We start from the raw sequence: 56283 nt of genomic DNA on the forward strand, positions 1-56283 counted from the left end.
ACAACACCCACAGCTCATCCGGGACCAGCCGCTCAACCAAGTCCTTCATGCACGGTCCAACGAACGATCACGCCATAAGAAACGACGTCTTAGCCGATCCGATCCCCTGACCGTGGGAGAAGAATCGATCCCTCCGGGGCGAAGGATCGATCCACCAGAGCGCAGGCGGCTTCGCCCCGGAGCCACCAGCACTGTCACGAAAGCCCTCAACCTTTAGGCGCGACGGGACACGGACCCAGGAGTTGTCCGGCCGATCATGTGACTACTCCGTGCCCGGGTCGTTGATGTGGACATGGGGCGGAGCGATCTGAGTGATGCCGAGTGGGAACGGCTGCGGCCGTTCCTGCCGGTCAGCAACTCTGCCCAACCCCGACCCCACCCCACTGCGCTACGAGCCCGTCACCCTGCCCTGACCGCAGGTGGGCACCCCTTCCCCGGCCGGCCCACGGCGCCTGCGGTCATTCCACAGACCTGATCGGTCGGAGGTGTCGTCGGGGTCACCAGGACACCGACCGGACCACACACGTCCAGCCATCGGCCGGACAACGCCGTCCGGGCCCAGCAGAGATCCAGAACCTCTAATTACGAGCCCCTGGGACTGCGGAGTACCAAAAGAGGTGGCGGCGGAGAAAAGTGCGCCGGGACCGTGGGCGCGGTGATGCTGTTCAACCCCGTCCCGGGCCAGGGCTGCGACCACAAAGGTCCCTTGGCACCGCGCGGTGACAGGGGCGGCCCTGTCTGCTTCTACACGAGGCAGCGGGCGATCAGCCCGGCGTCCGCCATCTCCGGGGCAGGCGGCCGGCTGTCTGTGCCATCCCGTCCGGCCCAGATTTCTTGACGACCGGTGGGCCGCTCTAGGCTGCGACAGTCGTTGGCCACCGAGGCCGGCGCGGCAAGGAAAGGCAAACGATGCCGCAAGCGGGACACGCGACCGGCCCGGCGGGCACTCCGGGGCGGCAGACGCTCAGTGCGGCACAAGAAGCGGCCCGAATGGACGCGGTGCGCCGCTATGACATCCTCGACACCCCGCCGGACGGTGCGTTCGACCGCGTCGCGGCGATGGCGGCCCGGCTGTTCAAGGTGCCGGTGGCCAGCGTGACGATCGTGGACGAGGACCGGATCTGGTTCAAGGCCGCCCACGGTCTGGAAGGCGTCAACGAGATCAGCCGGGAGCCGGGCCTGTGCGGCTCGGCGATCCTGTCCGACGAGACCCTGGTGATCCCGGACACGCTCACCGATCCCGTCGCCTTCAACAATGGCTTGGTCGCCGGGCCGATGGGCGTCCGTTTCTATGCCGCAGCTCCGATCATCACCGGCGACGGGCACCGGCTGGGCACCGTCAACATCCTCGACACCAGGCCGCGCCTGATCACCGAGGACGACACCGCCACCCTCGCGGACCTGGCCGCGATCGTGCTGGACGAGATGGAGATGCGCCTGGCCGCCTTGAATGCCCTGCGCGCCGAGCAGGAGCGGCGCCGGGAGCAGGAGGAGGCCCGGCAGCGCGCCGAGCGGGACAAGAGCGCCATCGAGGCGTTCGCCTCCACCCTTCAGCGCACTCTGCTGCCGCCGGCGCTTCCGGTGGTGCCGGGGCTGGAGCTGGCCTGCCACTACGCCACCGCCTCCCCGCAGAACGTGGGCGGTGACTTCTACGACGTCTTCCCCCTCGACGGCAGGAGGTGGGCGTTCTTCCTCGGGGACGTGTGCGGCAAGGGCCCCGAAGCCGCCGCCCTGACCTCTTTGACCCGCTACACGCTGCGCGCCGCCGCTCTGATCGACCCCGACCCCCACAAAGTCCTCACCTCGCTGAACACGGCGCTGCTGCTGGACCCGGCTGACGGCACCCGGTTCTGTACGGCTGTCTTCGGCGTCCTTGAACCGCACGAGAAGGAAGGGTTCACCGTCACGGTGGCCACCGGCGGGCACCCCCCGGCCTACCACCTGCGCGGCCAGGGGACAGTCGAAGCGGTGCACCCCAAGGGCGGCATGCTCATCGGCGCCCTCGATGGCGCACACTTCGCCTCCCACAGCATCCACCTCGCCCCGGGCGAAGGACTGCTCCTCTACACCGACGGGCTGACCGAGGCCCGCACCCTTGGCGGTGAAATGATCGGAGAGGAGGGCCTGACCCGTTTCCTTTCCGCGCGCACCGCGCCCGTCAGCGCGGCGGCGGTCATAGGGGACACCGTCGACCTCATCGACGCCACGCCCCACGGGGCCGGTGACGACGTCGCCCTGCTGGCCCTGTCCGTCCCCCTCACCGACATGACGGATGGCCTCACCGCCACCGCCACCGCCCACACCATCGCCCCCGCCGGCGAGACGCCGGAGAGCAGATCGTGACCGACTTCCGCCTCACCGCACGGCACACCGACGGCGACCTCGCCCTGGCCCACGTCGCCGGAGAACTCGACATCGCCACCGCCCCCCAGCTACGCGCCCAGGCACTGGCCCTGATCGAACAAGGCCACCGCCACCTGATCCTGGACCTCGCAGCCGTCACCTTCTGCGACTCCTCCGGCTTCAACGCCCTGGTCGGCATCCTCCGCTGCGCCAAGACCGCCGACGGCACCCTGGTCCTCGCCGCCGTCCCCGACCGCCTCCAGCGGATGCTCGACCTCACCGGCCTCAGCACCCTGCTACCCGCCCACCCCACCGCCGCCCACGCCCTCGTCGCGCACACCCCCAGCCAAGACACAGCCACCGCGTAACCCCTACGGTGACCGCGCCGCGCGTTGCCTCGGCCCAGGCGATCAGCAGCCTCCGGTACTCCTCCGCGCGTGCCTCGTCGCAGCGGCAGCGGCAGGGCGCAGCAGGCCGTGAGGCCGGTGGAAGGCTGCCCCCGCACTGTGTGGACCCTTTTGTCCAAAGGGGTATGTGATGGCGTCTGATGTAGAGCTGAGGAACCTGTTCACCCTTCTCGACGTCAACGGGTACGGCGTCATCAAATGGCAAGACCTGAGGCTGGGTGTCATGGCCGGGCAACAGCGACCGGGGCTCACGAATGCTCTCGCCTCAGTGGGCAGCAAGGACGTGGAGGGAGTAGAAGATTTCATGGAGGAGGCCGACCGGAACTACGACGGCTAGGTCACCTTCGATGAGTTCTCGAGAATCATGGCCCGAAGGGCTGCCTGAACCTGACACAGTGAGGTCCGGGTTGACTGCACCGTGACCATCTCCTGGAGATGGCGGGTCCCTTCTCTGCGGGAACCGACAGTGACCTCGGGCCTCTCACGCAGCGCTTCGGAAGGGCGACCAGGGAAACCGGTAAGCCCCCCCATGCGGGTGCGCCTGCTTCCAGCGATTTACCAGCATTGTCGGCGGGGCTTGGCGGATCGGAACGATCGTCCTTCCTGCTTGGCGGTGGTCTGACAGGATCGACGGATGAGTGACATGCCATTAGTTCCTGCGGCCCTCGGGTCGGAGGCGGTGCTGCGGTGGGCGCGAGCGTGGGGCTTGGTGGCGGATACCCGGGGCGAGCGACGCCTTACCGCGATGCGGCTGGATGTGCTGGCCGGCGGCGCTCTACCGAAGGGCGATGCGGCGGACCTGGCGCTGACTGCCCAGTGGGCGGTGTTCATCTGCTGGGTGGACGACCATATCGACCGCCACGGCCTGGGCTCGATGCCGGGCGAGCTGGAGGCGTTCACCGCGCCGCTGCGTCACGTGCTCGGTTCCGGCGCTGAGTTGTCCAGTGCGACGGCCTCGCACGCCGTCGTGCTGGCACGACTGTGGGAGCGCACAGCCACTGGCATGTCCGCCTCATGGAAGTCACGCTTCGCTGCTGACTACATCGACTTCCTGGACGCTTCCGAGGAGGAGGTGGCCCTGCGCCGTGCCGGGGACCTGCTGCCGCTGGCCGCTTACCTTGAGTTGCGGCGCCGCACGATCACTCTGCTTCCCATGCTGGACGTACTGGAACGTACCGGCCATGCCGTCCTGGTGGAGGCGCCGCAGGTAACCACTCTCTTACGGGACTTGCGATGGGCGGTGGCCGACGTCGCGGGCTGGGCGAATGACCTGGCCTCGCAGGCTGACGATGCGGCTGTCGGCCAGGACAATCTGGTGGCGGTCGTCGCCCGGGAGTACGGATGCTCCTCAGCAGCGGCCCTCGCACGCGTGGCCGCGATGATCGAGCAACGCCGCGTCGACTTCGCCGTCACCGCTGGTGCCTTGCGTGCGGCCCCCGGCCTGCCGCGGGACCGGAGGACGGAACTGCGCCGTTACGTGAGTCTGGTGGAGACGTTCATGGCTGCCACCCTGCACTGGCTCGCCTGCACCGGGCGCTTCGCTACCGGCCCTGAGCTCTCCGCACCACTCCAACTGGCAGCTCCGGAGCCGTGAAGGCCACGCCCGACCTCCACTGGCTGACCCCTGCCCCGTGCTCCAAGGAGGAGACATCGTGCCCGCTCTCATTCACGCCCACCCGGCCCGGCAGGCTTTCCGGATTGACGGCATGGTCGCCCTGGTTACAGGCGGTGCGGGCGGCATCGGCCTGGCTCTGGCTCGGGCCCTTGCAGCGCGCGGCGCGATCGTCCACGTCGCCGACCTCTCCGCCACTGCCACGGAGACAGCGGCCCAGCAGGTCTCGGCGGCGTTACCCGGCTGCGGCAGCATCACCTGCGAGCGGCCGGCTCACTGCTTCGTCAGAAGCAGGCCGGGAAGCGCGATGACCGGAGCCGCCCGGTTGCCGTCGACGATGTGCACCTGGGTCGCGGGTCCGCCCGGGATGCACGCGAGCGCACCCTCGCGGTGTAGCCACAGCTGGACCGAAGTCGACATCTGCGGGTAGTCGAAGACCCATCTGCCCTGCTCCGTGCACGTCCCGACCCGCAGGGTGTACTCACCACCCTCCCCGTGCTCCATCTGCTCGGCCAGGGTCAGAGACGCAGCGTCCTTCGAGGCGGTCCACACTCCCGGATAGTCCGTGTACGGCCCGGAGTAGGAGCCGCAGACCGACGCCACCAGCACGACGACGGCGATTGCGACTGCGGCGCGGGGCGGCTGGATCGGCAGCCCCGTCGGGCTGCCGGTGCACAGGACAGTGGCCGCGCTTGAGGCGGCCATCGCGACGGCGCACCAGACGACCCAGGGCCCCGAGCCCGCCCTGACCAGCATGACCAGGAGTGCGAGCGCGAGGATCCACGAGGCAGCTGCCCGCCAGACGGCAGTGGTGTTCCGGGCATTGCGCAGCGTCAGCACCACGATCACGATCGGCAGGACCGCCAGGGTCATGGCGAGGAGCATTGCGCACACCAAGACGAGAGTCCCGTCGAATTCCGGCACCAGCCTTGTGGTGTCCGCCAAAGCGAACGTCCCCCCCAGCCCCGCGACCTCCACCGCGAGCGCCGACCACAGCACGACGGCGAGCCGGCGGCCCGTCGTTTCTTCCCCCACCAAAGCCCCCAAGATTTGAGCACGTTCAATTAGTGGAGTGCATGGTACTGGACCCTGCCATCCCGTCAGGGAGCAGGTGCACGGAGCCGGACCTGCCCACCGTACGGAGCAGTGGCACCGTGCCAGACAGCGGCGGCAGCGGTCTGCAGGACCGACAGGTCGACGATGTCGGTGGTGACGCCGGCGAGGAGGAGGCCGAGGAACGCTTCGGCGCAGGTCACCTCCCTTTCCCGGACTCGCGCGTTACCAGTCGAGCCTCCGGCTCGGCCGGCTTAGCGGCTCCGGCCAGCTAGAACGCTCAGTGGCCAACTACGACGCTCAGTTGTCCTGTGACATCGAAGTTTGAGCGACGCTGGTGCTGCGCCGGCGCCCGCGCAGTTGGCGATGCGGGGCTTCCTCGGTCGCTGGCGCGAGGACTTGCCCGAAGCGGCTCAGCTGTCCGGACCGCAGACGGTGCCGTCGGGCTGCTGGCGGGAGTACTGGACCATGGCTTCCTGCGAGGTCGATGGCGTGCTGCCGTCGGCGGGGGTGAGGGTGTAGAAGACCGTGATGGAGCCCTCGGCGACGGCGTCCAGGAGGCCGTCCCAGGGGATGGTGTAGCTGACGGAGGTGGTGTCAGCGGTGACGCTCACGACGCCCTGGGTCTTCGCGGCCAAGGTCTGTCCGGTGGTGCCGCTGCAGACCGTGACGTCGAAAGTGACTTTGTCGCCGGTCGTGAACGGTATTTGGTCCACCACGACGAGGACGCCATTCCAGGGCTTCTGCAGGCAGCCGATCCAGCCGGGGGGCTCCTCAAAGGGGAACTCCGGGAAGTCGAGTGCGATCGACATGCAGGCTCCTGGTTGTCGAAGGGCGGCCGGAAGGTCGGACTCCCGCCCGGTGATCATGGATCCAACGCCGGCCGCGTTGACTTGGCGCCACTGGTAGCACACTGGCGGAAGCGGGGCTGGCCGGGCGGGTGCACTTCCGCACGATGAGCCTGTCGAAAGCCTTCGCGAAACGGGCCGGCTACATCACCTGCCCGGACGAGGACTTCGTCGAGTACTTCAAGATGACTCCCTACCCGGCCGTCTTCGCCTCCACCCTGGTGCCCTCCGACCTCGTACAGATCGCCGCCACCCTGGACGTCGTCTGCACCGAAGAATGGCGCCGCACCCGCCTGCGTGAAGTCGCCGCAACCGCTGCGCGAAGCACTCACCAGCCTCGGATACGACCTCCGGGGCTCGGGAGCCCACATCCTGTCCCTGCCCACCGGCCCGGACGAAACAGTGAGCCCTTTCAACGTTGCCGCTCCAGGGTGAGGACAGCGGCGGAGATTGACGACATTCGATTCGGGCTGCACCGGGACCTGCGAAAGATCTGCCACGACTTCAGTCGCGCGACGCCGCGCTCGACCGGTGCGCGGGCCGCGGTGAGATCGTGGGCGCGGCCGGGCAGGGGAGGCGAGATCCACAGCAGCCGGGCGGCTGGATCGGTCACCAACTGCCCGTTCACGCCATGTCGGCGGTGCTTGGCGGAGTAGTCGGCCCTGCCATCACCCAGGCGGTCGCGCTCCGCGAGGGTGCCGTCGAGCAGAACGTAGTCGGGATCGGACTCGCGCAGTGCTTTGAACAGGCCCGGTGCCCGGTCGGCAAGCAGTTCCACGACACCCGCGGTGTAGGCGTGGCCGGTGTCGACGGAGATACCGAAGCCGGCCGCGAGCTGCGCGAGCGTGCCGTGGCGGCGCAGGTACACAGACCGATCAGGGCACGCTGGTACGGCGGGAGCTTGCAGCGGCGGTCACCCTCACGGGTGACGATGAGCATGGTGACCCACTCGACGGGAGCGTGAGACAGGTCGAGTGCAACAGGATAGGCCACCAACGAGGCTCCTGCGCCGTGGAGTCGAGACTTCGAACACGTCACTCAACGGCACGAGAGCCTCGTGCGTTGCGGGCACCCTAACGGTCACTCGATCAGTGGACACGCTGAGAAGGCTCACTGCTTCCATGGTAGATTTCGCCCATCTGTTGCCAAACCTCAGAGCGTTATATCCCCAGCTAGTTGCGCAGAGGGCGGAGAGCTGATGGGCGCGCGACGGTTACTCAGTTACAAGGATGCGTCCCGTCGAGCAGGACGTGATTAGGATCCGTCTCGCGCAGGACCCGCAGCAGACCGGGTGCCCGGCGGGACAGGTGATCGACGACGGCCGTGACGTAGGCGTGGGCGGTCCCGACGGATATGCCGAAGCCGGCGGCGATCTGCGTGAGCGTGTCGTGCCGGCGCAGGTAGACCAGGCCGACGAGGGCGCGCTGGTGGGGCGGGAGCTTGCAGCGTCGGTCACCCTCACGGGTGACGATAAGCATCGATACCCACTCGACCAGAGCATGAGGCAAGTCGAGTGCGGCGGGACGGGGAACCAACGAGGCTCCTGAGCTGTTGAGTTGAGACGTCGAGCGTCTCTCTCAACGGCACGGGAGCATCGTGAGTTGCGGGACGCTGGCCCGTCACCCGATCAGTGGCCACTCTGAAAGAGCTCACTGACACAGCCACCATCAACAGACTCAAGAACTCCCGGGCCGTTGCGACCCGTTACGACAAGCGCGGGTACGTCTTCCTGGGCACCGTGACCGCAGCGTCGCTGGTCATCTGGCTGCGGTCATGACCATTCGACGGCTGAAGCTACTGGCCGGCGCGGCGGTTGAGCCAGGACTTCTCCAGTTCCGACAGCGGTGGCGGTGGCACCGGGCCGGTGTCGTCGTAGAGGGCGATGGGGTCGTTCGGATCGGACCAGGAGCCGACCGTCACCAGCCGGTAGACGAACTCGCCGCTGTCTGGAAGCGGAACCGTGATGGTCGTAGGCGCCGGCGGGCCGGGGATACAGCGGCCGACGTCCTCGCCATAGGGCCCTCCGCCGAAGATGGCATGCATCCAGCCGCTCGGTGGCCGTCCAGTCAGATCGAATACGTCTTCCATGCCCTCCCCCTCAACTGCCGAGATCGTACGGCAACAGATACTGCAGACGGTCTATCAAGATCGGCCGGACAGCTCCTAGGCGGATGATCGAACGCCGCGCCCTGGGCACCGGCCCGCGCCCCGCACAGCCCACGGCCGGCCGCCGGGCCCGTCTCGCCGCCGAGGCGCCGCATGCGGCCACCGAGGGGCCCACGGCCGCGCCCCACTCCCCCGCCCGCCGCCAACTCGGCACCGGCCCGGACGCGACCGTGCACTGACCACGCGGGGCGAGGGCCAGGCGCGGCGGAACGTACCGCTGAAGCTTGGTGCGTGGGTCGGGAACCAGCGCGCCCGGGCCACGTCACTGACGCCGGAACGGATCGAGTAGCTGTCGAACGTCGGGACGCTGGGCGTTGCACACCCGGGGCTGAGCGGGATCGCCCAGCCCCGTGGTGCCCCTTCCTCGTCCGTTGGCAAGGGACGCGTCCGGGTCCTGGACTTTGGCAGGCCATCGGGGAAGCGCGAGTAGCTCAGCCGCTTCCAGCCGACGGTAGGGTCCGAACATTCAGCGGGCCCACACCCCGCTTGGACCGGGGTGTGGGCCTGCTGGCCCGTGTGGTGGCTCCGCCACGGAGCCACGGCGCGGGCGAGCCCATGTTGTCCCGGGATGTCTTGTCCCGGTCCCAGGCGTCGGCCAGGACCTTCGGGAGCGGGGGCAGGCTTTCACGCTTGGCGCGACCATCAGGACCCTCTGGACGGCGCCGATCTGGTTCGGGAGGTGCTGCCGGTGACGGTCAGGCCGCAGGTCCAGCCGGTGCAGGCTCTCCCGGACCACCGGCCGGCGCGGCTGTTGTCGATGACCCTTCACCGACTGATTCCAGAGAAAGAGGCGTCAGTATGAGATGACGACGTAGGAGTCGCCGCCCGGCTCTCCAGAGTTGCCGGGGGACTCGGGGCCGATTCCGCCATTGCCGCCGTCGCCGCCTGCGGCACGGCCATCCGGTGCGGGCTGAGCGGGCAGGCCGCCCTGGCCGCCGGCCTCCAAGATGCCGGGGGCACCGTCGCCGCCGTTCTGGACCGTGCCGGCTCCTGAGCACGTTCCGGTGCCGCCCTCGCCGCCGACCCCGGGGATGATTCCCCCAGGACCACCACCTGCCCCACCGCCGCCTCCCTGCCCGCCGGTGGCGATAGCCAGGGCGGTGGCATCGGGTGCGAGCAGGGCAGCAGCTTCTCCCGGCTCGCCATTACCGCCGGGGGTGCCGTTGGCACTACTTGCACCGCCTGCGCCGCCGGCTCCGCCTTCGCCTGTGTCGACCGTGTAGACGGTGCCCGGCGTCACCGGCACGGTGCACGAGACGTAGCCGCCGGCTCCGCCTCCGCCGCCTCCGCCGCCGACGCCGGGGCCGGCTCCGCCGCCTCCGCCGCCGCCCCCTCCCGCACCCCAGACTCGGGCGGTCACGGACGTGACGCCCGCGGGCGGGACGAAGGTTCCGTCGGAGGTGAACACCACCTCGCCGCTGGGCGGAGGGGTGGGCGTCGGAGTGGGGGTGGCGGCGGGGCCCGACTGGGCGGCGGCACCATTCACGCCGAAGCTGTCCCTCCCGCTGCAGATCTGCTGGGCAGCGGTCGCGCTCGCCGACCCGCTCCCGAGGAGCGGGCCATTGAGGAGGCCGTTCTGGAGCGTCACCTGGGTGACTTCAGAGCGCTGATCGCACTCCACCACGTTCGCGCCGGGGCCCGGGCCCGGATCCACGCCGCCGTAGGCGTGGACGAAGGCACCACCGGCCCCGAACACACTGACGCTCCCGACCACGGCAGCTACCAGAGCAACCCGATGAAACTGGCGCACAACATCTCCATATCTTGTTGCCATCCCTGACCGACAGAACGTCAGATTGTGGACAGTAGGTGAGGTTCTACAACCCCTTGTCTGCAATACGCTTCAGTTCGTGAAGAGGTGGCCAGAGCACGACGGGCGACCGGCCCCCCGTAAGCCCGCCCTACCTCAGGGCGCAGCCGGACCGCCACCGCGCCCTGCACGCCACAGGCCCCGGGCGGTCGACGGGTGCTATAGAACGCGCGCTCACTCACCCAGGGCCTGTGGTCAATGACCGTTGAGTGATGGATGGCAGGGAAGAGCCGTCAGTATGAGATGACGACGTAGGAGTCGCCGCCCGGTTCGCCCGGGGCACCCGACCCGAAGAATCCGCCTGCGCCTGCGCCACCGTCGCCGCCTGCGGCACGGCCGTCGGGCGCGGGTTGTGCGGGTACGCCGCCCTCGCCACCGGTGGCGCCGCTGCCGGGGGAGCCGTCACCGCCCGGCAGGGTCGTACCGACTCCTGAGCACATTCCGGTGCCGCCCTCGCCGCCTGCCCCGGGCCCACCTGGTCCTTGGAGACCACCTGCGCCGCCGCCGCCACCACCTTGCCCGCCCGTGGCGCTGGCCAGGACGGAGGCATCGGATGCGATCAGAGCCGCACCGTCCCCCGGCTCCCCGGGAGCGCCGGACGTGGTGCCGCCGCCGCCCTCACCGCCGGCTCCGCCTTCGCCCGTGTCGACCGTGTAGACGGTTCCTGGCGTCACCGGCACGGTGCACGAGGCGAAGCCGCCGGCTCCGCCGCCTCCGCCTCCGCCGCCGCCCGCGGTGGGCGAATCCCCGCCGGCCCCGCCTCCGCCGCCTCCGCCGCCCGCACCCCAGACTCGGGCAGTGACGGACGTGACGCCCGCGGGCGGGATGAAGGTTCCGTCGGAGGTGAACACCACTTCACCGCTGGGCGGGGGGGTGGGCGTCGGAGTGGGGGTGGGGAGGGTTCCGACGACGGGGCCTGACTGGGCGGCGGCGCCATTCACGCCGGCGCTGTCCCTCCCGCTGCAGATCTGCTGGGCAGCGGTCGCACTCGCCGGCCCGCTCCCGAGGAGTGAGCCATTGAGGAGGCCATTCTGGAACGCCACATGAGTGACCTCAGAGCGCTGATCGCACTCGACCGCGTTCGCGCCCGGGCCCCCATCCCCGCCGCCGTAGGCGTGGACGAAGGCACCACCGGCCCCCAACACACTGGCGCTCCCGATCATGGCAGCTACCAGAGCAACCCGGTGAAACTTACGCACAACATCTCCCTGTCGTGATCTGTTGCCATTCGTGACGGACGGAGCGTCAGATAGCGGACACTAGGCGGGGTTTGTAGCTGTTTGACCGCAACACGCATCAACTCGCGAAGAGGTGGCGAGAGCATGGCGGGTGACGGGTCCCGTAGGAGCTCCCTGCCTCAGGGCACCGCCGGACATCACCCCACCCCGTCCTGCACACCACGGGCTCCGGGCGGTCGGCCTTGACCTCTCCGGGGCCCGGTTTTGGAGTCGCACCGTTCAACCGGGCCGCGACCCGGGTCGGGCGTGCCGGGTCGTTAAAGGACGCCGGGCAGAAGGCCTGCGGCGGTGGAGACGAGGCCGCTGAGGAGGCTGCCGGTTGCGGCGGAGGCGCCATTCAGGCCGCGGCTGTCCCTCCCGCTGCAGATCTGCTGGGGAGACGTTGCGGTCGCCGGGCCGCTACCGAGGAGCGGGCCATTGATGAGGCCGTTCTGGAACGTCACCTGCGTGACCTCGGCCTGCTGATTGCAGACGGTCGCGTTGCCGGGTTGGTCGCCCTCGCTGCCGTCCGAACCGTGGGCGGAGGCGACACCGGCACCGAACACGCTGATACTTCCGACCAGGGCAGCTACCAGGGCAGCCTTGCGAAGCTTGCGCACAGCATTTCCTCTTCGTCCGAGCGCTACCCATCCTTTGGATGGAAATTACAGATGTGGACGTTATGTGGGATTCATACCCTTTTAAGTGCGACACGCCTATGGCGTCGCCTGGGAGGCTCCCTCCACGCGGACGTCGATCTGGTTCGTGGCCCCATCGCGTGCAGTCTGCGCTCGCACCGCCTACCCGGTGCCCCGATGCCCTAGCAGCCTGCCCGACTGGGCCTGCCGGGGCGCTGCGTCTCTGGGACGATGCCTCCATGTCCTGCGATCGCAACGATGGCTTGGCCGTCCCGCTGTATGACGGCGGCGCTCGCTACCCGGGACCCCCGCCGCCCGGCACGGCGAGCTCTCCTCACCCCGGCCACCGAGGCGCGGGCGCCGCCACCCGTACGCGATCTGGACTGGGTCACCAACCGCGCCCGGGGGGGACAAGGAAGGAGCGGCAATGAGCGATGGGCAGTACCTGCCGTCGCTGGTGGACTGGACCCTCACCCACTCGAATCACAGTTGCAATTTCCCCGCGGCGACGAGTTCCGCGACGTGCCCCTAGAACAGGCAGCGCGGCACGTGACCGCTGGCGGCCCCAGTTGCTCGCCAGCGGGTCAAGCTGTCATCTGCCTCCGGGCAGCGGAGTGCTCAGGTTTCCGTGAGCCTGTCAGCGGCTGGGAGTAGACGCGCGCCAGTCCTGGTTGTCGCCGCCGCCGCAGTCCCACAGCTGTATCAGGGTTCCCGGTTCGGTCCCTCCGTTGAAGGCGTCCAGGCAGAGAGCTCCTTGATGAATGCTGCCGTTCCCGGCGATCGTCCAGCGCTGGTCCTGGCCGCTGTTGCACTCTTCGGCGACGACGAGAGAACCGCGAGACTCGCCGCTGGATACCCCGGCGCATAGGCCTGTCGCGGTCCGCAGCTCGTAGGCGCCGCTATTGGTGAACAGCTGGGTGGCTCGACTGTCGCAGCCGGCAAGGTGCAATCGTGTGTTGGAAGCTATGCAGAGCGCCGACGCAGCACCTACGTAAGCGACCGTCCGGGGGCTGCTGGAGACATCAGGCGCAGCACTGTGCCGTACAGCCGTCTTGTCGGCGTCGGGGCGGAAGCGGAGGGTGACTCGCTGGCCCTTGCGGTTGGGAGGTCCGCTGCTGTACTTGCCCCTAGGCTTCCGTTGCGCCCTGGGGTGGGGGATTGCACAGGTGAGCGCACGCCACTCGAAGGCATCCCGGCCTCGGGGCGCTGCTCGTCGTCGCGGAAGACCAGCACGGCGCCCGTCAAGGCAGCAGCGCTCGCGCCGGCAACTAGTGCCGCCCGGAGTCGGCGGTCACGTGCCGATTTCAGGCGGACGGATCCCCTTGGTCCGGCCACCTGTTCCGGTCGATCTGCGAGGCCACTGTACTCGTGGCCTCTGGGGGCGGTGGGTTCCAACGCGTCCTGCTCATCCGCAAAGGCGGCTATCCAGGATTCGTCGAGCGGCGCCGGTGCCGTGGGATGGAAGACATTGGGCAGAGGCGCTCCTGCCGCTGGGCCGGCAGCGGGAGAGGAGCGCCGTACATCGCTGGCCGTGTCTCCACCGTTACAGGCATCGCTGTTCGCGGACGGATTTCGCGGGCTGCTCTCTGCGGTCATTGCTCCTGATTTCCCTGTACATGATGCGGCGACCACGCTGTCGGCGAAAGGGTGGCATGCCGGTGCCCAGATGTTTCTCGCAACCGGTGAGTTTGCGGGCCCGGTCAAGGAGGGAAGGCGAGCACGCCTGTTCCGTGTGCCAGCTGCCTGGCGCCCTCAGGCAGCAGCCCAGGAGCAGAGATTCCTCGTCGACTCATCCGCTGTAGGAGCGGTGCTGCGCGTCCTCCGGGTCGCCGTCACGGGGGTCGTCATGGTGATAACGAGTGCCGCCCGTTGCGATCCACCACGACGTCTCCGATGGAGGCCGCAGTGTCTCAGCAGCATTCTGCGAGTCATCTGCCCACCCTCCGTCGTCCTCGCCGGTCCCGGATCGCACTTGTCCGGCAGGTGGCGCAACACCCCAATGAGCCATGACCGCCGTAACCCCTGAGCTGAACGTGATCTACCGCCGCTGACCCCGCTGCCCAGCGTCGGACTCCCAGTTCGGACACCGGGAGCAAGCAACCCGGGGGTAGGTGCCGACGCCGGAGGTTCACCTCTCTAGGCGATCCATCCGCTGGTCAGCTCCTGGACGGACGAGCCGTCGCCATCGGTGAGCTTCACGGCGATGAACGCGCGCGCAGCATCCGAGGTCTGCACGCGGAAGGCGGGCTGCTCGGCCTCCAGCAGCTCGACGATTGGTGCCGCCGCTTCCTGCGGCGTCTGCGCGGCGGCGAAGGCGTCGCGGGTGCGGGCCAGATAGGCGGCCAGCGCGGGCGCATACGGACCAGCCTGCTCCACCACGGAGTCGCGGACGCCCACGTTGCTGACGAACTCGCTGGCCACTGCGCCCGGCTCGACCACGCTGACGGCCACGCCGAGTGTCGCCGCGACCGGCGCGAGTGACTCCATGAAGCCCTCGACCGCGAACTTGGCCGCGCAGTACGCCTCATTGAACGGCTGGGCGATCACGCCGCCGACGCTGGTCACGGTCACCACACGGCCCTTGCTCGCCCGCAGCATGGGAAGGGCTGCTTTGGTGACGTGCAGGACGCCGAAGAAGTTGACCTCCATGACGGCGCGCACATCCTCGACGCTCTCCTGCTCGAGCGTGCCAAGGTGGCCGGCGCCGGCGTTGTTGACCAGCGCGTCGAGACGGTCGAGGCCGGCCAGGCAGGCTGTAACAGATGCCGGGTCGGTGACATCCAGCGCGCGGACCTCGACATTCACCCCGGCCGCCTCCGCCGCCGCCAGCAGCGCGCCCGCCTTGGTGGTGTCGCGCATGGTGGCGACGACGTGCCAGCCGCTCTGTGCGGCGGCGACGGCGGTGGCGAGGCCGATGCCGGAGGAGGTGCCGGTGATCAGGACGGTCTTGGTGTTCATCTTTCGACCTTTACTTATGGACAATAACTAAGATGGTTCATAACTATGGGGCGGTATATTTCATGTGTCAAGCACATCGGTAGACTGAAGTCATGCCCAAGCCATCGGATGAGACGACCAGGGAGGTCGTCGGCCTCTTCGCGGCCATCAACCGCCGCTACGCACAGGAGTCCGAGACCGCCGCCGCCGCCCACGAGCTGACCCCACTCCAGGCCAAGGCGCTGCTCGCCACCGAGGACCCGGTCCCGATGCGCCGCATCGCCGACCACCTGCACGCGGAGCCCTCCAACGTCACCGCGATCATCGACCGCCTGGAACACCGCGCTCTGGTCGAAAGGCATCCCGACCCGAGCGACCGCCGCGTCAAGCTCGTCGCCGCCACCGCGGCCGGCCGCGCCGTCGCCGCCGACCTCCGCGCCAGCATGCCCTTCGCCAGCGCCCCGCTGAGCCGGCTCAACACGGAGCAGGGCGAATCCTTGCGCGAGCTGCTGCAACTGGTGCTGGAGACTTGACGGCGACCCGGTGTCGCCGCGATCCCACCGCTCACTTTTGGCCCCCTCGGCAGCGAACACCAGGCCTGTGGGAATGGACCCCCGCCGACAGCCCAGACCAAGTCCTGCCGAAATGCCCTGCGCCCACGCCCCGGAGCCCGCAGCGACATGCCCGCGCGGCGGTTTCGCCGGGTCGCCGCATAATCAGCAGCCGTGTCGCCCGCGGGGCGGGCAGCCCGGCCTTGGCCGAGCCACCAGCGGCGGATCGATTCCACCGCGAACGCGGCGATGTCGTGATCGGTGCCGACGTCGACCCGGCCGTGCAGGCACCTCTCCTTCGCGTCCTTCGCGGGCGGGGCGGTGGGCTTGCGGATCCCTTGCCCGCTGCGGCGGTTTCGCCAGCCGAGAGCCGCCCGGCCAGAGCCCGCGAGGGGGTCGGGCTTTCTGTGCCAGGCGGGATGCGCTGCGGCGGGGCGACGCTGATGTGAAGCGGGCGTCGTGCACAGGGGGCGGTTCCCCGCAACTGGGGCGACGATGGGGTAGTGAGCAAGTGCAGCGCAGGTCGCTTTCGCGGGCGGCCTCGCTTGACTGCCGCTCCAGCCGTGCGTGCCCGATGGGATCCCGACATCGCCGTGCTTCACCCGTGGCAGGGCGGTAGGCCGCCCGCCCGAGCGCAGGAGGGGCTGAATGCATGACGAGATGCCCCTTGAGGGGTTGATCAGCAGCGGCGCCCAGAGCGCTGGTGGACGGCTGGGGGCGCTGCCGTTGGCACAGGTGGCCACCGGCGCTGACGGGACGATCGTGCGCTGGAACCTGGCTGCGCAGGAACTTCTCGGCTACAGCGCGCCGGAGGTCGTGGGGCGGCACATCGCGGATCTGCTGCATCCGGCGGCCGACCCGGGTCTTGGCCGGTCTTTGTGGGAGACGGCCGCGACCGGGCGCGGGGTGGTGGGAACGGTCACCACATGGCATCGCGATGGGCATCCGCTCGAGCTGGAGATCTGGGCGGGTCCTGTCCCGGATCGGCGTGACGGCGCGTCGGCGGTGCAGGTCTTCGCCGCTGACGCGCACGCCACCCGGCGCATCCGGGGATCGTCGGCGATCTGGGACGGGATGTTCGCGCGCTCGCCGGTCGGCATCGCCATCATGGACACACAGCTGAGATTCCTGCAGGTCAATGCGGCACTGGAGGCCATGAACGGCCTGAGTGAGTCGGCCCACGTGGGCCGGCGCCTCGCCGAGGTCCTGCCCGAGGTGAACGCCCCGGAGATGGAAGACGCGATGCGCCGGGCCCTCGAAAGCGGCGAGGCGGTCCGCGACCGGATCCGTACGGGCCGCACTCCCGCCGACCCCCACCACGACCACGTGTGGTCGTGTTCCTACGTGCGGGTGGAGGACCCCGCAGGCCGACCGGTCGGCGTGATCGCTTCCGTGGTCGACATCACCGAGCAGGAGCGCGCCCACACCGAGGTACAGGCGGCCCGCCGCCGCATGGCCCTCCTCAGTCAGGCCAGCGCTCGCATCGGCGCCAGCCTGGATCTGGAGCGCACCGCCCAGGAGCTGGCCGATCTCGCCGTGCCGTACCTCGCCGATACCGTCACCGTCGACGTCCTGGACGCCCTCGCCCGCGGCGATGAACCGGGGGCGGGTCTGGCCGGCGGTGTTGACCTGCGGCGCCTGGGGAAGGCGCCGCTCACAGGCTCCGCCGTCAGTAATCTGCTGGCCCCGCTCGGCAGAACCCTCGCCTTCCCCCTGGCCGCCCCTTACACCCACCTCCTGGTGGCCCGCCGGCCTCACCTGATCGCCCGCCTCGAAGAACGGATCGGCCTCGGCGCCCGCTACTCGCCCAAACCCGCACAGCTGCACGAGGCGGGCGTCCGCTCGCTGATGATGGTCCCGCTCATCGCCCGGGAGCTCGTCATCGGTGTCGCCACCTTCTACCGCACACGCACCACCGTCCCCTACGGGCGCGACGATCTGACCCTCGCCGGTGAACTGTGCGCCCGGGCTGCCGTCAGCATCGACAACGCGCGCCTGTACCGCCACGAACACGACACAGCGGTCATCCTCCAGCGCAGCATGCTGCCGCAGCACATCACCCCGCCCCCAGGCATCGACACGGCTCACCGGTACCTGCCCGCGAGCGACCTCAACGAAGTCGGCGGCGACTGGTACGACGTCCTCCAGCTGCCCGGAGGGAAGGCGGCCCTTCTCATGGGAGACGTCATGGGCCACGGCATAGCGGCCGCAGCTGTCATGGGCCGCCTGTCCGCTACCGTCCGGGCTCTCGCCCGCCTCGACATGTCTCCCACCGCGCTGCTGCACCAGCTGGAAGCCACCCTCGCCGACCTCGCCGAGCCGATGCTCGCGACCTTCCTCTACCTGGTCTGTGACCCTGCCACCGGACACTGCACCATCACCCGCGCCGGACATCCGCCACCCGTCGCGGCAGAACCCGGCGGGAGCGCCTATGTGATCGACACGCCTCCGGGAGTCCCCCTGGGCGTCGGCGGTATCGACTTCACCACCACCGACATCACCCTCCCCCCAGGCAGTCTCCTGGCCCTCTACACCGACGGCCTCATCGAAACCCGCGGCCGCGACATCGACGAACGCCTCGACGAGCTGAGCCGCCTCCTCACCCCTGCGCGAGGGTCCCTCAGCCACCTGTGCGACTCGCTCATCACCCATCTCGTGCCCACATCCGCCGACGACGACATCGCCCTGCTCCTCGCCCGCATCGGCCCCACAAGCCCATAGGGAACGGGCCCAAACCCCCCGCAAGCACGTCGAGACGCTCGCCGCCGATCGCGAGGGCGTGGACCTCGAGCTCGGGTGATGGATCGGCAACCAGGAGGATCCAGAGCCTGCTCTGGGGATGCGGCACAGCGACCACGGCGCGGCCCGGCGCCGGGGTTGGCCGCTTGCGGAGGGTGGAGGCCCGCCCGGTGCGCCAGCGCGAGCAGTACATGCCGGGGCGGCGGACGGAGTCTGGCAGCGGCTGGGCGCAGACCGGACCTCAGCGGCACCTGATGACTGTCCGGCATGTCGTCATCCTTTGTACCCCTGCGCGGGGGTTCCGGTTTTCCTGGGGAACCCGTCGTAGCTTTCCCTGGTGCGCCGGCGCACCGGCGCACCCGGTATCGGGAGGGGTTACAGATATGGGTCGAAGGGGATGCCCGCCGGTTTGGCCTCCGCCAGGCGGGAGGCGAAGGAGCCGTCCTTGAGTCCGAAGTGCGCGCTGCCGAAGTCGGCCTGGGTGAGCGTGTCGCGCAGCGTCGCGGGGTAGCCCGACCAGCCGACGAGCGCGGGGAACTGCCATGCCCGGTGGTGGTTCTCGGGCGGCTCGTCGTTGGCGTTCGCCGCACGGAAGCAGTGGGTGCCGACGCCGTCCTTGTGGTAGACGATCTTGGGGTGGCTGTTGTCCCAGCGGATCTCGTCGCGCGCGTGGACGACGAAGTCTCCGTGGGCGGAGGTGGCGACGTACTTTGCCTGGTTGTCCTGGATCCACACCACGACGTGTTCCCAGTCGTGGCGGTGGCCGCCGAGGCTCACCCCGGGGATGGCCTGGTCCTTCTCGAAGTACAGTGCGTACACCACGGCGCACCAGCCGTTGTTGCAGGTCCAGCGGGAATAGCCGTTGGTGTTGGCGAGGTCCGATGCGTCCCGGCAGTTGCCGTTGAGGGCTCCGGTGGGTTTGAGCCCGCCGTTCAGCACTCCGGTGGGGCCTATCGCCGGTGTCGGGTAGCAGCCGTCTGGGTCGTAGTCGTAGGCCGGCTGGAAGGTCAGCTCGATCGCTTCGGCGTGCGAGGGCAGGGCCGGGGGTGGTGCCGCGAAGGCCAACTCGGGGACGCCTACCACCAACGCGAGGGCGGCGCCGATGACCGCGAGCGATCTCCCGATCTGACGGTAGGTCCGCACGACATGCCTCCTGGTCCACCAGACGGGATGGTGCCGGGAGCATCATTCGCCACCCAGCGAGGTCCGGCAAGAGCCCGAACAGCACTTTCACATAAAGCAATTGAGTAACCGTCAGCTTCATGCCACTGCCGAGCGGACCGGTGTCGGACCGCGGGTCGGGTAACTGCGGGTCGAGCCGGGGCCGGGCCCGCGGAGCGGGCCACCGAACGGTGCCGCAGGCGGAATCAGGTCAAGATGTCGGGAGGCCGTCCGGGGCCTTCGTGCAGCAGCGACAGGAGGTGCCTCGTAGCTAGGGACGAATCGCGCAGGGCCTGGCTCATGATCGGCGGCGTCATCGCAGTGACTCTCTTGAACCTGCTGGCCATCGTCCTGGTGGACACCCTCGGACGATGACCTCGGGTGCGGGCCGTGGAGGTCGCTCGAATGGTGGAAGCGACCCCCGGGAGGCATCGTGGTGCCCCCCGGAGTACGACGCCGCCTCTGCCACGCGTCCCGCGCGCTCACCCAGTCGGCCGCGGCCGACCGCCCCGCGTCCGCGCGGACCCGTCTCGGGCCAGCGCCGTCCACAGCTCGAACCATCGCGGGCCGTCGGCACCCCCCAGCGCGTCAGCCGTGACCCGCACTCCCCGAGATCGGCTCCCTTCTGCCAGGCCGCCCCGAGGAGACCCCGCACCGCGAAGTCGAACTGTCCGTACTCGCAGAACCGGTGCACAAGAACATCTCGGGCATGGTCTGGCCGTTGTTCAGGCGCTGGCCGGTGATGGTGAGGAACCGGCGCAGCTCCCACAGGTCAGAGCTTGTCGCACTTGCACACGCGCTACACCACCACGCCCCTAGCCCCGCAACCCCCTGCGGACCGCGCCGGAATCCGGTCAGCCGACTGCAGCGTCCGGGCCCTGCCCGAACCGGGGAACATCCTCAACACCCACGTCCAGGCGCAGCCGCTTGAAGCGCACCGGGTGGCGCCACACGCCGCCCCGGTCGATCGAGCGGTCGGCGCTGATCTCGGCCACCAGGTCGGGGCGGACCAGGCGCACGTCCAGGACGTCACAGCTCCCCCACGTCGCGGCGAACCTGACGCCCTCCCACGGGTGCCCGGGGCCGGCGGCCAGGTGCTCGGCGACCATGTGGGCCGCCTCCGTGCGCAGCGGGACGGTGCGGCCGACCGCGCGCAGCCGGCCGTCCTGGTCGTGGCGGCCGAGGACGAGGAGCTGCGGGCGGGTCAGGGTACCGGTGATGGCGCCGATGATCGCCTCGGTGGTGTCCCGTCGTCTGACCTTGGTCCACGCCCCCCTGTGACCTGGCATGTAGCGGCTGGTCAGGGGCTTGACCACAATGCCTTCGACGCCGGACACGTCCGTCCACGACTCCAGCCACTCCCGGGCCTTGGCCGGGTCCGTGGTCATCGGACACAGCGTCCACGGGGCCGTCAGGGCGTGGTCGGCGAACAGGGCCTCCAGGCGGGCGCGGCGCTCCAGATACGGCAGGTGCAGCAGCTCCCGGCCGTCGATCTGCAAGACGTCGAACACCACGAAAAAGGCCGGCAGCTTAGCGGCCAGCGCGGGCGCGCTGCGGGTTCGGGCGGCAGCGCGGCGCTGCAACCCCTCGAACGACAGGGCGCCGGCCTCGCTGTCCCACACGAGCAGTTCGCCATCGAGGACCAGGCCGTGCGGCAGCTGCGCCTCGGCAGCCGCGACGAGATCGGGGAACGCGCCTTGGACCAGGGCGCCGCGGCGGGTCTGGAGCAGCACCCGCCCACCCAGCCCGGCCGGGGTGAACACCAGCGCCCGGTACCCGTCGAACTTCTGCTCATACGCCACCCCCGAACCGAGCGGACGCACGGGCGGCATCACCTCTGCGGCCTGCGCCAACATCGGCTCCACCGGCGGACGCAACACCATCCCCAGGGCCTCCCCCGGTCGTGACCAGACCTCTGCTGGCGTGGCAGGGGTGCGGTGTAGGTTGCACGCTGCCCGAGGAAGCGTAGGCGCCCGGGTTGGTTCCGGGGCGGAACACGGCGGTAGGTGGCGTAACCGCGGACAGGTCCTGCAATACCTGTCTGCCCAGCGGAGCACATGGGATGAGAGCGATGCCGCACAGGGCCAGGACATCGCTGCTGCCGTCCGCGACTTGAGTCCTACATCGGCGGCGGCCTGGCATCCGACCTGCAGATCTACCTCTACTGGCTGGAGAAGCGACAGTCGCCCGATCCCGGTGACCAGCTGCCCGAGCTGTAGTTAGCCGGAGGAAAGCCGCGGCTGCTCGGCCCTCCTATGACGACCGCGCCACGAAACCCGTCAACACCCCCTCCTGTGGTGCTGACGGGCACTGGCAGCTCCCGGTAACCGCATAGGTCGCCCCCGGTAGGGTCGACGGCATGACGACACCTCTTGCGATCAGCGCCTTCGACTCGCTCCAACTCGACGCCGTGCCCGACCAGGAGGCGCTGCGCCGGGCATGCGAGCTCCCTAGCGACGCAGCCGTGCGCAAGCAGATGACCGAACTGACCGAACAGACACAGCGGTTGATCGGCTGCTCATCGCTGGTCCTGGTCGCCAGCGCAGACGCCGAGGGCAACTGTGACGTTTCCCCGCGGGGCGGCCCCGCCGGGTTCGTCGCCGTCCTGGACACACGGACGGTGGCGATACCGGACGCGACCGGCAACAAGCGTCTGGACACCCTGCAGAACGTCATCGCCACCGGACGGGCCGGGCTTCTGTTCTTCGTCCCGGGGCGCACTACGACGCTCAGGGTGAACGGCCGGGCCTGCGTCTCCACCCGCCCGGACCTGTTGTCGCAGCTGACCGCCGTGGGCAAGCCGCCGGCCAGTGCGCTGGTGCTGGGGATTGAGGAGGTCTTCCCGCACTGCCCCAAGTCGCTCCTGCGCAGCGGATCCTGGAATCCTGAGCAGTGGCTACCGGCGGACGCCCAGCCGACCTCGGCCGAGGTGACGCTGGCCCAACTGCGGATGCCGGAGCTGACGATCGCTGCCATCGAGCAGGCGGAGGCGGATTCACTGAGGTACCGGTACGAGTAACGGGCCGACCTGTGGTTCCCGGGCATGCGCAGCATATGAGGCCACTCGCCGCCTCCGGAGGCCTCGCCGGTCCGGGCAGGATTCCGGGCTTGGCGGGATCCCTGGCCTGGGACCTCGCCGAATGCTCCGGCGACATGCCCCTCGGTATCTTCCCTCGCTGGTCCTGGCGGCGCCCTCTGCTGCCCGGACCCTGGACCCTGGACTACGCAGACCGTGATGCGGCGTAGCCCCCGACCGGGCGCTCGCGCGGCTCGGGTCCGAAGCGGGCGTGCGTTATCGGCCCGTTCGGCGAAAACACCGCTGCCCACCCTTGGGTGAAGGCCACGGAGCCATCGGCCGGGGCAGTCAGTTCGTGATGAACCCACACGCCCGAGCCAGTGGCCGGGTCCGTGAGCGTCGTGTACCAGACCTCGATCCTTCCCGGCTCGCCTTGCAGCGAGGGGCCATGTGCCGGGCGCCGTCGTCCTGTCGCGGGGAGCGGAGAAGTACGCCCTCGTCGGTGTTCTTCCCGTCGGCGTACGGCACGGTGTCGAGACTGCGGCGACGACTTCCAAAACGTTCCCGGCCAAGGTCCGCGTGGAGCCAGGCCCAGCGCTTCGCCTTGCCATGGCCGTAGATCCGGGCGGAGGCTCCCGGGGCGTCCAGCAGGACCCGATTCTGGTCGCCGTAGGTGACGTGGCCAAGAGGGGTCTCGTATCCCAGAGCCTCGCGCTTCTAAGCCCAGTCCCAGACCACCGGCTCACGCTGCGCGCCTGACTGGGCGGCGCAAGGCTGGGGCGGGCCGTGCGGGCGCCCAGCCCGACCGGTGCCGCGCAGCCGGCAGGCACCTGGGCCCCTTCTCTCCGGCCGGGTGGAGGTAGGCGTTAGCCGGGCCGTACGACACGACGGCAGCGCGCCCCGTAGGTCCAGCACGGCCGCCTGCCCGGCCGTGGTTGTCGCTTCGGCTGCGGCGGGCAGCGGAGTGTGCCACGGGCGGGGCTCAGGCGATCCCCGCTCACGTTGGCCTTGTCGGTTCCTTGCGCAGAGCGTCCGCCTGCTGCCGGTCCAAGTTGCTGTCCTTCCGCAAGAAGGTGCGGGGGACGGAACCCGACTCGCCGTCGGCGTCCCATTGCACCGTCATGAGCCGGTCCTCGGGTAGCGCTACGAAGTACGAGCCAAGCCCTCGGCCCTCTCCGAACGCGGTATCGAAGGCTCCGCTGTCCAGGGCCTCGCCAGCCCGCGCGACGGCTCGGTCGACGTCGTCCCGTTCCGCCGCGGGCAGCGGGGCACCGACCGACTCACGGGCGGCCGCGGCCGAACCGAGGAGGCGGGTGGCGTCGGTGGGACGTCCTGCGAGGGCGAGGGCACCGGCCATCCCTTCGAGAGCGAGCGCGAGCGCCCGGGGGTCACCGGACCTGCGGGCCGCGTCCAGGCCCTCCAGGTGGAGGGCCAGTGCGCGCCCGGCGTCACCGCGCTGCTCGGCTATGAAACCCAGCTCCGCCAGGATCAGTGCCTCCCCGCTGGCTACACCCTGCCGCCGGTTCCATTCGAGCCAGGGGTGCAGGTGGCGCTCGGCCGCCTCGAAGTCACCCGTCTTGCGCGCCCCGAGGGCGAGCCCTGTCTCCGCGAATTGTTCGGCGGGCCGGTGGCCCTGCTCGGCGGCCAGCCGCCGAGCCCGCTCGTGTAGCTCCGCAGCGGACGCGAAGTCGCCGGTGAGCAAGGCGATCCGGCCCAGCCTGGAGAGCCGGAAAGACACGTCCGTCCAGAGTTGGAGTTCCTCCGCGACGCGCATGCCGTCGCGGTGGAAGCGGGCGGCCTCCTTGTAGTCGCCCGAGATCTCGGCCAGGACACCGAGCTGTTCGGCGGCTTGAAGCTGGCCCCATCGGTCGCCGATGTCCGCAAAGAGAGTCGAGCTGTCCATAGCGTCGTTTCTGAGGCACTCGAGGTCACCCCGGTAGAGGGCCTGGGTGGCGCGGGTGCTGCGGACGGCGGCCATGCCCCAGTGATCGGCCTGGGCGCGGAACTCGTCCAGCAGGCCGGCGGTCTGGTCCCGCTCTCCGGACGCGTCTCCGAAACCGCATCGAGCGAAAGCTAGGAACCATCGGGCCCGCGCGTCAGCCTCCGCGTACTTCCCGTCGTCCCCTTCGCCATCCTCCCCCCCGCCCGCAAGCCGCGCGAACGCGGCGTGCCGCGCGAGCGCGCTGCTGCGGCCCTCGGAGGCGGCGAGCCCTGGGAAGATCAGTGCCAGGGCCAGCGAGTGCCGGGCCTCGCCGATCCGGCCGCGCAGGAACCAGTACCAGCAAAGGGAGTTGACCAGACGGACTGCCAGGTGGGTGGCGTCATCGGTGTCAGGCGCCGTTTGGGCGAGCGCACAGCGCATGTTGGCTCGGTCGGCGTCGAGCCGACGCAGCCAGCGGCGCTGGTCGGGGCCGTACAGTAGAGGGTCGGCACGCTCGGCGAGCTTCGTGTAGTGATCAAGGTGCCGTCGGCGGGCGAGCTGGGTCTCACCGGCCTCGTCGAGCCGTTCGAGGCTGTACGCGGTGATCGACTCCAGTGTCCGGTACCGAGGGCCGTCCTCGCTGTGCAGGACGGTGACCAGGGAGCGGTCCACCAGGCGGGTGACCACGTCGAGGACGGTGCCGACCGGTACGTCCGGTGCTGCGCACACCTCTTCGGCAGCGTCCAGCGTGCATCCGCCGGCAAAGACGGCCAGACGGCGCAGCACGGCGCGCTCGGGCTCGGTCAGCAGCCCCCAGCTCCAGTCGATGACGGCGCGTAGGGTTCGCTGGCGGGCCGGTGCGCCTCGTCGGCCGGAGTTGAGCAGCCGAAAACGGTCCTCGAGGCGCTCGGTTATCTCGTGCACGCCCAGGGCTCGGACCCGGGCGGCGGCCAGTTCCAGCGCCAGCGGAATCCCGTCCAGGCGCTCGCACAGGCGTGCGACGGTGTCGGCGTTGGCGGGGCCGAGAGCAAAACCCGGGGAGGCCGCTGCGGCCCGCGCGGCGAAGAGGCGTATGGCGTCGGGCTCGGTCAGCGGCTGGACGACGTGCAGTACCTCGCCGGGTAGCGCCAGCGGTTCCTGGCTGGTGGCCAGGACGTGCAGGCCGGGCGCGTAGCGCAGCAGATACGCGACCAGTTCTGCGGCGCGCTGGATCAGGTGCTCGCAGTTGTCGAGGACGAGGAGCAGGCGGCGGGTGCCGATGGCCTGGGCGAGGCGGTCCGCCGTACGGCCGGTGGGTGGATCGCCGGGCCGTTCGCGGATACCCAGGGCGTCGGCCACGATGTCGGCCAAAGTGTGGGCCGTTGGGGTCAGGCCGTCGGGGCCCGCGGCCAGTTCGACCAGCCAGGCCCCGTCGGGGAAAGCATCGGCCGTGAGGGCGGCGGCTTCCAGGGCGAGCCGGGTCTTGCCCACGCCGCCGGGCCCGGTGAGGGTGACCAGGCGGCCCGACGTGAGCAGGGCTCGTACGCGGGTGACCTCCTCGCACCTGCCGACCAGGTCGGTCAGGGCGGCTGCGGGCAGGTTCGTACGGGGCGGGGTGGGAGTGCTGTCGGCGCCGGAGTGGGTCGCGGCCGCCGGGGCAGGGGGGTCGGTTGACGCCAGGGACGGGTCCTGGCGCAGAATCGCCTGCTGGAGGGTCACCAGCTCGGGGCTGGGATCGAGTCCCAGTTCCTCGGATAGCCGCTGCGCCAGTTGGCGATAGCTCTCCAGTGCCTCGGTCTGCCGGCCTGAGCGGTAGAGCGCGCGCATGTGCACGGACCGCAGCCCTTCCCGAAGGGGATGCAGGAGGACGAGTTCGGCCAATTCATCTGCCAGTTGCCGGTGTTCGTCGAGTTGCAGACGGATGCCGGCCAGTTCCTCCAGTGCCGTCAGTCGTTGTTCGTCCAGCTTCATGGCGCTCACGCGCGCGAAGGGCTCCTCGCGGAATTCGGTGAAGGCCGGCCCACGCCACAGCGCGAGAGCGTCCGACAGCAGGGACCCCCGCTCGCGCGGGTCCCCGGTTCGACGGGCCCGCGCCGTCAGATCGGCGAACCGGCCGGCGTCCAGCGCTTCGTCCGCGACCTGGAGGAAGTAGCCGGCCGGCTGGTGGACGACCAGGCCCCGGCCGCCGGGCTCGGCCTGTTCCAGCATCCGGCGCAACTGCGAGACCTTGGTCTGGAGCGAATTCGCCGGGTTCCCGGGCAAGACCTCGCCCCACAGGTCGTGAAGAAGGCGGTCCGTCGGGACCGGTCGGCCGGGGTGTGCCAGCAGGTCGGCCAGCAGGGCTCGGACCTTGGGCTCGCGGACGGCGACCGGGAGCCCCTCGTCGGTACGGACCTGAAGCGGGCCCAACACTTCAAAGCGCATGACACCACGCTAACTCCCCTGGCGGCAGCACCTGCCCGGGCCCCGTGCGCAGTTCGTCAGCCGACCGTCAGCGGATCACCAGGGGAACCCGCCAAAGTAATCCCCGTCAGCGGGAAACGCCCCGCTCGAAGGAAAGAGACCGACAGTGTCGAACGCAGCGAACACCGCGAACCAGATGCAGCCCAACGCAGAGGAGACCGTCCCCCGTGAGATCGTGCTCGCCTCACGCCCGGTGGGTGAGCCCGGGGCGGACGTCTTCCGGCTAACCCGGGCCCGGGTGCCGGAGGTGACTGCGGGGCAGGTCGTCGTACGCAACACCTGGATGTCGGTGGACCCGTACATGCGGGGCCGGATGGACGACGCACCTTCTTACATCCCGCCCTTCCGGCTCGGCGCCCCGCTGGAAGGAAGCGCCGTCGGCGAGGTCGTCGCCTCGCGGTCCGAAGCGGTGCCGGTCGGAGCGACCGTCTCGCACTTTCTGGGCTGGCGTGAGTACGCCGTCCTGGACGCCGCGGCCGTGACCGTCATTGACACGGGCATCGCACCGCCGCAGGCCTACCTGGGCGCCCTGGGCACAACCGGCCTCACGGCCTTCGCGGCTCTGACCGAGGTCGCCCCGGTGCGGCGGGGCGACGTGGTGTTCGTCTCCGCCGCGGCCGGGGCGGTCGGCAGTGTCGCGGGACAGCTGGCTCGCAAGCTCGGGGCGTCGAAGGTGATCGGCTCGGCGGGCGGTCCGGAGAAGGCGAAGAAGCTGGTGGCCGACTTCGGGTACGACGCCGCGATCGACTACCGGGCGGGCTCGCTCGGCGGACAGCTGGCGAAGGCGGCGCCGGAAGGTATCGACGTTTATCTCGACAGCGTGGGCGGCGACCACCTGCGGGCAGCGGTCGGCGCGATGAAGCCGGGCGGCCACATCGCACTGGTCGGTGCGATCAGCGGCTACAACGCAACGGGGCCGGCCGAGGGCCACGACCTCTTCCAGGCCGCGGCCAAGGAACTCACCCTGCGCGGCATGCTCGTCAGCAGCTACTTCCACCTCTTTCCCGAGTGGATCGGGCGGGCGGCTGGATGGCTCGCCGACGGCTCCCTGCACACCGAACAGACTGTGCTCGAGGGCATCGAGGCGGCGCCGGCCGCGTTCCTCGGCATGATGCGCGGCGCCAACACGGGCAAAATGCTCGTCCGGCTCGGCGGATGACGACCATGACGAGAGTGCAGAGGACGGACATGACACGGCAGGCCCTCCTGGTCTTCGCCCACCCTCGCAGCGACTCCCTCACCGCACAGATCGCGCAGCGCAGCCGAAAACGCCTCGTGGCCGACGGGTACACGGTCGACCTGCTGGATCTGTACGCCGAGGGGTTCGACCCCCGCACCGGTACCGAGGACGAGCCGGACTTCACAGACCGGGACAAGGAGTACTCCCTTGAGGCCCAGTCCCACATGGACCGCATCGAGAGCGCCGACCTCATCGTCGTGGTCTTCCCGATCTGGTGGTTCGCCCTGCCAGCCATCCTCAAGGGCTGGATCGACCGTGTGTGGAACTACGGCTTCGCGTACGGCCTCAGCCGCCCCCGCCTCGCTGCCAAGCGGATGCTCTGGATCGGACTGTCCAGCTACACGCACGCGCTGTTCACCGCGGGCGGCTGGGACGTCCTGATCCGCCGCCAGCTTCAGGTCGGCATCGCCGAGTTCTGCGGGATCGAGGACGCCACGGTGGAATTCGTCCACGATTCCCTTACCGCGGGTCCCCTGGGCCTCAACGCAGCGGACGTCGCGCTCACCTCGTTCCTCGCTGCTAACACAACGGACCGGGTTACGCGATGAGGCCGACGCCCACGGAACGTCAGTGTCCTGCCACCCCGCCATCTGAAGGGAACACCTCACATGAACGATGACCGCATCCTCACCAACCCCGCCGGGCTGCACGACCCCACGCCCTTCGGCTACAGCCATGCCGCCTCGGCGCCAGGGGAACTCGTCTTCATCGCCGGGCAGTACGCCTCTGACGAAACCGGGCAAGTCATACCCGGAGACTTCACCGCACAGGTCACACGATCCTTCGACAACCTCCGCCTCGCGCTGGCCGGTGTCGGCCTCGGTTTCGAGCACGTCGTACGGCTCGGCACCTACATCGTCGACCACGACCTCGGGAAACTGGAGATCCTCACCACCGCCCTGCACGGCGTCTGGACCGATTACCCGCCGGCCCAGACGCTCACCGGAGTCTCCTCCCTGGCCATGCCCGGGATGCTCTTCGAGGTCGACGCCATCGCGGCCCGCCCGGCCACGGCCTCGCAAGGAAGCCCCCTGCGCATCAGTCAGTGAGACTTGCCAAATCTTCGGGCCCTGAAGATGATGCCAACCCAACGAAGCAGGTCCCTAAACGCTGCCGGCCGCGGTGGACGACCGGTCCGTGCGGCGAAAGGCAGCTCGGCAGGAGCGCGGGCAGTGGCCCGTGTGGCGGGCGAAGAGGGCGGCGAAGGTGCCGGGGTCCTGGTAGCCAACGGCCGAAGCGACGGCGGCGACGGTGCGGTCGGTCGTCTCCGTGCTGGGCTTGGATGCGAAGGAACGGCCGTTCGTACCCGGTGCGGGATTCGTGGAAGATCCGGACGGAAAGCTTCTCGTGAACAGAGCCAGCCGCTTGACCGGGAAGTCCACTTATCGTCGGAAGCCCAGGTGCTCGCCCGGCCCGCTGCGGCAGCCCCGCCGGCAGTGGACATCGACCTGGCGGCACTCGAACTGACGGGCACGCCAGGGTCATCCTCCCTCAGGCCTACGGTGGGCAGTGAGGGAGGTCAGGGCGTGGTGATGTTCTCCGCCGGGGGGCCCTTCTGGCCCTGGGTGACGTCGAACGTCACGACCTGGCCTTCCTGGAGCTCACGGAGGCCGGAGGAGTTGATCGCCGGGTAGTGGGCGAAGACGTCCGGGCCGCCACCGTCCTGAGCGGTGAGGCCGAAGCCCTTCTCCGCGTTGAACCACTCCACAGTTCCCGTAGCCATATCTATGCCGAAGCGTACGAGACGAAGCCTGACGTCGGCTTCACCCCCTGCGCAAGGACCTCACTGCGGTCGGCCTCGGCCCGCGACCATGCGAACAGCGCTGCCGCCCATGCAGGCAACGGCCGAGGACGAGGAGCTGCGGGCGGGTCAGGTCCCGGTGATCGCGCCGATGATCGCTTCGGTGGTGTCGCGTCTTCTGATCTTGGTCCAGCCGCGGTATCCGGTCAGATAGCGGCTGTTCAGGGGCTTAATCTGGATCCCCTCCACGCCCGACACGTCCTTCCAGGACTCCAGCCATTCCCGCGCCTTGGCCAGGTCCGTCGTCATCGGGCAGAGCGTCCACGGGGCCGTCAGGGCGTGCGCGGAGAACAGGTTCTCCAGCAGTGCGCGCCGCTCTGCGTACGGGCGGGTGAGGAGCTCGTGGCCGTCGTGCTGCAAGAGGTCGAAGGCGACGAAGTAGGCCGGCCACCGGTCCTGGACCAGCGCCCCGCGCCGGGTCTGCACCAGCACCGTGCCGCCCGGGCCGGCCGCGGTGAACAGCAGCGTCCGGTGACCGTCCAGCTTCTGCTCGTACGCCACCCCCGCCGGCAGCGCCGCCGGGCCCGGCACGGCTTCCGCGGCCTGCGCCAGCATCGGCTCAACCGGCGGTCTGAGCGTCACAGGGCCTCCCTCACGGCTTGCCTGCCCCTATTCCAGGGTCCGCGGCCGGTCGCGCTTGAACGCTTCGTGTGGGTGCGTCTCTCCGGAGCTGTTACAGCGGTGGTAGAGGGTGCGTTGCCGGTCCAGGGTGAGGACGGTGCCTCGGAAGCCGCGGGCCTGTGGAGCGTCGAGGGGCGGCCGGGTTGTGGAGGACTGCTCCGGTGTGGTGGGCGTGGGCGAAGAACTGGCGCAGTGCTGCCAGCCAGGACGCCCTGCGGACCGACTTTCAGGCGAGGAACGCCTCCAGGTCTTTGGTGGTCACAGATGCCCACGCCCGGTGGCCCCGGCCTGTGATGTGGATTTTGATGGTCTTCAGCTGGTTCGGGCGCAGCCCCAGCGCGACGGCGCGCTCACGCTGGTCGACCAGTGCCCGGGCGAAGGCGAGCGCACCCCGGTGGTGAAGCCGTAGATCAGCAGACGCAGCATCAGCCGCGGATGGTAGGGCGGGTAGCCGCGTTTCTCGGTGTAGTCCGCCAGGACCGGTCCGGGGTCCAGCACCTCGTCTACCAGGTCGGCGACGAACCGGGCCAGGTGTCCCTCGGGCAGCCAATCGTCCAGCGACGGCGGCAACAGGGCCTGGCGCGGGTCGAGCGCCCTAAACCGTTTGTCCACCGCCGCCGGACGGCCCTGCGGCTGCCTCTTCTCGAGCGGCTCGACCGCGAACAAACCGTCTCCACCGCGCATACCGGGATGATCTCGCACGGATGATCACAACGCCCCACTCGGGTTGCCGACTACGGAGTCACGCTCTCAGCGGTAGAAAGTCCGGCCAGCGACGCCGGATGAGACCGACCAGACCTCGACAATCAACCCATTGGAGACCCTGAGGATGTCGACTCCGCTCCTGGCGACCTTCCCACCGTCCTCGGCCACGAAGCTCGCGAGGTAGGGACGCGCGACAAGTCCGGTCGGTGCGCCGTCGGCAGGCGTGAGATCGACGACGGCGGTCCCCTCCGCTGCGAAGAGAAGCCCGGTGTGGGACTTGTGCCAGGCAGTGACAATCTCGGCAAGCTGCTGCGGGGTGCGGATTTCATCGAAGGCGTCGGTGCCCGCCTGTGCATAACGCAGCACGAATTCGGGCGCCATGATCTCGTTGACGAGATCGAGGTCACCGTTCCACACGGCCGTCCACTGGTCGAACAGGCCGATACCGAACGCGCGCATGCCGTCGTCGCCCACCACAACCCCCTGAGTTAAGGATCTTCGTAACGCGACGACGGTAGCAAGCACCTACGACAGTTACTGACCCACGCTCCTAGCCGGAGGCAAGCACCACGCGTCCGGCCTGGAAGCGCCCCAAGGGGCAAATAAAGAGTGCGGTCGGGAGTGAGGATGACGGTGGCCTCGGTCAACCCGTTCCAGCAGTGGCTGCGGCCGTTGTAGCGGGGGGTGAGGTAGGACCATTCCAGGTTCCCGGCGATCATGGCCTCCAGCGCGTCCAGGTAGACGCGGAGGCCGCTGCGCGGCCCGCCTCACCGGCGCGCAGCGTGGTGGCACCCGGAACAACACCGACCACAGCACCCGACCACGGTCCCGCCCCCCACCACGGCCGACAACCCGGCCGGCTGTGGCTACCGGCCACCGCCCGCCCGACCACCGAACCTTTACCCGAGACCGACGACCACAGCGACGACCACGAAGAGGAACAGCCCAGGCTGAATGGCATCCAGTTCGGACGCCGGAGCCTGACCGCCTGCCTGGGAAGTGCGGTCATCAACAACAGCAGCCGCACCGCGAGGGTCTATCAAAAGGACAACTACTTCGGCCGGCACGTGTGCATCGGGCCGACGGCGACACCATCACAGACCTGCGGTCCTACCAGCTCAACGACACCACCCACTCCCTGAAGAACAACACCACACCGTGTGGGGCATAAGGATGCATGGGCGGCCAAACGCGCCGCTCTCCGGTTCTACCGGTAAGCCGGGGCCACCTCCATCGGACGGCGACGTCTCCGCGAAGGGCGCCCCGCGACAAGCGAAACCACAGCTGGCCGACCATCCGGCTGCCCGGCCAAGGCCCACACCCTCACAGCCACCTGCTATCAGCGCGCCGCACACCAAGGCCGGTGAACGCCGGGCCAGGAGCGTGGCCCCGCCTGCCTGTGCGCCTGTGGGGGTGAGAGCCGATGATCGGCACGCACGTTCAGCACTGCGGCCACTCCGTCCTGGTCGGTGCCGGCGGGCAACTCGACCAAGACGCGGGGGCAGCGTTCTTGCGGGCGCTGGGCGACGTCACCGTCGATCCCCTGCTGGACCGCGTGGCGTGGCGTGGCGGGGCGTCGGCTGTCCAGCATGGTTCCCGGCGACGAGTGAGCGCAAGAGCGGGGCCGCCACATCCGAGTGCGGTGCGGCAGGGACAGAACCAAGGTGGTGGAGCGGGTGTAGCGGTGGCGCTGCCAGAACGAGTACGTGCCGCCGATGGTGCCGCGGGCGCCTTCCCAGATGCGGTGCCCGGCGTAGCGCTCGTAGTCCCAGACCTCACGTGCGAGGCGGGTCTGGGACATGGTGCCGTTGTCGAGTTCGAAGAGGCGGACCTCGCTGGTCTTGGTCGGCACGGCGAGGACGGCGTCGGTGTTGAAGGACAGGCGAGTCTCCTTGATGGCGTGGTTGACCTCCACCTGCCAGTCGGTCAGGTACTCCCGGCGGCCGGAGAGGACGGCGTCGGTGTAGGCGAGGATCGTGGCGGTCACCGCCACGGCGTGCGGGCCGAACCCGGCTCTCACTGCCTTCGCGCCGGTGCCGGCCTTCGGACGGGACGGAAGCTCGTTGCCGTCGGCCAGGGCCTTCTGTCCCGCCGGGGCGAGGTGCCGCTGCACGCACGGCACGTGGATCCACACGTACTCACCGAAGTCCAGGGGCCCGTACCGGTCGGCGAGCCGCTTGTAGTCAGCCGGCAGCCGCAGCCCGAGCCAGTCCTCGACGGCCGCCCAGTCGATGGGTACAGAGGCGGGTGGGCGCTCGATGGAAGGTGTGACAAAAGTGCTTATGTCCGATGTCAATTGACGTCCTTCAGCGTGCGTCATGTGCTCGGCCGATTCTTCCGTCTGCGCAGGCCAGGCGGAAATCGGGCGGCTGGTTGGTTGGCAGGACGCATCGGTCCCCCACCACGACCAGTACCCCACCACACCCAACGGCTCCCGTATCGGCAGGACACATGGTGGACGACAGGGCCAACCGACGACGCCCGTGGCGCTCTGGAAAGCGACGAGGTGGGGGAGAAACACGATGCACACGTGATCCCACTCCGTTCACGGACGCCAGAGCCTCCACCGGTCGAGCCTCCAGATGTCCTCAACTCCACCAATCTCGACCTCGGACTCAAGGAGGTCGCCGGCAGCCGCCGCTACAACGCCCAGGGTCGGGCCCGTGGCGCGGGCCGGGACCCGACCTTGGGGCCCTCGTGCTGGGCCCAACGATTGCCCAGCAGGTCACCGGCGCGCGGGACAGCCGCCCACGCCCTGGCTTTGTTGGCGAGTTGCGGGTTCTGGCACAGATCTTGGGGAGTCGTCGCGGAGCGTTACCTCGATGTTCGATTGTGAGGAGACGGGTTCGTGTGAGACGGCGTATGCCTTGTCGTCCCACGGACAGAATTGACGCTCCCTCAGGTACCTGCAGATCGCTGCTGCGGTCGGTTGTGGACGGTGATGGTGCTGGTCATGCAGACCGATGCACCGTTCTGGGACTCTCTGGTGTTCGACGGGATCGACGATGTGGATGTCGAGGCGGTGACGGCCGCGTTCGGCACGGTCGAGGTGGTGGCGAGAGGCCGAGAGGCTGGCTCTGGATGTCCGGACTGTGGCCGCTTCTCGGACCGGGTCCACGACCGATATCAGCGGAAGCTGAAGGACCTACCGCTTGCTGATCAGGGCTTTGTGATCCGACTGACGGTCCGGCGCTTCATCTGCGGGTCGGGGGACTGCCCGCGCCGGACGTTCGCCGAGCCGTTCTCGCGGCTGGCCGCCCCGCACACACGGTTCACCAGGCGGCTCAACCACGCCCTGGAGCAAGTGGGGCTCGCGCTGGCCGGGCGGGCCTGCGCCCGGCTCGCCGCCCAGCTCGGCTTCGGCGCGGGACGGATGACCTTGTTACGCAGGGTCATGGCATTGCCCGATCCACTGTTCAGCACCGCGGGTGCTGGGCGTGGACGACTTCGCGATCCGCCGCGGCCAGACCTACTCCACCGTCTTGACCAGCGTCGAAGAGCATCGCGTGGTCGATGTGCTCCCGACGCGTGAAGCCGGGCCGCTGGCCGCCTGGCTGATCCGCCACCCCGGCGTGGAGATCATCTGCCGGGACCGGGCGGGCGCCTACGCGGAGGGTGCCCGGCGCGGTGCTCCCGAGGCTCTGCAGGTCGCCGACCGGTTCCATCTGTGGCAGGGCCTCGGCCGGGCTGTGGAGACCTGCGTCGCCGCCCATCGCGACTGCCTGCGGAGTCCTTCGCCCAGCGGCATGTTGCCGGAGGCCACCCGACTGGCTTCCGGTCGCCCGCAGGACGACTCGGAGCCCGTCGGCCGGCGGGCCGAGCGGAAGAAGGCAGCACATGCCCTGGTCCACGAGCTCCTTGCCGCTGGGTATCTGGAGTGTCAGCGGCTGCTGAGAGGGTCGATCATGGCGTGGGCGGCCTGTCAGGGACGCGGGGCTTTCTCACCGTGCACGGCTGTGTACTCGGCTGCGAGCCAAGGGCCGAGGTCGTTGATGAGCATCCCGAGCACCGCCTGGTCGGGTGAGGGCGCACGGCCAATGGACGCGGCGACACGCATCTGCTCGACGCGCTCGGGGTAGTAGTGGCCGAAGAGCTCGGCGGACTGGTCGAGGTCGCTGGTCCAGCCGCCCCATCGGGGCATGATCAGGGTGAATCCTGTGCGGACGATGCGACGGCCGACGAGACGGCTGAGGGTCCGGCGATCGGCGTCCGTGGTGGCTTGGGCTGCTTTGGCACGCCAGTGTGGAAGCACGCGGGCGAGGTCGCCGTTGGTCTCCCGCGCGAGTAGGGCTGTGGGGTGGTAACGGGGCAGCTGTTCTGCGAGGTCAGGGCCCAGCAACGGGGTGCAGAGGCAGGCGATGAAGAATCCGCCATCGTGACGTTCGAGGTCGCTGAGCAGAACCCGCGTGCTGGTCAGCAGGATCCCGACGCCATCGATCTGCGGGAGTGTACGGTCGAGTACGGTCTCGATCGCTTTGGCGTCAGCGCGGTCGGCTTCGGTGGGCTCATCGTGGAGGGCGAGCTGGAGGTCGAGGTCGGAGACTCCGGGGGTGGCGGTGCCACGTGGGATGCTGCCGTAGAGGTAGGCGCTGTGCAGGCGCGTTCTGCCGAACGCCTGGGTGATGTGAGCGCGGGCGGCATCGACGACGGGAACGAACGCTGCCGGCACTCGGTCCAGTGCGCCTTCGCGTGCGATCGCTCCGTCGCGGTCCAACCCTCGTTTATCCATGGGGCCACTGTGCCTTGCGGTGTGCGTGCTGCCGAGCGGATTTCCGAGGCGGTGCGGCGTCGCGAATCGCAACGCCCACGCATCCGCCAGCGGGCGGTGCAGCACCAACCCGCCAGGATCGATGGACGCGACCTCGCCGTCCTCGTTCGTTCCCCAACCCGCGGGGCGCTGCGGCGGCAGGATGTGCGCGGGCTCACGCGAGTCCGAGCCTCGCAACCGAACACCGCTGTTACCCTCTGCGACCGCTCCCCAAGATCTGTGCCAGAACCGAGTTGCGAGAGCGCCTGTTGCCCGGCGCCAAGAGCAGGCTCTTCCCCGGGAGAGTGATGTCGCTGAGTTTTAGTTCTGGCTCAACTTCTGTGGAGCTGGAACGCTGCGTGTTGCCGATGCCCCGCTCACCGCCCAGGTCCCAGGTGGCGTCCCGCCCGCCAGAACCGAACCTACCCGCCTCCGGCCTGGTCGCCATCGACGACATCGAGCTCCTCCTCGCCCACGCACTTGTCAAGGCCGGCGCCGTGACCGCCGCCCGGTACGCCCCGCGACGAGGTGTAGGAAGCCTCTGCGCAACCGTGCCTCGCCAGCCCCACGACTGTTGTGGGGCGGGCGGCGGCCTCCCATACCGGGCCGTGGGCGGCGGTGCGGGCCTCGTATGGCCGCAGTGGGTCAGGTCAGGTCAGGTCAGGAACGGACTCGCCGCCGTCTCTCGTCCACTTACGCAGCCGGCGTCGGAACCCTCCGGTCTCGGCCTACAGCACTGACGGAGAGGCAGTATGGCGAAGGTGCGGTATTCACCTACTGAGGTTTTCGTGTGTCGTCGGGTGGTGACGGTTCGTGATCCCTGCGGTATGCCTGTGGGGTGAGGTATTCGGAGGGTCGGGGCCTGACCACTGAGCGTCGGGCGTTTCGTGAGGAGATCCGGCTTCAGGCCGGGCAGCGGTTCGCGGCGGGTGAGAAAACCTCGGTGATCGCGAAGGACCTGCGAGTGAGCGTGCGGTCGGTGGAACGCTGGCGCCGTGCCTGGCGCGAGGGCGGCATGGGGGGCCTGCGTTCCGCGGGTCCAGCGAACTCACCGACCATCACCGATGCCCAGTTCGCCGTGCTGGATAAGGAACTCGGCAAAGGCCCGGCGACGCACGGCTTCGAAGACGAACGCTGGACCCTGGTCCGGGTCCAGGTGGTGATCCGCCGTCGGCTGCGAGTGAGCCTGTCGGTGGCGACGGTGTGGCGGCTGCTGAAGCGGCACGGCTGGTCCTGGCAGGCGCCCGCCCGCAGAGCACTGGAGCGTGACGAGCACGCGGTGGAGCTGTGGAAGAAGGAGGTGTGGCCCCGGGTAAAAGGCTCGCGGCGGCCTCTGGAGCCTGGATCGTCTTCGAGGACGAGGCCGGCTTCTCGATGACGCCGCCCCGTGCCCGCACCTGGGGCCGGCGCGGACATACCCCCGTCATCCGCGTGCGTGGCAGGTCCCGCCGCCGGACCTCGGTTGCCGCGCTGTGCTGCTACAAGGCCGACGAGAAGAGCCGTCTCATCCACCGGCCCCGCACGCACCTCCTGCTCAAGGGCGCCCGCAAGAGCTTCTCGTGGAAGGACTATCGCGACCTCCTGGTGCGGGCACACATCCAGCTCGACGGACCGATCGTGGTGGTCTGGGACAATGTCAATACCCACCTGGCCGCGGGGCTGAAGCGGTACGAGGCCGAACACGACTGGCTCACCACCGTCCGGCTTCCGCCGTACGCACCTGACCTGAATCCCGTCGAGGCTGTCTGGTCACTCGTGCGCAGAGCAATGGCCAACACCGCCTTCACCACACCCGACGACCTCGACCGCAAGCTCCGCAGCGAGTTACGCAGGATCCAACTCCGGCCCTGTCTCATCGACGGCTGCCTCACCGCCACAAGACTGGCCAGTAACCCGCCGACCCCGCCTTGAAAGCCTCAGTAACCGGTTCCGCGCTCCAGGACAAGGTCTGGGTGCATGGCCCGGGCAAGGAGCCCTGGGAGGTGTACGTCGTCAAGGCCGACGCCGGCACCCTCGGCAAGAGCGCGGAGGCGCCCCGGACGCCTGCTGCACCACCGACGAGTAGGCCATCGAGCCCGGCCGAGGGCGAAGGCCGCCGCCGGCTGCGCGTGCGGTAGCGGAGGGAGTAGTGGAGATGAGCCGACGACGCGACCGGGCGCCGCGTCGTCGACCACGCCTTACGCGTTCGGGTCCCAGGCGAAGAGCCGCTCGAAGATGACCCGGTTGCCGTCGATCTTCACCGAGTCCAGCGGGGTGCGTCCATAGAACCACAGGACCAGCTCACCGGCCGTGCCCTGGGCGGAGGCGTCGGCCGGGGCCTCACCCTCGCCAGCAGCCGGGAGGCGGACGGCGCGGGCGCCGTCCGCCTCGACCGTGAAGCGCCAGGAGCGGCCCTCGGTGGCGTGGTAGTCGACGACGGCCGGCTTGTGCGGCCAGACGCCCGACCACGCGCAGCAGGTGAACAGGAAGTCCTCGACGCCGTCCAGCGCCACCTCCGCCCGCAGCGGCTGCGCGGCGCCCACGGTGAGCTGGGCGTCATAGGTGTGCATCGCGATCTCCTGAAGCTGGTGCCGGGCGACGGCACCGCTGGTCCGCGGCGACTGCGAGGCGCCCCACCACGTCCAGCACTCGGCGTCCGGGCCGACCTCCCGCAGGGTGTCCAGCAGCTCCTGCGTCGACTCGGCCAGCCAGGCCACCAACGCCCCTCGCTCCCGGGGCGCCTGCGCCTCGGCGCGCGCCGCCACGGCCTCGGCCGGCGGGGCGTCGGCCGGACCGGCCTCGACGACGGCGGCCCAGAACGGGCGGCCCGAGCCCAGGTGCCGCGCCAGGTCGAACAGCGTCCATTCTGGACAGGTCGGCACCTGCGCGTCCAGGCTGGGAGCGGCGGCGATCGCGGCGCGGAAGGCGCCCGACCGTTCGTCGATGAGTCGCAGCAGGTCAGGGAAGTCCAGAGTGTTTTGCACGCCGGATGTCTATCACTGCGCCCCGTGCGACCGCACGCGGATTTTCACAGCCGACGCGGCGGGCGCGCGGCACGTCCGCGCACCTTCGGATGGCGCGGTGCCCTGCTCTCATGCACAGCATCGTTCGAAGTCGCCCGATCGGGGATTCCCGTTCGACCAACACCCCTCGACATCGGAACCACGGCAACAGCCACTGATCTCTGGATCGGTTGGCCTGCCGCGAACTGGCCTTTGCCGTGCCTTGGGGGTTGTCTCGGCCTAGCCTGCAACGAGGCCGAGGCGCTGCCACGGCCTGTCGGCGGGCGGCCCGCGGAAAACGAGTTGATCGCGGGCCGTGGCCTCGATCATGATCGCCTGCATGGACCTGTAACGGCTGCCACGTAGCAAAGCCAACCTGTCGCGCGGTTGACCCCGGAGCCTGACGACTCGGCCCCGAGGCGATGACTCGCGCCCTCGTGTGCATCCGTCATATTCCAGGAGCCGCAGCCTCGCCTGCGAGAGCTCCTGGTCAGTCCTGAAAGCAACCACATCCATGAATACTGATCGCAAGGCCCTGTGGGCCGTGCGTGAGTCCGCGCTGCCCAGCGTCGTACGCCCCTGCCCGGACTGCTCCGGCAGTCGGCACCGTCCCTCGGGCAAGATCCGTGTCAACGCGAGCGGCAAACTCCTCGACGTCTGGCTCCTCCTGAGCTGTGCAGGGTGCGACCGGACCTCGAAGGTCCCCGTCTACGAGCGCGTCCACGTCTCGTCGCTGGAGCCCGCTCGCCTGGTGGTGTTCGAGAACAATGACCCAGCCGTTGTACGGGAGCTGGCGATAAGTCAGTCGCTGGCCGCGAAGAACGGATACCGCCTCGACTGGACCGGTACGTGGGAGGTGGAGACCCGCACGCCCCTCTACGCACTCGACGACCCGGCACCGCTCAAGGTCCTGGTCAGCTTCGAGCTGCCCGCGCCGGTCCGGGTCGAACGCCTGCTCATGCTCGGGCTCGGGCTCAGCCGCAGTGGGGTACGACGCATGGTCGGGGACGGGCGTATCCACCTCCCGCTGGCCCTGGACGCCAAGGCGCATCGTGACTTCGAGCTCACCATCCACGATCTCGGTTCCGTCGACGCTGCGAAGCACTCGAAGCTCCTTGGCGCTCCGACCGACGTGCGCACCGACCTGAGCCGCGTCGGGTTGCACAACACGCCGCAGCACGTGTCGCGATCGGCGGCGGGAGCGTAAGAGCGGCAGCAGGGCCTTCTGGACAGCCTGTTGGCGTAGACAACCTTCGAGCTGCCAGGAGGCCCTGCTCAGTGCGGCACCAGCAACAGTCACCCGATCGGGACTCCCGTTCGACCAACACCCCACAGGATCGGAACGGCGACAGCCGCTCAAGATTCGCTGTCGCAGGTCACCTGTGCAACGCACGGGGCTGAGTGTGCCTTATGTGACAGAACGCCTGATTTCTCTCTGGCCAGCGAGTTCTGCCCGACTGAAGCCGGATCTCCTCACGAACGCCCGACGCTCAGCGGTCAGGCCCCCACCCTCCGAATACCTCACGCCAGCGGCATACCGCAGGGATCATGAACCGTCACCACCCGACGGCAACACGAAAACCTCAGTAACACACCACCAACGACACTGAGCCGAACGGGTGACGGGCCGGGACCTCACGGCTTCAAGATCATCTCATTGCCCCTTTTGGGCTCACCTTGGCTGGACCCCCAGAACGCGTGCAAGTCGCGGGCGACGTGGTCGAGGGCCAGCCAGGCAGGGGCCCTGCCCCGCACCACGCGCTGTCGTGCGGTAGTACACGGCCACCAACAGCACCCGGTCCGCCAACGGCAGGCACCACGGCCGGCCCCCGCCCGGACCATTCCCACCCCGTTCACGGACCACCTTCACCAGCTTGGCGAACCGATCGATCCGCAAGCCTGTGAACGTCTCCACCCACACCGGCTCAGCGCGTAACACCCCACCCATACAGGCAAGATGCCCCGCATCAGGCCTTCTGCAACACCCTTTAGCTTGATCTTTAACCTGTGCGTCGGGGCCGTGGGGTGGTCGATTTCTTGCTCTGGGACGTGGTGGTGCCCGTCTTGCGGGGTGTGTGGACGTCGTGGCGTGGGGTGGGCCGTGTGTTCTTTCGCCCTGGAGGTCGTCCAGGTCCGGGGCGGGTGGGTTTCGGTGCCTCGGCCGGGCAGGCGGTCTTGGGACGGATGTGCCGAAAGTCGGGCGGACACGTGCGGGAGTGAGCCTGTCCGGTGGAACGGGCCTCTCCCAAGGCCGGCGCCGGTCGGCTGCCAGTGGCCGGGCCAGTCGAAGCTGGGTGCAGGCCGCGAGGATCAGCCAGGTCCAGCGGTCGGCCGCCTGGGGGGTGCGGATCTTCGGGCAGGTCCAGCCGAGAGTCTGCTTGAACAGGCGGAAGGTGTGCTCGATGTCGAAACGCCGCAGGTATGCCTGCCACAAGCGGTCGGTGTCCGCTTCGGTGGCGCCGGTGCCCGACCACCAAAGCCAGACCGGCTTCGGGGTCGCTCCGCTGGGCAGATGGTCGATGTCCAGGCGGATCACGGTCCCCTCGACGATCGGGAGGGTGCCGTCGGCTGCGGCCCAGGACGACCGGTGTGTGAGCTTGGGGTGGAGGCGGTCCCAGGACCGGGCGGTGGCGGTGCCCCAGAGGCGTGTGTCGGTGTCCGGGGTGCCCCAGGTGTCGGGCTGGCCGAAGACGAACTCGCCGCCGTGCCGGGGCGGCCGGCCCATGGTGTGAGGTTGCCGTGGTGGTGCGGGCCTGCGCAGGACGCGGTCCGACCGCATCCTGGCCAGGACCTGGACCGGCAGGTCTTGCAGGAGGTGGGCCAGGCGGGGCGCGTCGTATCCGGCGTCAGCGACGACGAGGACGTCCGGGTCGTCGGCCTGCCACTGCCCGGTGGCGATCAGCCGCTCGACCAGTTCGCGCAACTGCCGGGCCGTGACAGTGGCGGTGTCGTCCCCAGGTGCCAGACGCAAGGCGTCCAGCGGGGCGGTCCAGGAACTGCGGCCGGGCTCCAGCGCGCAGACGATCGAGTACGGCCACCCGGGAACGGGGATGTGCTGGTCCTTGCCCCGGCCATAGGTGTGACACAAGATCCGCTCCGGTGAGGTGTGAGCGTCCGGTCTCAGCCAGCACGTCACGTCAACGGCCAGGACCAGCCGGCCGTCCAAGGCCCGCGGCAGCGGCACGGAGGCCAGGGCCCGCCGCATCCGGTCCGTGTCGACCCGGCCCCGGGCGACAGCGGCGTAGAGCCCTCCGTGACCACGGCGGTATTCGCCCACCAGCGACAGCTCGGCCAGCGACCTCACCGGCCCGTCCCCGCACAGAACCGCGTCGGCCAGCTAGGACAGCGCATCCGAACGAGCGGTGAGGCAGGAGTAGAACTCGCCCCGGAAGCGTGACAGTTCCGCCAACGGCTCCCGCCGGACATCACGATGCAGCAGACTCATCCCCACGGCCTTCGCGCTGGACGTGTGTGTTCCTTGGTCGGAGCACATGATCCAGACGAAGGCCGCTTCCGTGCACGGGGTTACCGAACCGAGTGATCAAGTACGACGCACCGTTCGACGTCACACGTTAAAGATCAAGTTAGGAGAGGGGTGACTGGCGCCGGGGCGGAGGTACCGCGCGCAGCAGCTCCCACAAGGGGCGCGAGCCGGCGGCCCACTCGGCGAGCACCCTGCGGTCCACCAGGTGCAGGCGCTGGTCCTTGGCGAAGTCGACGGCGTTGCTCGTGATCCGGCCGTTGGTGAGCATGACCAGGACGTCGCCGTTGTGGACCTGCCGGCCGGTGCCGTTGAGGACGTGGAGATCAGGCGTGCCGACCGGCTTTCCGGACCAGCCAGCCTTGCGGTGCTTGCACTGGATCACCCAGCGCCGCCCGTACGGATCGGTCGCCTTCACGTCCGCGCCGTTGTCGCCGCGACCGCCGACCTGTTGCGCGTCCGCGCACCCGTCCCGGTGCATGAGATCGCGCACCGCGAACTCGAACTGCGTGTGGTGCAGACGGTCCAGCTGCTCCACCGCGAAGCGCAGGCCCTGCGCGCAAACCTGCTCCCAACGCGCTGCCTCCCTGCAACGCCACATCCAGGCCCCGCCCACCCCGGCCGCCGCCAGGACGGCAAGGACCACGACCCAGGGATGCTCAGCCAGCCAACGCAGTGCCGCAGCCGCCAGGCTGAGCACGACCGTGGCCGCGAAAGCGGCCAGGAGCACCTGCTCCAGGTGCTGGTTCTTCCGCCGCCGGGACCGCCGTACCGGACGACGCCGCCCGCTCACCGCACCCTCCACGCAGGCGAGGGGTCCGCCGTGTTCCGCCCCAGCCGTGCGCGAGGGGAGTCGGCCGGGGTCACTGGCCCGCCTGGGAGACACCGCTGACGAGCTGGCCGAGGAAGCCGGCGATGCCCTGGCCCACGTCGGTGGGGGCGAGCATGATGCCCAGCGCCAGCACGATGACCACGGTCATCTTCTCGTCGAACCGGCTCCGTGCCTCAGTACGCCGACGCAGCCGCAGCCGCAGCACGACGATGACCACCAGCAGTACCGCGACATTGATCGTCAGCAAGCGCCCAGCCCCCCGCCAGAACCGGGGCAGCGGACGACAGCCCCGGCTTCTTGTTGTAGCTGGAGGTCAGCGGCGGTGTGGCCCGATTGCCAGGGATTGGCGGCAATGCAACATGCTGGCCGAAAAAACAAGGTCTCCGGCCTCGCGTACCAGCGATTCCACCGGCGACCGTCTGTCGTGTCGAGGTCGACGACCGAGCTGCCACCGACCCAGGGAGATTTCCGTGCAGCAGTTCTGCCAGGGCACGTGGGTGCGTCTGGTCAGGCCGCAGGTTGGGCGGGCGGCATGCCTGGTCAATGCCGGGACCGCGGAAGCGACACGGCCCTGCCCCGAAACCGCCTCGGACGAGCGACACCGCGGCAGCTCGTCTGCGGCTGCCCTGACGCCTCCGTGGTCGTGCAGCACCGCGCCGCCCGCCGCAGGGGTGCGCTCGATCGTCCATGCCCACCGCTGCTCCACCCCGGGGGGGGACGACGCGAGGTAGGGGTGAGAGGGCGGACGCTCCTCGATGGCACGGCGCCGTAGTCCTGCCCGTCGATGGGCCGCATGTACTCGTCCCCCCGGCACAGACCAGACCGCGTACTCGACGAGCTCGACCTACTGGTCGGCGGCCAGGGCAGACGCGTTTTGCCCGGTCCATCCGGGCCATCACCCGCTACAGGCGGTCGCGGACGTCGGCGGCGGCGCACTCCCCCCAGGCGCGTGCACCGGGTCGGGCGTAGGCGGTCAGTGCCTCGTCTAGGGGTGAAGGACCAGATCGGCACGCGGCTCCTGCTTCAGCCTTAGGTGGCTATACCTTCTGGCCTTGGCCGCGTCGCGTTCCTGCGGCGTGACACACAGGAGGTCCCCCTCATAGCTTTCACGCCAGACGTAGCCCTGGCTGCACGTGTTCCAACCGTAGACGCCACCGCCCGGCTGACGATGGGGATCACCCTTGTCGTGGAAGAGCTGGCGCTCTTCCGGTGTCACACACAACGTGTCGCCCTCGAAACTGTCCCGCCAGACGTAGCCCTGCAAGCACGTGTCCGGCCCGTAGGCGCCACCGCTGGGGTCGCGGTAGGGATTCTGGCCGCCGCCGCTGCCGCCTCCCGCACCGACGAGGACACCCGGGTCACCGTCGCCGTCCTGGGGGAGGTGGCCCAGGACCGAGGGCTGGTGTGGGGCCGCGGTCGCCGCGGACGCCGGCAGCGCGATGGCTCCGGAGATGAAGACGACCGAGGCAAAGGCCATCGTGTAACGGGAGATCGACATGGGCGCTCCTTGAGAGTGTGTCCGACGGGGCCGCCGTTCCTCTTCAAGTAGGCGCGAGGGCGGCCGCGCCCGTCATGCCACACAAAGACGTGACTTGACGGGAGGCGGCAGGTCTGTCCGCCGCGCGTGAGGGGCCCGCGCCCATAAGCCGGGGCTGATGGGGAGCATCTGCTGCCGCGCTCAAATGGCGGCCGGTGTGGTCGCTCCGCGTCGGTGCGGAAACGGGGCGTCTCCCCGGCGACGGGGAAGAGCGGAGGCTTCGCGCCGCGGCGGGCTGGCCCGGTCGGCGCGGGTTCGCCGACGAGCATCCACCCCCAAGTCGTCAGCGAGATCCGGTAGATCCGCGCGGAGGACTCCGCGATGCCCGCGCCGGTGAGGTAGCGCTCGACCGCCGCTGTGTACGACGAGGGAGGGGCGGACAGGGGCACGACGCGGGCGCGCGGCAACCGGATTTACTGCGGCAGCTGGTCGACCTCCCCACTCGGATCTCTGTTCGCTGATCGCGACGGGCCGATCCACACCTGGTGGAGCAGTGCTCTAGAGCACTACTCTGCTCGCATGTCAGATACCGATGCTCGAACGCGGATCCTCTCGGCAGCGCTGGACTGCTTTCTTGAGCGGGGGGTGCAGCGGACGACGGTGGAGCAGGTCCGCAAGCGGGCCGGCGTCAGCAACGGCAGCTTCTTCCACCACTTCCCCAACAAGCAGGATCTGGCAGAGGCGGTCTATCTGCAGGGGCTCGAACAGCACCAAGCCGAGCTCCTGGCGGTGCTCACGCCCCAGCTCGGATTGCGGGCTGGAATCGAAGAGGTTGTTCACCGCCATCTGGCCTGGATGGCCGAGCATCCACGACTTGCCGCGTTCCTGTTGGCGCCCCCTGACTGGATCGCTCCCCGCGACGCACCTCAGATCGCGGCCACCAGCCGGGAATTCTTCCACTCCGTCGCCTCGTGGCTGCGAGACCACGGCTGGGCTGGGACTCCCGCGCTCAGCATCGTCATCGCCATCTGGACAGGGCCCGCTCAGGAGTACGCGCGCCACCGCCTGCTCGGCAGCGCCGAAACGACCGAAGACGCGGCACCGTCCCTTGCGCAGGCTGCCTGGAACGCCCTGAAGCCTCTCCTTCCCACGACTGCCACGGAGGACTCACGATGAACCAGACCGCTGCCCGCTACCAGCGCGTGCTCGCCGGAGTCAGCGACGTCGTCTCCCGCATCCCGGACGACCGCTGGAACGCTCCTTCACCCTGCACCCAGTGGACAACGCTGCACGTGCTGGGACACCTCGTCGACGGCCAGCACCAGATCGCCGCGCTCATCACCGGGCAAGGACCTCGCGAACCGCTCAAGGACCCTATTGCGGCTGCCGGCGGCGACCCTGCCTCCACCTGGGCTGACACGACCCGTCATATGGACAGCCTGCTCGCCGCTGTCGATCCGGCCGCGGTGGTTCCTACACACCATGGCGACGTCACCGTTGAGGCGGTGCTCGGCACAGCCGTCATCGAACCGCTCATCCATGCCTGGGATCTCGCGCAGGCGGCCGATCTTGCCGTGTCCCTCGACGAGGAGGCCGTCGCGACGTGCCTGGCGGTGATCGCTCCCATGGCGGAGCAGTTCGCGGCCACGGGGATGTACGCGCCCGCCCGGGCCGCCCGAATGAATGCCTCACCTCAGCAGCGGCTTCTCGCTCTCCTCGGACGCGGTACGGGCTGAGCCTCTCGCCGAGGGCCGGACGAGCTCGGCCGGCCCGGTGGCTTGAGTCAACGAGACCACTGCGCCAGTCGCCGAGACGGCCTCTACTCCATGCAAGGCGGACCACGCAGACGCCCTCACGCCACTGTCCGCAGCCGACCGACAGCCTCCTGCTCTGGTGGTTCCATGTCCAGGTGCCCCACACCAAAGCGGCGAATCGCCACCGCCAGCAAATGCTCCGGGGACCCTGCCTTCCCCCGCGCCCACATCACCTCGGCCGTGCCCGGCGTGAACGCCTGGTGCAACTCGCGAGAAGTCATCGTGCGCTTGAACCGCGGGTACGCGGTACGTTCCACCGAAGCCATGTCTGGCATCCTCCCGAGCCGCCACCCGGACAGAGCACACGAAGCCGACCACGATCGGACACATCACAACTCGTGACCAGGGGCGAAGCCCTCACGACGGCCCCTCCAACAGCATCCGAGGAACGCCCAAACGGGTGATCCACAGCAAGCTCGCGGACACCGCCCCCTGACGACCTACGGCACCTTTCCGGCGTATTCCGGCTGCCCTCCTCGATCAGCTCCCGGTCCGCGTCGTCCAGGAAGAAGAACCGCTCCAGCCGTCCGGGACGGCGCCCCACGGAACGCCGCGTACGCGGCAGCCTGCTCATCCGTCAAGAACTCGACCGGCACCCCGGACCTCCAGACAATCGATCAATACGACTGCCGAAGGTTCGACCCCACAGAAGCCCAGGTCAGAGGTGCAACGCGTAGGCGTGTTGCAGAGGCGGTGTTGCAGGTCCGAGCGTGTGGGTTGTGGTCGCCAGTATCGCGTCACCGCTTCGAGTCGCGTGTTCCTCGCCGGCCCCGGGGAGCCTTGCGGGGGTGTTGACCGACGAGGCCCCCCGCACTGACGGGGGCCTCTTACCATTCGGCCCGGTGCTGCTGCGTCCGGGTCAGCGCGGGTACCTTACAGCGGACTCCAGACGCCAAAGTGCTCGCGTAACCCGGCCAGCCGCGCAGCCGCCAGTCACCGCGTGGCTGCCGTGGGCAGTTCGGTCCGGTCGCGGGTCAGGCCATCGCCGAAGTCACGCGCTCAAGAACCTTGTCGCGCGCATACGTAGGAACCGTGCGCAGGGGGCGGAGCGCAGGGGCGGGCCCGATCAGTTGGCCGACGTGTTCCGTGTCATCTCGGCTGCCTCAGTGATGGCGCGTTGTCTAAGATCGCCGAACAGTTGCATCGTGACGGCGACCAGGACGTTCGTCCCCGCCAACAGTCCGCCCGTTCCCGCGACGGGTGGACAGGGCGAGGAGGGGGTCCTTCAGCAGCGGGGCCGGGGCTGGCTCGCCCGGCACCACCAGGCTGACCGTCCCGAACCGCTTGACCCCGCCTTCGCGGACGCACTTGGCCGCGTCCCGGGCCAGGGCCGTCAGGAACACGCTCGCGATTCCGTCCAGGTCGCGGACCATCGCCGGGACCGCCCTCACCCCCCGGCTCCTCAGCAGCCTTCTCACCCCGGTCTCGAACCGGTGGGCGCCAGCCACACCACTCGGTGTACGCGCCCCGCGGCGCTCACGAAGAGACACGAGCGCACCATCGACGTTGCGCACCTCGCCCATCAGGCCGTGGAAGGTCGGGCTGTGCAGGTACCACGCCGATCCCACCTCCACCTCGACGTTCTGGTCGATCGCCGAGATGAGGTCCTTGGGAATCAGCCTCTTCCTGACCTCCTCGGCCGCCGCTCTTCTCGCGCCCTCGATGATCTCCGTCAGCACGGTTCGCGTCACCGACGCGGCGGCCCACGCAGCTGACCGGGAGACGTGCAACGAAGTCACGTCCCTGAACACCGCTTTGACGAGCTGAGGTTTGAACGGCAGGCAGAGGGCGGGTTGCTGCAGCAGCTGACGAAGCGGCTGCTGGAGTCCGCCCTCGAGGGCGAGATCACCGACCACCTCGGCTATGACAAGCACGACCCGGCCGGCAAGAACGGCGGCAACAGTCGCAATGGAACCCGGGCCAAGACCGTGCTGACGGACGTCGGCCCGGTCGAGATATCCGTGCCCCGGGACCGTGACGGTTCCTTCGAGCCGAAGATCGTCAAGAAGCGGCAGAAGCGCCTGTCCGGCGTGGACGAGATGGTCATCTCCCTATCCGCGAAGGGCCTGACGACCGGTGAGGTCCAGGCCCACCTGGCCGAGGTCTATGGCGCCGAAGTCTCCCGCCAGACCATCTCGACCATCACCGACAAGGTCATGGACGGCATGGCCGAATGGCAGAACCGGCCCCTCGACGCGGTCTATCCCGTGGTCTTCATCGACGCCAACCACGTGAAGATCCGCGACGGCGCCGTCGCGAACAGGCCCATCTACGTGGCCCTGGCCGTCACCGTCGAGGGTCGGCGCGACATCCTCGGGCTGTGGGCCGGCGACGGCGGCGAGGGCGCCAAGCACTGGATGCACATCCTCACCGAGATCAAGAACCGCGGCGTGAACGATGTACTCATGCTGGTCTGCGACGGTCTCAAGGGCCTGCCCGATGCCGTCGAGACCGTCTGGCCCCGCACCACCGTCCAGACCTGTATGGTCCACCTCTTGCGGAACTCCTTCCGCTATGCCGCCCGCCAGGACTGGGACAAGATCGCGAAGGTCCTCAAGCCCGTCTACACCGCCGCGACCGAGGAAGCCGCCCTCGACCGGTTCGCCGAGTTCGCCGACGCCTGGGGCAAGAAGTACCCGGCGATCGTGCGGCTCTGGGAGAACGCCTGGGAGGAGTTCACCCCGTTCCTCCGCTTCGACACCGAGATCCGCCGCATCGTCTGCACTACGAACGCGATCGAGTCGGTGAACGCCAGGATCCGGCGGGCGGTCAAGGCCCGCGGCCATTTCCCGAACGAGACCGCCGCGCTGAAGTGCGTCTACATGGCCATCATGTCGCTGGACCCCACCGGCAAGGGCCAGGCCCGCTGGACCATGCGCTGGAAGACCGCGCTGAACGCCTTCGACATCACCTTCGACGGCCGACTCTCCGCAGCCCGCCAGTAGCCCCAACCACCCTCGTTACACCGTTCGATTGACAGACCCCCTGCCGACCTCGCCGCGGAGCGCCGGCTGAACACCAGGCTCAGCGAGCTGTGGCGCCAGGGAGTGCCCATGCCCGAGACGGCGTACGAGCACCCCCGGACGGAACGAAGCGATTCGGCCGGAGGATGATGGCCGCACCCTGAGGTGCGGGTGAGCTCGTCGAGGCCTCCGACGAGAAGCGGCTCTCCAAGACGCTTGCCCACTGCGGACAACTGGCCTTCGCGGTCCGCCAGCGTCTTGCCCAGCCCGAGGTCCTGAGCGGTAACGAACCCTGGCAGCTGACGAACCTGCTGGCGGGGTGGGGCGCCGTCCCCCAGCTGCTTGGTCTTGCCGGTGTTGTCCGCACCGCTCAACGCGACGGTCACCACGCTCCTCGCTCATTCTTCCCTGGTGTCAGGAGGTGAAGTAGCCGTTCAGGTCGGCGATCGCGTCGGTGGAGCCGGAGTTGTTGTAGAACGTGACCCGGCCGTCCACGCCGGGGACGACCACCAGGTGGGCGACGGTCTTGCCGGGGGTGTAGTTGAGGTTCGACACGCCCGGCCGCGCGACCCGTGCGGGTGGACGATCGCATCCTCGCCGACCGGCGGATGCAGCGCACCGAGAGCGGCCAGCTCGCGATGGCCTCCGCCGTCTCCATCGACGCGGTGGCCTGGGTGCTGCTCGCCGTCGCCGCGGGCCTCGCCACCGGCCGCGGCGGTTTCGGGACGGCCCTCGCCGCCCTCGTCGCCGATCTGGCGGCGGCCGCCATGCTGCGCCACCTCGCCTGACGGCGGCGGCCGCGGCGGGGGCGGCGCGGTTCCCGCTCCTCGCCCTCGCGGTGGTGGCCGCCGCGGCCGGCGCGGCGGCCGGCCTCACCGAACGCTTCGGACTCACCGACGTGTTCGGCGCCGTCCTCGTCGGCCTGGCCCCTGCCGGCCGGCCCCAGGGCGGACGGCACGCCCGACGGCCCGTGGACCCGTACGGCCCGGAGGCTGGGCCGGATCGGGCGGCTGCTGCTGCCGCTGCTGTTCGTCACCACCGGAGCCACCCTGGCCTCCGGCCCCGAAGCGGTGTTCTCCTGGCGGGCCCTGGTCTACGCGCTCACCCTCGCCGTCACGACGAAGCTGGCCGGCAGCTACCTCGGCGCCCGGCTCGGCGGCCGCTCCCACGCCGTGGCGCTCCGCCTGGCCGCCCTGATGAACACCCGGGGCCCGACCGAGATCGTCGTCCTCCAGGTCGGCTGGACGGCCGGGATCCTGACCCCGCCCTCCACCTCGCCCTGATCGTGATGGCCCTCACCACGACGGCCCTCTGCGGCCCCCTCCTCGGCTGGATCGACCGCCTGGGGCCCCGTTGCCGGCGGGCCGGCGGAGTGCCGGGTCGTCACACTGCGGCGAGGCGACGGAACTGGTGCGTGGGCAGGGGGAACAATGAGGAGAGGATGTTCGACCGGAACTCTCCGTCGAGGACGGACGCGAGGAATTGCGTGCACGATACGGAGTAGTGCTCCCATCGGTCGCCGCGGGCCTCGTTCACCATGACTGTCCATTCGTTCGGCTCACGGCCCGGAAGGACAAGCCAGTACAGGCATTCCCCGTTGTCCGTGGTCGCCCACGGGATGACCGTGGCCCCCTCGGCCTCCAGTTCCGCCGGCTTCTTCTCGAACTTCCACAGGTCCTCGAGGTCGTCGGCCTGGTATTTGGCCCACGTGAGGAGGTCGTAGTGCTTGTTCGGGCAGTTCGGCTCCAGCACGTAGAGGTAGTCGTCCCAGTTGCTTCCGCCGTAGATCCCGATGAGCTCCTTGTAGTCGTAGGGAAGCCCGACCGCGAGGGTACGTTCCACCTCGCCCCAGTCCTTGTCGCGGGGCTCGCCCGGCGCCGGGGCGATGTCGAGGAGACGGGTAAGGGCGTTGGTCACGGCGTGGTCCCTCTCGGCTGATTCGGAATGAATGCGGTATTGCCTGATTCGGTTATTCCGGTGCTGTGGTGCTGGGTGAACTTGAAGCCGTTCGATCCATAAGCCTCGATGTATACACCGGTGGGGGTTTTATCAGTCCCGTTGTAACGCGGGGTGACGCTGTACTGGATTGTCTCGCCGGACTCCGCCGCGGCCCTGACCTGGTTCTCGATGTGCCGCATGACGGGGGAATTCGCGTAGGAGTGCATGGTGACGAAATTCGCGGGGTCGAAGTTGGAGCCACCCAGCTGCGCGCCGAGGAGATGGGCGCGGTTGTACCCCCTGGTCCTTCTGCTAGCCCGGGGGATCACCGTGCGGATCGGTGGGGTTCTTCCCCATCATGTCCTTCCCCAGCGTGGCGTGCATCGCCGTCGGCCGCCCGTGTTCGTCCAGCTTGCCGTAGACGACTCTGCCGTCCCACGTGGGGTCGTCCGGCTCGGTCTTCCGGCAGGGGAGCAGTCCGAGGGGATCCGCCCACAGCAGAGGGTTGTGGACGTACGCCGTGGGGTTCGGGGCCGGGGCGAGGCCGAGGGGGTCCTGGCTGAGGTAGCGGGCCGATTCGGGGTCGTAGTAGCGGAAGTAGTTGTAGTGGAGGCCCGATTCGGGATCGAAGTACTGGCCCGGGAAGCGGAACGGCGTGTAGGCCGTGGCGTCACGGTTCCACGTCGTCGTACCCCACAAGGTGGTGCGGGTCCGAGAACGTAGATCTCACCCAGTTCCCCGAGTTCACGATGCACACCGCGACCCTGGAAGACGTGTATGTCAGCTACGCGTGACAAGAAGCTCGGACTGAGCTTCCTTGGGCAGGTCTGGGACCTGTTCAGGATTCAGCTCACCAACTGGCGTTGGTCCTGGCCTCAGATGGTACTCACTGGTGTGCTTGCCCCTTTGGTCAGCATCGCCGCCTTGGGGCTCTTCGCCCGGAACTCTGGCCACGCCGCGACCGAATATGTCCTGACCGGCAGTGTCACCATGGCGATCCTGTTCGAGACTCAAAACAAAATCGCCAGCAACTTCGCGTTCATGCGCGGAAACGGCGCCTTCGAGTACTACGCCGCGCTGCCTGTCCGTCGCGAGGCTCTCATCTTTGCCACACTCGCAGCCTTCTCCATCCTGTCGCTGCCTGCCATCGCGGTCACCCTGCTGCTCGGCTCGGCCCTACTCGACGTCCCGCTCACATTCTCGCCACTCGCCCCGCTGTGCCTCCTGCTCGCCCTGCTTCCTTCAGCCGGACTGGGGGCCTTCATCGGCAGCAGATCCGGAACCATCGAACAGGCGTCCTCTCTCAGCCTGGCCACCACGCTCCTCATGATGGCCGCAGGCCCGGTGGCAGTCCCACCAGAACTGCTGCCCGACGCACTGATCTGGATCGGCAACCTCAACCCGGCGGTCTACGCGGCCGACAGCCTGCGTCACTCCCTAACGGCACCCGACGCCTCCCGGGCCCTTGCTGACATGGCGATTCTTGCCATCTTCGCCGGCGCGGTGTGGGGCCTGACCAGCACACGTATGCACTGGCGTGCCCGCTACGGGCGCCGCGCCTCGTGACGCAACCATCGATCACTCATCACGAAGGGAAACACATCCATGACCGAGCAACAGTTCCTCGCAGTCCTCGCACCCCTGATCGAGGAAATCACCGGGAACGCCTTCTCCCAGGAACAACTGGACGTCAGCTTCGGCGATCTGGACATCGACTCTCTCAACCAGATCGAGATCATCAGCCGTATCGAGGACGAGTTCGACTGCCAGATAGAGGACAGCACCCTGCGGACGATCCGTACGCCCCGCGGACTGCTGGACCACATTTCGAAGTCCACCAGCCCCGCGTGATCCGAAACCACTCCGGCGACCGACCTCGGTCACTAGCATGGTTCGCGTGGTGGGCAGCGGTCCACGCCGGTCTGCTACTCGTCCTCGTCACCTTCCGGTGGGACGAACGGCTGAGCGAGACGCTCTGCGCCTGGACGAGCAGCAGCGCGTCCAGTGCCCGGCTTCTCGAGGCACTGACCTCGTGGGGCAACCCGTGGCCCGTGACCATCATTGCCGCCGGATCCGCGTGCTTCGCGCTGATCCGGCGGAACGTCACAGCTGCCGCAGTGCTCCTGGTCATTCCGTACGCCGCCACAGTGAGCTGCAACCTGATCAAGGGATGGGTTGAACGACAGCGTCCGTCCTTGGGTTGTGCCTCGATTCAAGCCGACGGCTTCAGTTTCCCCAGCGGACACGCGGTCGGTGTGACGACCGGATTCCTGCTGGCCGCGCTCTACTTCGGTTCCCAGATGCCGCGGGCCGTCTCCGCACTGATGCTGTCCCTTGCTGGGGTGAGCGCCGAACTCGTCGCGTGGAGCAGGGTCCTTCTCGGTGCGCACTTCAGCGTCGATGTGCTCGCTGGGCAACTCTTGGGCGCCGGCTGGCTGGTCGTCGCCGCCCTCGTGCTGCACCGCCAGTCAGTCCGCCGCTTGCAACGCGAGGCCCGTCAAGCAGGGTCGGACTCCCTGGACGAGCCCGTGTCATGATGACGCCGTGCCGTTCAACCACAACGATCATTACCATGACCTGTTACTTCGTGAACTCCCCGAATCATGCCGAAGGGCCCTTGAGGTGGGCTGCGGCACAGGGAGGTTCGCACAGAAACTAGCACTTCGAGGAATCGAAGTAGATGCCATTGACGTAGATAATCACGTCGTCACCGCCGCACGAGAGAAGAATTCTACTCTCGATCTCCCAAGGCAGATCCGCTTCGAGCGGGCAGATATCACACGCCTAACCTTGACGCCGGACACGTACGACTACATCGCGTGCTTGGCCAGCATCCACCACGTCCCCTTTGAGACAGTGCAGAAGCTGCGCGCATCGCTCACCGCGAACGGCGTCCTGGTGATCCTCGGCTGCTACCGAGAAGCCACGCTATGGGACCACACCGTAAGCCTTCTGGCCGCCCCTGTGAACGCTATTTGGCGTGCTGCGGTGTTCTTCCGAGAGAGCTGGTCAGGAAGCCGTGCCGATCGGGGCACGCAGTCTCCTTCAGTACCTGTGGCGCCCCCTTCGATGTCGCTTGCGGAAATCCGAGAAGACAGTGCTGCATATATTCCAGGCAGGCGGATTCGGCGCCTCCTCTTCTGGAGATATCTTCTGGTCTTTCACAACATGAAGGCAGGGCTGAGAAGTGATTAGCAGCCGGACACACATGATCTCTCAGCCACCGAGAAGATATGCCCTGGGGGCCACCTGCGTTACGTTCAACGACGTGGGACGTGTCCTTATTGCGCGCCGCCGCTCCCCGGAACGCTGGGAGCTGCCCGGCGGCTTGGTGGATCCGGGCGAGGCATTCCATGATGCCGCCACTCGCGAGACTTACGAGGAGACAGGGGTCCACGTCAAAGTCCACGGCCTGGTGGGTGTCTACCAGCATCCGAGCCGGGGCATCCTCGCAGGCATCTTCATCGCAACAGCCGTGTCGGGGGAACCTCGCCCAACAGCGGAATCCAGTGCCGCCGAGTGGGCGGACGTGGAGGATGCTCTCACGCGACTGCACCCCCTCTATCGACCGCGCCTTGAAGACGCCCTCACAGCCAGGGCTTCCGTGACGCTCCGCGTCCATGAAGGAACGGAGGTCCTCTCACTCTTCGAGGCCACACACGTCTGACGGAACCGCGCGCCGCCGGGCTGCGATATCGAGAATCACCTGCGTCTCCTCGGCGGACCTCGCGAGGCCAGGGGTCGGCCGCCAGCCGTTCGACGCAACGCTCTCTGGCCATCGATGGAGTCCACATCAGACTGAAGTGACAACCAACCCGAAAATGCAAAGTCAACGTGCGCAGATCCGGGCCGCACAGACCAACACGTTTCTTCATCCCGCAGCTCAGAGCCGGGTCCCGATGCAGCAACAATCGGGACGGGACATCAGGCCACGAGAAAGGTGAGCAACAGGACCAATCCGGCCAGGCTGATTGCGGCCACGGTGAGGTCGACCGCCACCCTGATCGCGCGGACTTCCGGCGCGCGAGGGTGGTCAGCACGGAGACGCTTTCGGCCTCACGCGCCCATCCCCCTCTGGAGTTGGCCTGGGACGGAACGGCGACCGACGTGTGCCCCCCTCCGTCGTCTCCCCTGACGAACTCCTCACGCCACACGAGCCCGTCGTCCTTCGGGAAGACGGGACGCAAGGCCCTCAGCGCCGATATCAGGGCCGCTCCGAGCAGAGCACCTACCAATGCCACCGCCGCCCCGAGTAAGCGCGATGAGCTGACCGGTGTGGACAGAGCCGTTCCTGCGACGATCGCGAGCAACGCACCCGTGACTCCGCACAGCGCGGTCGCCTTCGTATCTGCACGTTGCACTTCGACGTACATCCGGCTGGGCGTGCTGGCGGGAGCGGTGGTACTCGCCGAAGCGGACAGCGGGATGCCCTGGGGCCGTGATCCAATCACTGCGCTCTCCTGTTCGTCATCTTGCGGCTACGAAGCTGCAGTCTGGCTCGGCCGTCGCCACCGAGCTGCCCACCAGGTGGTACCGGCCGCGATCAATGGTCACAGTCGGGAGCCCTGTCTGGGGCCAAAAGATGCCGTGGCCATGCGCATCCTGTAGGCCGTGCAGCCCCGGACTTTTGTCCGCGGACAAAAGTCCGTGGTGAGGAGGGGTGGCCAGGACCTCGCCGGACAGGTCTCCTCAAGGGCGCCAGCGGCGCCCGCATCTACGTCGAGAAGATCGGAACCCAGTAGAGGATCCGCCCCGAGTACTGATCTCCCCGCTTCCCGGCTTCACCGGCGGACCCCCGACGCGGGCGGGAAGCTGTGCGGGC

The 56283-nt window shown here is 68.8% G+C and carries 49 protein-coding genes and 13 pseudogenes; 28 read left to right on the forward strand and 34 right to left on the reverse strand.

Features of this window, described 5'->3' with window-relative positions; translation table 11 throughout:
• Positions 1–990: 990 nt before the first annotated feature.
• The 5 genes and pseudogenes from AC07DU_RS30560 to AC07DU_RS30580 all read left to right on the forward strand — a co-directional run.
• Positions 991–2343: a PP2C family protein-serine/threonine phosphatase gene (locus AC07DU_RS30560; RefSeq protein WP_479114948.1), complete on the forward strand. Its 1353-nt coding sequence runs from the start codon at positions 991–993 to the stop codon at positions 2341–2343.
• Positions 2340–2711, forward strand: a complete 372-nt coding sequence (locus AC07DU_RS30565) for an STAS domain-containing protein (protein ID WP_479114950.1) — start codon at positions 2340–2342, stop codon at positions 2709–2711. The genes AC07DU_RS30560 and AC07DU_RS30565 overlap by 4 nt, the downstream gene beginning before the upstream one ends.
• Positions 2712–2880: 169 nt before the next feature.
• Entirely contained in the window at positions 2881–3087 is a 207-nt protein-coding gene (locus AC07DU_RS30570; RefSeq protein WP_479114952.1) for a hypothetical protein, read from the forward strand.
• Between the two features lie 297 nt (positions 3088–3384).
• Entirely contained in the window at positions 3385–4344 is a 960-nt protein-coding gene (locus AC07DU_RS30575; protein ID WP_479114954.1) for a terpene synthase family protein, read from the forward strand.
• A 112-nt stretch (positions 4345–4456) separates the two neighbouring features.
• A pseudogene (locus AC07DU_RS30580) lies at positions 4457–4537 on the forward strand (short-chain dehydrogenase); the annotation flags it as partial.
• A gap of 98 nt (positions 4538–4635) precedes the next feature.
• Here AC07DU_RS30580 and AC07DU_RS30585 read toward each other — a convergent pair.
• The 5 genes and pseudogenes from AC07DU_RS30585 to AC07DU_RS30605 form a co-directional block, all read right to left on the reverse strand.
• Positions 4636–5400 (reverse strand): hypothetical protein, encoded by a 765-nt coding sequence (locus AC07DU_RS30585; protein ID WP_479114956.1) that lies wholly within the window; start codon positions 5398–5400, stop codon positions 4636–4638.
• A gap of 62 nt (positions 5401–5462) precedes the next feature.
• Positions 5463–5618, reverse strand: coding sequence for a hypothetical protein (locus AC07DU_RS30590; protein WP_479039261.1), 156 nt, complete (start codon positions 5616–5618; stop codon positions 5463–5465).
• Positions 5619–5828: 210 nt separating this feature from the next.
• Positions 5829–6227: a hypothetical protein gene (locus AC07DU_RS30595; protein WP_479114958.1), complete on the reverse strand. Its 399-nt coding sequence runs from the start codon at positions 6225–6227 to the stop codon at positions 5829–5831.
• Positions 6228–6675: 448 nt separating this feature from the next.
• Positions 6676–7259 (reverse strand): annotated as a pseudogene (locus AC07DU_RS30600) (transposase).
• 236 nt (positions 7260–7495) lie between these two features.
• Positions 7496–7798 (reverse strand): annotated as a pseudogene (locus tag AC07DU_RS30605) (helix-turn-helix domain-containing protein); the annotation flags it as partial.
• A 128-nt stretch (positions 7799–7926) separates the two neighbouring features.
• Between AC07DU_RS30605 and AC07DU_RS30610 the strand changes: the two are divergent.
• Positions 7927–8040, forward strand: a pseudogene (locus AC07DU_RS30610) (IS5/IS1182 family transposase); the annotation flags it as partial.
• Between the two features lie 17 nt (positions 8041–8057).
• Here AC07DU_RS30610 and AC07DU_RS30615 read toward each other — a convergent pair.
• Complete coding sequence (locus tag AC07DU_RS30615) at positions 8058–8351, reverse strand: hypothetical protein (RefSeq protein ID WP_479039244.1); 294 nt, start codon at positions 8349–8351, stop codon at positions 8058–8060.
• Positions 8352–8434: 83 nt separating this feature from the next.
• On the opposite strand from AC07DU_RS30615, the gene AC07DU_RS30620 reads away from it, so the two are divergent.
• The gene (locus tag AC07DU_RS30620; protein WP_479114960.1) at positions 8435–8608 is read left to right on the forward strand and encodes a hypothetical protein; all 174 of its coding nucleotides are present in this window, start codon (positions 8435–8437) and stop codon (positions 8606–8608) included.
• A gap of 614 nt (positions 8609–9222) precedes the next feature.
• Here the strand turns inward: AC07DU_RS30620 and AC07DU_RS30625 are convergent.
• The 5 genes from AC07DU_RS30625 to AC07DU_RS30645 form a co-directional block, all read right to left on the reverse strand.
• The gene (locus tag AC07DU_RS30625) at positions 9223–10125 is read right to left on the reverse strand and encodes a hypothetical protein (protein ID WP_479114962.1); all 903 of its coding nucleotides are present in this window, start codon (positions 10123–10125) and stop codon (positions 9223–9225) included.
• Between the two features lie 347 nt (positions 10126–10472).
• Positions 10473–10913, reverse strand: a complete 441-nt coding sequence (locus tag AC07DU_RS30630) for a hypothetical protein (RefSeq protein ID WP_479039128.1) — start codon at positions 10911–10913, stop codon at positions 10473–10475.
• 821 nt (positions 10914–11734) lie between these two features.
• Positions 11735–12076, reverse strand: a complete 342-nt coding sequence (locus AC07DU_RS30635) for a hypothetical protein (protein WP_479114964.1) — start codon at positions 12074–12076, stop codon at positions 11735–11737.
• Positions 12077–12731: 655 nt separating this feature from the next.
• Positions 12732–13253: a ricin-type beta-trefoil lectin domain protein gene (locus AC07DU_RS30640; protein WP_479115037.1), complete on the reverse strand. Its 522-nt coding sequence runs from the start codon at positions 13251–13253 to the stop codon at positions 12732–12734.
• Positions 13254–14230: 977 nt separating this feature from the next.
• Positions 14231–15052 carry an SDR family NAD(P)-dependent oxidoreductase gene (locus AC07DU_RS30645; RefSeq protein ID WP_479114966.1) on the reverse strand — a complete coding sequence of 274 codons (822 nt, stop codon included), beginning with the start codon at positions 15050–15052 and terminating at the stop codon, positions 14231–14233.
• 92 nt (positions 15053–15144) lie between these two features.
• Here AC07DU_RS30645 and AC07DU_RS30650 point away from each other — a divergent pair, with 92 nt between their 5' ends.
• A complete protein-coding gene (locus AC07DU_RS30650) occupies positions 15145–15564 on the forward strand; it encodes a MarR family winged helix-turn-helix transcriptional regulator (RefSeq protein ID WP_479114968.1) in 420 nt (139 codons plus the stop codon).
• Between the two features lie 166 nt (positions 15565–15730).
• Here the strand turns inward: AC07DU_RS30650 and AC07DU_RS30655 are convergent.
• Positions 15731–15863 (reverse strand): annotated as a pseudogene (locus AC07DU_RS30655) (ISAzo13-like element transposase-related protein); the annotation flags it as partial.
• Between the two features lie 367 nt (positions 15864–16230).
• Here AC07DU_RS30655 and AC07DU_RS30660 point away from each other — a divergent pair.
• A complete protein-coding gene (locus AC07DU_RS30660) occupies positions 16231–18303 on the forward strand; it encodes a SpoIIE family protein phosphatase (RefSeq protein WP_479114970.1) in 2073 nt (690 codons plus the stop codon).
• 393 nt (positions 18304–18696) lie between these two features.
• Here the strand turns inward: AC07DU_RS30660 and AC07DU_RS30665 are convergent, their stop codons facing one another.
• Positions 18697–19464 (reverse strand): NPP1 family protein, encoded by a 768-nt coding sequence (locus tag AC07DU_RS30665; protein WP_479114972.1) that lies wholly within the window; start codon positions 19462–19464, stop codon positions 18697–18699.
• An 872-nt stretch (positions 19465–20336) separates the two neighbouring features.
• Positions 20337–21338 (reverse strand): ATP-dependent DNA ligase, encoded by a 1002-nt coding sequence (locus AC07DU_RS30670; RefSeq protein WP_479115039.1) that lies wholly within the window; start codon positions 21336–21338, stop codon positions 20337–20339.
• 503 nt (positions 21339–21841) lie between these two features.
• Between AC07DU_RS30670 and AC07DU_RS30675 the strand changes: the two genes are divergently transcribed.
• Positions 21842–22501, forward strand: a complete 660-nt coding sequence (locus AC07DU_RS30675; protein WP_479114974.1) for an MSMEG_1061 family FMN-dependent PPOX-type flavoprotein — start codon at positions 21842–21844, stop codon at positions 22499–22501.
• A gap of 994 nt (positions 22502–23495) precedes the next feature.
• On the opposite strand, the gene AC07DU_RS30680 is transcribed toward AC07DU_RS30675, so the two are convergent.
• Positions 23496–26822: an AfsR/SARP family transcriptional regulator gene (locus AC07DU_RS30680; RefSeq protein ID WP_479114976.1), complete on the reverse strand. Its 3327-nt coding sequence runs from the start codon at positions 26820–26822 to the stop codon at positions 23496–23498.
• Positions 26823–26997: 175 nt separating this feature from the next.
• Between AC07DU_RS30680 and AC07DU_RS30685 the strand changes: the two genes are divergently transcribed.
• The 3 genes from AC07DU_RS30685 to AC07DU_RS30695 are packed head-to-tail and all read left to right on the forward strand — an operon-like array spanning position 26998 to position 29150.
• Positions 26998–28020, forward strand: coding sequence for an NADP-dependent oxidoreductase (locus tag AC07DU_RS30685; RefSeq protein ID WP_479115041.1), 1023 nt, complete (start codon positions 26998–27000; stop codon positions 28018–28020).
• Between the two features lie 5 nt (positions 28021–28025).
• Complete coding sequence (locus AC07DU_RS30690; protein WP_479114978.1) at positions 28026–28649, forward strand: NAD(P)H oxidoreductase; 624 nt, start codon at positions 28026–28028, stop codon at positions 28647–28649.
• A gap of 60 nt (positions 28650–28709) precedes the next feature.
• Positions 28710–29150: a RidA family protein gene (locus AC07DU_RS30695; protein ID WP_479114980.1), complete on the forward strand. Its 441-nt coding sequence runs from the start codon at positions 28710–28712 to the stop codon at positions 29148–29150.
• Positions 29151–29620: 470 nt separating this feature from the next.
• Here the strand turns inward: AC07DU_RS30695 and AC07DU_RS30700 are convergent, their stop codons facing one another.
• From AC07DU_RS30700 to AC07DU_RS30720, 5 genes and pseudogenes are all read right to left on the reverse strand, one after another.
• Complete coding sequence (locus AC07DU_RS30700; protein WP_479114982.1) at positions 29621–29824, reverse strand: cold shock domain-containing protein; 204 nt, start codon at positions 29822–29824, stop codon at positions 29621–29623.
• Positions 29825–29971: 147 nt separating this feature from the next.
• Complete coding sequence (locus AC07DU_RS30705) at positions 29972–30484, reverse strand: ATP-dependent DNA ligase (RefSeq protein WP_479114984.1); 513 nt, start codon at positions 30482–30484, stop codon at positions 29972–29974.
• Positions 30485–30904: 420 nt separating this feature from the next.
• Positions 30905–31135, reverse strand: a pseudogene (locus tag AC07DU_RS30710) (transposase); the annotation flags it as partial.
• A gap of 138 nt (positions 31136–31273) precedes the next feature.
• Entirely contained in the window at positions 31274–31702 is a 429-nt protein-coding gene (locus tag AC07DU_RS30715) for a nuclear transport factor 2 family protein (protein WP_479114986.1), read from the reverse strand.
• Positions 31703–32567: 865 nt separating this feature from the next.
• Positions 32568–33524 carry a replication-relaxation family protein gene (locus AC07DU_RS30720; RefSeq protein WP_479114988.1) on the reverse strand — a complete coding sequence of 319 codons (957 nt, stop codon included), beginning with the start codon at positions 33522–33524 and terminating at the stop codon, positions 32568–32570.
• 657 nt (positions 33525–34181) lie between these two features.
• On the opposite strand from AC07DU_RS30720, the gene AC07DU_RS30725 reads away from it, so the two are divergent.
• Together AC07DU_RS30725 and AC07DU_RS30730 are read left to right on the forward strand one after the other, a co-directional pair.
• The gene (locus AC07DU_RS30725) at positions 34182–34760 is read left to right on the forward strand and encodes a transposase family protein (RefSeq protein WP_479114990.1); all 579 of its coding nucleotides are present in this window, start codon (positions 34182–34184) and stop codon (positions 34758–34760) included.
• Positions 34666–34887: pseudogene (locus AC07DU_RS30730) on the forward strand (transposase); the annotation flags it as partial. The gene AC07DU_RS30725 and the pseudogene AC07DU_RS30730, both read left to right, overlap by 95 nt.
• A 263-nt stretch (positions 34888–35150) precedes the next feature.
• Here AC07DU_RS30730 and AC07DU_RS30735 read toward each other — a convergent pair.
• Complete coding sequence (locus AC07DU_RS30735) at positions 35151–35957, reverse strand: nucleotidyltransferase domain-containing protein (RefSeq protein ID WP_479115043.1); 807 nt, start codon at positions 35955–35957, stop codon at positions 35151–35153.
• Positions 35958–36813: 856 nt separating this feature from the next.
• On the opposite strand from AC07DU_RS30735, the gene AC07DU_RS30740 reads away from it, so the two are divergent.
• Positions 36814–37886 (forward strand): IS630 family transposase gene (locus AC07DU_RS30740; RefSeq protein ID WP_479114992.1). Its coding sequence is split into 2 segments (ribosomal slippage): positions 36814–37260 and positions 37263–37886, totalling 1071 coding nucleotides; the frame shifts between segments, so codons are not numbered across the junction.
• A gap of 20 nt (positions 37887–37906) precedes the next feature.
• Positions 37907–38090, forward strand: a pseudogene (locus tag AC07DU_RS30745) (glyoxalase/bleomycin resistance/dioxygenase family protein); the annotation flags it as partial.
• Positions 38091–38152: 62 nt separating this feature from the next.
• Here the strand turns inward: AC07DU_RS30745 and AC07DU_RS30750 are convergent.
• Positions 38153–38938 carry a maleylpyruvate isomerase family mycothiol-dependent enzyme gene (locus AC07DU_RS30750; protein ID WP_468888569.1) on the reverse strand — a complete coding sequence of 262 codons (786 nt, stop codon included), beginning with the start codon at positions 38936–38938 and terminating at the stop codon, positions 38153–38155.
• A 532-nt stretch (positions 38939–39470) separates the two neighbouring features.
• Here AC07DU_RS30750 and AC07DU_RS30755 point away from each other — a divergent pair.
• Entirely contained in the window at positions 39471–40163 is a 693-nt protein-coding gene (locus AC07DU_RS30755; RefSeq protein ID WP_479114995.1) for a DUF1062 domain-containing protein, read from the forward strand.
• 558 nt (positions 40164–40721) lie between these two features.
• Here AC07DU_RS30755 and AC07DU_RS30760 read toward each other — a convergent pair.
• The 5 genes and pseudogenes from AC07DU_RS30760 to AC07DU_RS30780 all read right to left on the reverse strand — a co-directional run.
• Positions 40722–40904, reverse strand: a pseudogene (locus AC07DU_RS30760) (IS5/IS1182 family transposase); the annotation flags it as partial.
• 52 nt (positions 40905–40956) lie between these two features.
• Positions 40957–42401, reverse strand: a pseudogene (locus AC07DU_RS30765) (NF041680 family putative transposase).
• 139 nt (positions 42402–42540) lie between these two features.
• Positions 42541–43230 carry a restriction endonuclease gene (locus tag AC07DU_RS30770; RefSeq protein WP_479114996.1) on the reverse strand — a complete coding sequence of 230 codons (690 nt, stop codon included), beginning with the start codon at positions 43228–43230 and terminating at the stop codon, positions 42541–42543.
• Positions 43231–43300: 70 nt separating this feature from the next.
• On the reverse strand, positions 43301–43516 hold the full coding sequence (locus AC07DU_RS30775) for a hypothetical protein (protein WP_479114998.1): 216 nt from the start codon (positions 43514–43516) through the stop codon (positions 43301–43303).
• Positions 43517–44254: 738 nt separating this feature from the next.
• A complete protein-coding gene (locus AC07DU_RS30780) occupies positions 44255–44767 on the reverse strand; it encodes a hypothetical protein (RefSeq protein WP_479115000.1) in 513 nt (170 codons plus the stop codon).
• A 558-nt stretch (positions 44768–45325) separates the two neighbouring features.
• On the opposite strand from AC07DU_RS30780, the gene AC07DU_RS30785 reads away from it, so the two are divergent.
• Positions 45326–45922 carry a TetR/AcrR family transcriptional regulator gene (locus AC07DU_RS30785; protein WP_479115002.1) on the forward strand — a complete coding sequence of 199 codons (597 nt, stop codon included), beginning with the start codon at positions 45326–45328 and terminating at the stop codon, positions 45920–45922.
• Positions 45919–46482, forward strand: a complete 564-nt coding sequence (locus AC07DU_RS30790; protein WP_479115004.1) for a TIGR03086 family metal-binding protein — start codon at positions 45919–45921, stop codon at positions 46480–46482. Before AC07DU_RS30785 ends, AC07DU_RS30790 begins: the two co-directional genes overlap by 4 nt.
• Positions 46483–46598: 116 nt before the next feature.
• On the opposite strand, the gene AC07DU_RS30795 is transcribed toward AC07DU_RS30790, so the two are convergent.
• The 3 genes and pseudogenes from AC07DU_RS30795 to AC07DU_RS30805 form a co-directional block, all read right to left on the reverse strand.
• Positions 46599–46826, reverse strand: a complete 228-nt coding sequence (locus AC07DU_RS30795; RefSeq protein ID WP_479115049.1) for a hypothetical protein — start codon at positions 46824–46826, stop codon at positions 46599–46601.
• A gap of 197 nt (positions 46827–47023) precedes the next feature.
• A pseudogene (locus AC07DU_RS30800) lies at positions 47024–47156 on the reverse strand (DUF4158 domain-containing protein); the annotation flags it as partial.
• 470 nt (positions 47157–47626) lie between these two features.
• Positions 47627–48365: pseudogene (locus tag AC07DU_RS30805) on the reverse strand (hypothetical protein).
• Here AC07DU_RS30805 and AC07DU_RS30810 point away from each other — a divergent pair.
• The gene (locus AC07DU_RS30810; RefSeq protein WP_479115045.1) at positions 48324–49505 is read left to right on the forward strand and encodes an IS256 family transposase; all 1182 of its coding nucleotides are present in this window, start codon (positions 48324–48326) and stop codon (positions 49503–49505) included. The pseudogene AC07DU_RS30805 and the gene AC07DU_RS30810 overlap by 42 nt on opposite strands.
• Before the next feature lie 432 nt (positions 49506–49937).
• Here the strand turns inward: AC07DU_RS30810 and AC07DU_RS30815 are convergent, their stop codons facing one another.
• Positions 49938–50078 carry an N-acetylmuramoyl-L-alanine amidase gene (locus tag AC07DU_RS30815; protein ID WP_479115006.1) on the reverse strand — a complete coding sequence of 47 codons (141 nt, stop codon included), beginning with the start codon at positions 50076–50078 and terminating at the stop codon, positions 49938–49940.
• A gap of 23 nt (positions 50079–50101) precedes the next feature.
• Here AC07DU_RS30815 and AC07DU_RS30820 point away from each other — a divergent pair, with 23 nt between their 5' ends.
• Both AC07DU_RS30820 and AC07DU_RS30825 read left to right on the forward strand, forming a co-directional pair.
• Positions 50102–50311 carry a hypothetical protein gene (locus AC07DU_RS30820; RefSeq protein WP_479039178.1) on the forward strand — a complete coding sequence of 70 codons (210 nt, stop codon included), beginning with the start codon at positions 50102–50104 and terminating at the stop codon, positions 50309–50311.
• 222 nt (positions 50312–50533) lie between these two features.
• Complete coding sequence (locus tag AC07DU_RS30825; RefSeq protein WP_479115047.1) at positions 50534–50806, forward strand: cation:proton antiporter domain-containing protein; 273 nt, start codon at positions 50534–50536, stop codon at positions 50804–50806.
• Positions 50807–50906: 100 nt separating this feature from the next.
• On the opposite strand, the gene AC07DU_RS30830 is transcribed toward AC07DU_RS30825, so the two are convergent.
• Both AC07DU_RS30830 and AC07DU_RS30835 read right to left on the reverse strand, forming a co-directional pair.
• Positions 50907–51440 carry an SMI1/KNR4 family protein gene (locus AC07DU_RS30830; protein WP_479115008.1) on the reverse strand — a complete coding sequence of 178 codons (534 nt, stop codon included), beginning with the start codon at positions 51438–51440 and terminating at the stop codon, positions 50907–50909.
• Positions 51437–52172, reverse strand: a pseudogene (locus AC07DU_RS30835) (DNA/RNA non-specific endonuclease); the annotation flags it as partial. The gene AC07DU_RS30830 and the pseudogene AC07DU_RS30835, both read right to left, overlap by 4 nt.
• A 66-nt stretch (positions 52173–52238) precedes the next feature.
• Between AC07DU_RS30835 and AC07DU_RS30840 the strand changes: the two are divergent.
• From AC07DU_RS30840 to AC07DU_RS30860, 5 genes are all read left to right on the forward strand, one after another.
• A complete protein-coding gene (locus tag AC07DU_RS30840; RefSeq protein WP_149179451.1) occupies positions 52239–53027 on the forward strand; it encodes an ABC transporter permease in 789 nt (262 codons plus the stop codon).
• Positions 53028–53066: 39 nt separating this feature from the next.
• Positions 53067–53312: an acyl carrier protein gene (locus tag AC07DU_RS30845; protein WP_479115011.1), complete on the forward strand. Its 246-nt coding sequence runs from the start codon at positions 53067–53069 to the stop codon at positions 53310–53312.
• A 200-nt stretch (positions 53313–53512) separates the two neighbouring features.
• The gene (locus AC07DU_RS30850; RefSeq protein ID WP_479115013.1) at positions 53513–53998 is read left to right on the forward strand and encodes a phosphatase PAP2 family protein; all 486 of its coding nucleotides are present in this window, start codon (positions 53513–53515) and stop codon (positions 53996–53998) included.
• Between the two features lie 7 nt (positions 53999–54005).
• Positions 54006–54656, forward strand: a complete 651-nt coding sequence (locus AC07DU_RS30855; RefSeq protein WP_479115015.1) for a class I SAM-dependent methyltransferase — start codon at positions 54006–54008, stop codon at positions 54654–54656.
• Positions 54657–54669: 13 nt separating this feature from the next.
• Positions 54670–55128, forward strand: a complete 459-nt coding sequence (locus AC07DU_RS30860; RefSeq protein ID WP_037919768.1) for an NUDIX hydrolase — start codon at positions 54670–54672, stop codon at positions 55126–55128.
• Here the strand turns inward: AC07DU_RS30860 and AC07DU_RS30865 are convergent.
• Positions 55049–55834, reverse strand: coding sequence for a Pycsar system effector family protein (locus AC07DU_RS30865; protein ID WP_479115017.1), 786 nt, complete (start codon positions 55832–55834; stop codon positions 55049–55051). The two genes, AC07DU_RS30860 and AC07DU_RS30865, sit on opposite strands and share 80 nt — an antisense overlap.
• Positions 55835–56283: the final 449 nt, after the last annotated feature.

The sequence above is a fragment of the Streptomyces sp. NPDC045695 genome, from assembly GCF_056432025.1.

Coding starts and splice junctions, on each gene's coding strand:
- AC07DU_RS30725 (WP_479114990.1), top strand. CDS start 34,182: ATGCAGACCGATGCACCGTTCTGGGACTCTCTGGTGTTCGACGGGATC.
- AC07DU_RS30595 (WP_479114958.1), bottom strand. CDS start 6,227: ATGTCGATCGCACTCGACTTCCCGGAGTTCCCCTTTGAGGAGCCCCCC.
- AC07DU_RS30675 (WP_479114974.1), top strand. CDS start 21,842: ATGACGACACCTCTTGCGATCAGCGCCTTCGACTCGCTCCAACTCGAC.
- AC07DU_RS30700 (WP_479114982.1), bottom strand. CDS start 29,824: ATGGCTACGGGAACTGTGGAGTGGTTCAACGCGGAGAAGGGCTTCGGC.
- AC07DU_RS30780 (WP_479115000.1), bottom strand. CDS start 44,767: ATGTCGATCTCCCGTTACACGATGGCCTTTGCCTCGGTCGTCTTCATC.
- AC07DU_RS30645 (WP_479114966.1), bottom strand. CDS start 15,052: ATGAACACCAAGACCGTCCTGATCACCGGCACCTCCTCCGGCATCGGC.
- AC07DU_RS30785 (WP_479115002.1), top strand. CDS start 45,326: ATGTCAGATACCGATGCTCGAACGCGGATCCTCTCGGCAGCGCTGGAC.
- AC07DU_RS30860 (WP_037919768.1), top strand. CDS start 54,670: ATGATCTCTCAGCCACCGAGAAGATATGCCCTGGGGGCCACCTGCGTT.
- AC07DU_RS30615 (WP_479039244.1), bottom strand. CDS start 8,351: ATGGAAGACGTATTCGATCTGACTGGACGGCCACCGAGCGGCTGGATG.
- AC07DU_RS30865 (WP_479115017.1), bottom strand. CDS start 55,834: ATGTACGTCGAAGTGCAACGTGCAGATACGAAGGCGACCGCGCTGTGC.
- AC07DU_RS30575 (WP_479114954.1), top strand. CDS start 3,385: ATGAGTGACATGCCATTAGTTCCTGCGGCCCTCGGGTCGGAGGCGGTG.
- AC07DU_RS30560 (WP_479114948.1), top strand. CDS start 991: ATGGACGCGGTGCGCCGCTATGACATCCTCGACACCCCGCCGGACGGT.
- AC07DU_RS30670 (WP_479115039.1), bottom strand. CDS start 21,338: ATGTTGGCGCAGGCCGCAGAGGTGATGCCGCCCGTGCGTCCGCTCGGT.
- AC07DU_RS30795 (WP_479115049.1), bottom strand. CDS start 46,826: ATGGCTTCGGTGGAACGTACCGCGTACCCGCGGTTCAAGCGCACGATG.
- AC07DU_RS30620 (WP_479114960.1), top strand. CDS start 8,435: ATGATCGAACGCCGCGCCCTGGGCACCGGCCCGCGCCCCGCACAGCCC.
- AC07DU_RS30685 (WP_479115041.1), top strand. CDS start 26,998: ATGCAGCCCAACGCAGAGGAGACCGTCCCCCGTGAGATCGTGCTCGCC.
- AC07DU_RS30735 (WP_479115043.1), bottom strand. CDS start 35,957: ATGGATAAACGAGGGTTGGACCGCGACGGAGCGATCGCACGCGAAGGC.
- AC07DU_RS30660 (WP_479114970.1), top strand. CDS start 16,231: ATGCATGACGAGATGCCCCTTGAGGGGTTGATCAGCAGCGGCGCCCAG.
- AC07DU_RS30690 (WP_479114978.1), top strand. CDS start 28,026: ATGACGAGAGTGCAGAGGACGGACATGACACGGCAGGCCCTCCTGGTC.
- AC07DU_RS30790 (WP_479115004.1), top strand. CDS start 45,919: ATGAACCAGACCGCTGCCCGCTACCAGCGCGTGCTCGCCGGAGTCAGC.
- AC07DU_RS30570 (WP_479114952.1), top strand. CDS start 2,881: ATGGCGTCTGATGTAGAGCTGAGGAACCTGTTCACCCTTCTCGACGTC.
- AC07DU_RS30845 (WP_479115011.1), top strand. CDS start 53,067: ATGACCGAGCAACAGTTCCTCGCAGTCCTCGCACCCCTGATCGAGGAA.
- AC07DU_RS30755 (WP_479114995.1), top strand. CDS start 39,471: ATGAATACTGATCGCAAGGCCCTGTGGGCCGTGCGTGAGTCCGCGCTG.
- AC07DU_RS30680 (WP_479114976.1), bottom strand. CDS start 26,822: ATGCGCTTTGAAGTGTTGGGCCCGCTTCAGGTCCGTACCGACGAGGGG.
- AC07DU_RS30650 (WP_479114968.1), top strand. CDS start 15,145: ATGCCCAAGCCATCGGATGAGACGACCAGGGAGGTCGTCGGCCTCTTC.
- AC07DU_RS30695 (WP_479114980.1), top strand. CDS start 28,710: ATGAACGATGACCGCATCCTCACCAACCCCGCCGGGCTGCACGACCCC.
- AC07DU_RS30840 (WP_149179451.1), top strand. CDS start 52,239: ATGTCAGCTACGCGTGACAAGAAGCTCGGACTGAGCTTCCTTGGGCAG.